Consider the following 57671-nt stretch of genomic DNA (forward strand, 5'->3'; position numbering starts at 1 on the left):
AAGCGGTCGATGTAATGGCGCGCGATCTGCAGCACTGCATCAAGACCTACGTCGGCGTGACCACGCGCGTGAACCTGATGCCGCCGCAAGGCATCGAGCGCACGCTGACCGGCAAGGCCCGGCGTGTGGTCGACCGCCGTCCGAAACCATGAACAAGGAAACGAGCATGCCTGACGCCTTTATCTGCGACGCGATCCGTACGCCCTTCGGGCGCTACGGCGGCGCGTTGTCCAGCATCCGCGCCGACGACCTGGCTGCGCTGCCCATCGCCGCGCTGATGGCCCGCAATCCGGGCGTGGACTGGGCCCAGGTCGACGACCTGTTCTACGGCTGCGCGAACCAGGCCGGCGAAGATAACCGCAATGTCGGCCGCATGGCTGCGCTGCTGGCCGGCCTGCCGCAGGGCGTGGCGGCCAACACGATCAACCGCCTGTGCGGCTCCGGCATGGACGCCGTCGGCACGGCCGCGCGCGCGATCAAGGCCGGCGAAGCGCAGCTGGTGATTGCCGGCGGCGTCGAGAGCATGACGCGCGCCCCGTTCGTGATGGGCAAGGCCGACAGCGCGTTCGCGCGCGCGGCGAAGATCGAAGACACCACGCTCGGCTGGCGCTTCGTCAATCCTTTGCTCAAGGCACGCTACGGGATCGACTCGATGCCCGAGACGGCGGAGAACGTGGCGCGCGAATTCAACATCAGCCGCGCCGACCAGGACGCGTTCGCGCTGCGCAGCCAGCAGCGCTGGGCGCGCGCGCATGCCGCCGGCGTGTTCGGGGACGAGATCGTGCCGGTGACGGTGCAAGGCAAGAAAGAAGCGCGCATGGTCGACACCGACGAACAGCCGCGCATCGATTCGTCCATCGATGCGCTGGCCAGGCTGAAAGGCGTGGTGAGTCCGGACGGCTCGGTCACCGCCGGCAATGCATCGAGCCTGAACGACGGCGCCTGCGCGCTGCTGCTGGCGTCGAGCGACGCTGCCGCCCGCCACGGCTTGACGCCGCGCGCGCGCGTCATCGGCATGGCGACGATTGGCCTGGCCCCGCGCATCATGGGCTTCGGCCCGGCGCCGGCCGTGAAAAAACTGCTGGCGCAAACGGGCCTCACGCTCGCGCAGATGGATGTGATCGAACTGAACGAAGCGTTTGCCGCGCAGGGCCTGGCCGTGCTGCGCGACCTTGGCGTGCCGGACGACGCCGCGCACGTGAACCCGAACGGCGGCGCGATCGCGCTGGGCCACCCACTGGGCGCATCCGGCGCGCGCCTGGTGCTGACTGCCGTGAACCAGCTGCACCGCACTGGCGGGCGCTACGCGCTGTGCACGATGTGCATCGGCGTGGGCCAGGGCATCGCCCTGATCGTCGAGCGGGTATAAACATATGGTCAAAGTCTACGAAATCGACGGCGTGCGGCCCGTGGTACATCCGAGCGCCTACGTGCATCCGTCGGCCGTGCTGATCGGCGACGTGATTGTCGGCCCGCGCTGCTATATCGGCCCGTGCGCGAGCCTGCGCGGCGACTTCGGGCGCCTGATCCTCGAAGAGGGCGCCAACCTGCAGGATTCGTGCGTGATGCACGGCTTTCCGCTGGAAGACACGGTGGTCGAAATCGATGGCCATATCGGCCATGGCGCCGTGCTGCACGGCTGCCGCGTCGAACGCAATGCGATGGTGGGCATGAACGCGGTGGTGATGGACAAGGCTGTCGTCGGCGCTGAATCCATTGTGGCGGCGATGAGTTTCGTCAAGGCCGGGATGATCATCCCGCCACGCTCGATGGTGATGGGTGCGCCGGCCAAGGTGGTGCGCGCCTTGAGCGATGACGACATCGCGTGGAAGAGTTTCGGCACGCGCCAGTACCACGAACTGGCCGTGCGTTCGCTGCAGACGATGCGCGAAGTCGATGCCGACACCGCCGTCGCGCCCGATCGCGCGCGCATCGCATTCGACCTGGGCGAGCTGCATACGCCGAAGTCCTGAATCTACCGGAGACAAACGATGGGCCACATCCCCACATTACAAAGCCTGATCGCCGGCCGCTGGCATGGCGAAGAATCGCATGCGCCGCTGCATGGCGCCCTTGATGGCGCCCTGATCTATCACACGCACGCCGAAAAGATCGACTTCGACGAAGCGCTCACCTTTGCACGCAAGACGGGCGTGAAGGCGCTGATGCGCCAGACGTTCCAGCAGCGCGCAGCGACGCTCAGGGCGCTTGCGCTGTACCTGATGGAGCGCAAGGAAGAACTGTACGACATCTCGCACCTGACCGGCGCCACGCGCAAGGACAGCTGGGTCGACGTCGAAGGTGGCATCGGCACGCTGTTCGCTTATGCCAGCATGGGGTCGCGTGAGCTGCCGTCCTCGAACGTGCTGCACGAAGGCCCGGCCATCGCACTGGGCAAGCGGGGCGGCTTCGCCGGCACCCACATCCTGGTGCCGCGTGGCGGTGTGGCGGTGCACATCAACGCGTTCAACTTCCCGATCTGGGGCTTGCTCGAAAAATTTGCGCCGACGTTCCTGGCCGCGATGCCCTGCATCGCCAAGCCGGCCACCGCCACCAGCTACCTGACCCACGCGGTGGTGAAGATGATGGTGGAGTCGAACCTGCTGCCGGCTGGCGCGCTGCAGCTCGTCATCGGCGGCACGGGCGATCTGCTCGACCGCCTCGGTGGGTTTGACGCCGTCACATTCACCGGGTCGGCCGACACGGCCGCGATGCTGCGCGCGAACCAGAACCTGATCCGCTCGTCAGTGCCGTTCACCGCCGAAGCCGACTCGCTCAACTGCGCGGTGCTGGCGCCCGACGTCACGGTGGACGATCCCGAATTCGACCTGTTCATCAAGGAAGTCGCGCGCGAGATGACAGGCAAGGCGGGCCAGAAGTGCACGGCGATCCGGCGCGTGATCGTGCCCGAAGCGTTGGTCGATGCGGTCGGCGAGCGGCTGCGCGAGCGGCTGGCCAAGGTCACGGTGGGCGACCCGAAGGTGGAGGGCGTGCGCATGGGCGCGCTGGCGTCGATGGACCAGCACCGCGACGTGAGTGCGCGGGTCGAGCTGCTCGCGCGCGGCAATGAGGTCTTGTTCAGCGCGCGGGACGGGTTCGCGCCCGTGGGCGAGAACGTCGTGGGCGGCGCCTACTTTGCGCCCACGCTGCTGTTATGCCGCAACGCGATGGTCAACGACGCCGTGCACGACGTGGAAGCCTTCGGCCCGGTCAGCACCCTGATGACTTACCGCGACATCGACGAAGCGTTAGAACTGGCCGCGCGCGGCAAGGGCAGCCTGGTGACCACGTTTGCCACGAAGGACCCGGCGCTGGCCGCGTATGCGGTGCCGATCGTGGCGGCGTCGCACGGCCGCGTGCTGATCCTCGACCGCGAGGCGGCCGTGGACAGCACCGGTCACGGGTCGCCGCTGCCGCAGCTCAAGCACGGCGGCCCGGGACGCGCCGGTGGCGGCGAAGAGCTGGGCGGCATCCGCGCCGTGAAGCATTTTCTGCAGCGCGCGGCGGTGCAAGGCTCGCCCACGATGCTTGGCGCCGTGACGGGCGAATACGTGCGCGGCGGCGCGGTGACAGACAGCGAGCTGCATCCGTTCCGCCGGCACTTCGAGGACCTCGAGATCGGTCATTCCCTCTTGACGCACCGGCGCACGGTGAGCGAGGCCGACATCGTCAACTTCGGCGGCGTCTCGGGCGACTACTTCTACATGCACTTCGACGCCATCGCGGCCAAGGAGACGCAGTTCGGGCAGCGCATCGCGCACGGCTACTTCGTGCTGTCGGCGGCGGCCGGCCTGTTTGTCTCACCGGCGCCCGGACCGGTGCTGGCCAACTATGGCCTGGACAATCTGCGCTTCGTGGCGCCGGTGGCGATCGGCGACACGATCCGCGCGCGCCTGACCTGCAAGCGCAAGGTCGACCGCAACCGCACGGACGAGCAGGGGCGGGGACAGGGCGTGGTGGCGTGGGACGTGCAGGTAACCAACCAGCGCGACGAGCTGGTGGCCAGCTATGACATCCTGACGCTGGTGCAGAAGCGCGCTTAGGACCTGATGCAGCTCACTTGCGTTAGCTGCAAAACCGTCGTACCCGCCACTGGCGGCTACGACTCCCCGCGCAGGCGGGGACCCAAGTTCAGCATCCTTGCCGCAAAATTAATGTCGACTCGCTATGGACTTGGGTTCCCGCCTTCGCGGGAACGACATTCCTTGGCGAACGAATAGCTGAAGTCTATGCGGCGTTACGAGCGCGTGCGCTGCAGGCGCAGGAACCCTTCCGGCGTGCGGATCGCGCGCAAATCGTCATAATCCGCCACGCCCGCCACGTCGGTTTCCACCGGATGCTTGTGGGTGGCGGTGACGATCACGCTGTCCATGCCGGCGGCGGCCGCCGATTGCAGGCCGGCCAGCGTGTCTTCGAACACCAGGCATTCTTCCGGGCGCATGCCCAGCTTTTCGGCGCCGAGCAGGAACGGATCGGGCGCCGGCTTGCCGTTCTGGACGTCTTCGGCGGCGACCAGCACCGGCGGCAACGGCAGGCCGGCTGCGGCGATGCGCGCCTGGGCCAGTGCGCGCGGGGCCGACGTCACGATCGCCCAACGCTCCGGCGGCAGCGTGGCCAAAAACGCGGCCACGCCGGCGATTGCCTCGATGCCGTCGACGTCATCGATTTCGGCCAGCGTGATGCGGCGCGATTCCTCGATCGGATCGATGTCGGGCAGGCCCAGGCCGCGCACCGTGTCGACGCTGCGTTTGCCGTGGATGGTTGGCAGGAACACGTCAACGTCGAGCCCGTGGCTGCGCGCCCAGGCGGCCCAGACCCGCTCGGCGGCGATGATCGAGGTCAGGATGGTGCCGTCCATGTCGAACAGGAAGGCGGCGTAGTCGCGGGCGGGGAGGGTGGTTGGCGTCATTGGATATTCTTTAATGGGTTGGTGCAGGCGACGTGGCAGGGTTGGCGGCCTAGCCGCCTCGCCGGCCGCGCCAACCCTACGCTTAACTAAGCTGCTTGCGTACGCGCTCGATGGCGATGCGCACCTGGTTCGGCGCGGTGCCGCCCACGTGGTCGCGCGCGGCCACCGAACCTTCGAGCGTGAGCACCGCGAACACGTCCTGCTCGATCAGCGGCGAGAACGTCTGCAGCGTCTCGAGCGACATCTCGGACAGGTCGCAGCCGGCCACGTCGCAGGCGCGCACCGCATGCGCCACTGCTTCGTGCGCGTCGCGGAACGGCAGGCCGCGCTTGACGAGATAATCGGCCAGGTCGGTCGCGGTGGCATAGCCCTGCAGCGCCGCCGAGCGCATGTTCTGGGCCTTGACCGTGATGCCCGAGGCCATGTCGGTGAAGATGCGCAGCGTGTCCATCACGGTGTCGATCGTGTCGAACAGCGGTTCCTTGTCTTCCTGGTTGTCCTTGTTGTAGGCCAGCGGCTGGCCCTTCATCAGGGTCAAGAGACCAATCAGGTGACCGTAGACGCGGCCGGTCTTGCCGCGCGCGAGTTCCGGCACGTCCGGGTTTTTCTTTTGCGGCATGATCGACGAGCCGGTGCAGAAGCGGTCGGCGATGTCGATGAAGCCAATGCGCGGGCTGATCCACATGACCAGTTCTTCCGACATGCGCGAGATGTGCATCATCAAGATCGATGCGGCGGCCGTGAACTCGATGGCGAAGTCGCGGTCAGACACTGCATCGAGGGAGTTGTGGCACACATCGTCGAAGCCGAGCGTTTTTGCCACGCGCAGGCGGTCGATCGCGAAGGTGGTGCCGGCCAGTGCGGCGGCGCCCAGCGGCAGGCGGTTCACGCGGCGGCGTGCGTCGAGCATGCGCTCGGCATCGCGGCCGAACATTTCGACGTAGGCCAGCATGTGGTGGCCAAAGGTGATGGGCTGGGCCACTTGCAGGTGCGTAAAGCCTGGCATGATCGTGTCGGCATGGCGCTCGGCGAGGTCCGTCAGGGCGCCGCGCAGGGCCGTCAGCAGCGCAACGATATCGTCGATGGCGGCGCGCACGTACAGGCGAATATCGGTCGCCACCTGGTCGTTGCGCGAGCGGCCCGTGTGCAGGCGCTTGCCGGCATCGCCCACCAGTTCGGTCAGGCGTTTTTCGATGTTCAGGTGCACGTCTTCGAGGTCGAGCAGCCACTCGAAGGTGCCGGCATCGATCTCGGCCCGGATCTGCGTCATGCCACGTTCGATTTCAGCGCGGTCGTGCTCGCTGATAATGCCTTGCGCGGCCAGCATCTCGGCGTGCGCGAGCGAGCCTTCGATGTCGTGCGGGGCCAGGCGTTTGTCGAAGAAGACCGACGCGGTGTAGCGCTTGACTAGATCCGACACAGGTTCTGAGAAACGGGCAGACCAGGCTTCGGCTTTTTTGGAGAATTGTTCGGTCATGATGGAATTCCGGTTGGGGATTCATTGATTATAAACTGCGCTGCCGGTGCGCCATGCGGCGTGGCTGATCGGGTTCGCCTGCGCCAGGCGCGCGAAATCCGGCGCTGCACGCCAAATCGCCGTTTGCGTCGCTGCCGATCGGCGCTAGAATAAATTTTTTGTCAATCTTTCCAGGCCATGATTACGAACGATTCCAGCTTTCAGGTCAGCACCGACCAGACCCTGCTCGACATCCCGATGATCTATCGCTTCCTGAGCGAGCAGTCCACCTGGGCCGTGGGCATAGCGCGACCCGTTGTCGAGCGCGCCATCGAAAACTCGCTGTGCTTCGGCGGCTACCTCGACGGTCGCCAGATCGCGTTTGCGCGCGTGATCACCGATTTCGCCACCTTTGCCAATCTGGTGGACGTGTTCGTCGTCCCTGAGCACCGTGGTCGCGGTTACGGCAAGCAAATGATCGGCGTCGTCATGCGGCATCCCAGCCTGCAAAAACTGCGCCGCTTCACGCTGGCCACGTCGGACTGCCACAGCTTGTACGAACGCTTTGGCTTCACGCCACCGTTGCGTCCAGAGACATTGATGGAGAGGTACTTTCCCAACATCTATTTATCCTGAGCGCACGCAACATGGCGACGTGAAACAGGAATCAGGCTTACGCTGATGACTCATCAGGGGAAGCCACATGTTCCAATCTGTCGTCCGTGTTGTTCTCCATACCATTGTCCATGCCACGCTGGCGCTGGCCGCCGTTATCGGCTGTGCCAGTCACGCTGCCGAGATTTCGCTACCGCAGCCGAAGGGCTCGCTTGTGATCATCGGCGGCGCCTTGCGTGACGATAACGACGCCGTCTGGGCGCGCATCGTGCAGCTTGCCGGTGGCAAGAATGCCCGCATCGCCGTCTTCGCGTCCGCCTCGGCCAGCCCTGAACGCGCCGGCAACTACCTTATCGAACGGCTGAACCGGCATGGCGCCGACGCCTTCTTCGTCCCGGTGGCCGAACACCTCGATGGCGCCGACGTGCGCGCCGCTGCCGAAGACCCTGCGCTGGCGCAGGCGGTGCGCACGGCCGGCGGCGCCTATTTTTCGGGTGGCGACCAGGCGCGCATCACGGGCGCCTTGCGCCGGCCCGATGGCAGCAACACGCAGATGCTCGACGCATTGTGGGATATGTACCGGCGCGGCGGCGTCATCGCCGGCTCGAGCGCCGGCGCCGCCATCATGAGTGCCACGATGTTCGGCCACCCGCGTTCGGTGCTGGGCACGCTGCAGCATGGCGTGGCCGACGGGCGCCAGATCACGCGCGGCCTGGGCTTCATCGGCGACGACGTTTTCATCGACCAGCACCTGCTGGTACGCGGGCGCTTCGCGCGCATGCTGCCGGCCATGCTCGCCAAGGGCTACAAGATTGGCCTGGGCATCGACGAGAACACGGCGATGGTCGTGGGCCCCAAGCGCGACGTCGAGGTGCTCGGCTACCGCGGCGCGCTGCTGGTCGACCTGAGCAACGCCGCTACGCGTGACGGCACCTTCAATCTCAGTAATGGCCGGCTGAGCTATCTCGACAACGGCGACCGCTTCAACCTGGACAGCAAGGCATTCACGCCGGCGCCCGAGAAAGTGCACGGCAAGCTCGATGCCAACAAGCCGTACTGGCGCGGGCCGCTATTCTCGGCTGATATCCTCGGCAATGGCACGGTGGTCGACCTGATGTCCAAGCTGATCGACAGCGACCAGCTCGACGCGATCGGCCTGTCGCTCGACAGCCCGAATGCCGACCGGCCCGACCTTGGCTTCGAGTTCAAGCTAGGGCGCGTGGGTGAAACGGTCGGCTACCAGTCGGCGTTCAGCGAAGCCTATTCGGTCTATAACGTGCGGCTCGATATCCGGCCGATCGTGGTGCAGAAACCGTTGTATCAGTATCGCTGACCTGCCTGTCTGTCTGCCTGCCGCCGCTCAGTTGCAGCGCCAGTGCAGCCGCTCGGCCAGCACCTGGCGCTGCGCGTCGATCAGCGGCCCGTTCGGATCGTGGCCGGCGCGCGGCACCTCGACCAGCGCCTTGTCCGGCGCTTGAATCGCCTCGAAGAAGCGGCGCGTGACCTTCGGCTCGGTCAGCAGGTCTTCCTTGCCCTGCACCAGATAAACCGGCAGCGCGAAGCGCGTGCCCAGGCGGTACAAGTCCATCGTGGACGCCATGCCGTCGCCTTTCCAGCCGACGAACTTCAGGAACGAATAATCCTCGCCCTCGGTGTAGTCGGCCTTCGCCTGCGGCGTGGCGTACTGCGGCAGGACCTCGAACCAGGCTGCCGGGGTCGGGTCGATGTTCAAAGCCTCGTACTTGCGCACGGCGCGCCGCACGATGCCGAAGTTGCGCGGATTGGTCCAGGGCGGCGGGCCGAGCGCCTCCAGTTGCGTGACGGTGGCGCTGTCGCCCGCCGCCCGTGCGCGTGCAATGACAGTGCTCCATGACGTGGCATTGTCCCGGTAGCTCACCAGCTGGGCCACGCCGACATAGGCGCAGAACAGCTCCGGCTTTTCCTTGGCCATGTGGGCGCCGATCATCGAGCCCCACGAGCTGCCCAGCAGGATGACCTTGCGCTTGCCGAAGCGCTGCGTCAGGTGGCGCGCCACCTGACGCCATCGTCGCGCAGTTGCTCCACGCTCAGGGGCACGTCCTCAGGGGGACGGTGCCGGCCCCAGGTCATGCCGCTGCCGCGCTGGTCCCACTGCGCCAGCGTGATGTGCTTGCGCCACGCTGCATAGGGACCGGCGCCGAACACCGAGGTTGGGTTGCCCGGGCCGCCGTGCACGTACAGCAGCACCGGATTGGCGCAGTCGTCGCCGCTGACGGTGACCCACTGGGCAAGGCCGTTGATGTCGACGAAGCCGCTTTCAGCGACCGGCTGGCCCGGCGTACAGGCCGGGGCGGCGTGGGCGAAGCAGGCGCTCAACAGCGGAACAACAAGACAGGCGCGCAGGCGAAACATTGGAGCTCCAGATGGGCAAGGGTGACCCGCTCGATTCTGGCGTGGCGGCCGTGCGGCGTCAATCTGCCCGCCCTGGCAATTCTGACAGGCGGCGCCGTCGCCATGGGCCGCGGCGGGCTTAGAATAGCGCGATCTATTTGTTAAGGAATCGCGATGCGCCTGTTCCACTCCTTCGCTGCGCTGCTGCTTGGCGCGCTGGCCTCGTTTGCTTCACTTGCCCACGCCGCGCAGCCGGCCACGGTTCGCCTGGACTACACCCACAGCGGCAACGCCTTATCCGACAGCTACGCGATCGAACGCGTCGTCATCGAACCGTTGCCCTGGCCGGGCAGCGCCGCGCGCAACCTGGACGACACCAATCGCGGCCAGAACCGGGTCGAAGTGGTCGACGCCAAGACCGGCGACGTTCTGTACTCGCGCGGCTTCTCGACCGTGTTCGGCGAATGGCGCACCACCGAAGAGGCGGGGCGCATCAGCCGCAGCTTCAGTGAGTCGGTGCGCTTTCCCGACTTCTCGCAGCCGGTGCGCGTGCGCATCCTCAAGCGCGACGAACGCAACCAGTTCTCGGTCGCCTGGAGCATCGACGTCGATCCGAACGCGCCGGACGTGATCAAGCGTCAGCCGCCGCCGGCCGCCAAGCCGATCCCGATCCAGGTCAGCGGCCCGTCGCCCGACAAGGTCGACCTGCTGATCATGGGCGACGGCTACACGCAAAAAGAAATGAAAAAGTTCGAACAGGATGCGCGGCGCCTGTCTACACACCTGTTTTCGGTCTCGCCCTTCAAGGAGCGCGCGAAGGATTTCAACGTCTGGGCGCTGGCCGTGCCGACCGAGCAATCGGGCATCAGCCGGCCATCGACCGGCGTGCATCACGCATCGGCGCTGGGCACGCGCTACGATATCTTTGGCAGCGAGCGCTATGTGCTCACGCTGGACAACCGCGCGCTGCGCGACATCGCCCAGCACGCGCCGTATGAGTTCATCGAAATCCTGGTGAACAACGAAACCTACGGCGGCGGCGGCATCTTCGGCCAGTTCAGCACCGCAGCGGCGAGCAATGACTGGGCCGACTACCTGTTCGTGCACGAATTCGGCCACCACTTCGCGGGCCTGGCCGACGAGTACTACACGTCGCCGGTGGCCTACGCTGCAGCAAGCGGGCGCATCGAACCGTGGGAGCCGAATGTCACGGCGCTGCGCGACCCGGCCAATATCAAATGGAAGCGGCATGTGAAAGATGGCACGCCACTGCCGACGCCATGGCCGAAGGCCGAGTACGAAGAAGCATCGCGCGCCTACCAGAAGAAGCGCGCCGCGCTGCGCGAAGCGAACCGGCCCGAATCAGAGATGAGCGCCTTGTTCCATGAAGACCTCAAAGCGACCGATGCGCTGTTCGACCAGCAGCCGCACCGTCACGCAATCGGCGCGTTCGAGGGCGCCAACTATGAGGCCAGTGGTTACTACCGGCCGGCGATGCAGTGCCTGATGTTCGACCGCAGCGAAGCGTTCTGTCCGGTGTGCCAAGATGGCGTAACGGACATCATTGACCTGTATGCGGGGCCTGTTCGCCAGTAATCTTTGCTTACAACTCTGACAATTTCTGCGTGTGGTGGCTAACAGACGGGACCGACCCGGCGTCGTATTCTGAACTCACTGAAGAACGACATTGAATAACAACAACGACTGCACAGGCAACCCGCTCTGTACAGCGACCACCAAAAAGGAAACACATCATGAACAAACTGATCGCTACCCTCATCGCCGGCCTGATGGTTACCGCTGCCCACGCCCAGACCACCGCACCAACCACCACCGCTGCGGACAACCGCATCGTCAAGGCGGAAGCCAGCGCCGAAAAAGACGTCATCAAGGCTGAGCAAAAAGAAATCAAGACGGCTGTCAAAGCTGACCAGAAGCTGAACAAGACCGTCGCCAAGGCGTCGGAAGCCAAGGGCGATGCCCACGCCAAGCTGGTCAAGACCCACACCGACGCTGCCGCCAGCGTCGCCAAGGCCGATCCTGAAGACCGCGCCAAGGCACTGGCCAAGGCCGAAGGCAAGGTTGCCGACGCCAACCTGAAGGCCGAGAAGAAAATGATCAAAGCTGACGAAAAAGTGCTGAAAGCACAGGTAGACGCCGCTGCTGATAAAGCAACTGCTTCTGCCAAGACCGAACAGGTCCGCGCTGAAGCCCAGGCTGATGTGCACAAGGCTGCTGCAAAAAACTAAGCAAGTCGCTTGAATGAAAAATGCCGGCTCAGCCGGCATTTTTTTTGTTCGAATATCGAAGGCCAAAAAGCGAGGGTCAGGTCTGACATTCGGACACGATCTCGACAGTCGGGCAGCCCGAACTAGCTCGCGCCGCGCCATGCTGATTTCAGGCGAGACATCATTGGAAGAAGCTAAGGCTGAGGTCGTGTCTGAATGTCAGACCTGACACCGGCTGTGTGCCCCTTACGTTTTCACAGCATCTGCTTCGGATGCCCGCATCGCCAGATCATGCGCCTTCAGGCGTGCCGACAAGGCCTTGCCTTTGCGCGAGCGCTTGCCGAAGTGCGGCTCCAGCCCTGACGCAAACAACTCCACCGTGCGCGCCTTGTCGCCGGCCCACGTGCCCAGCACGTTCAACCCTTTCTGGTTGATCGGCTGCGCTGCCAGCATCGCTTCTTTCGGCTCGAGCTCCATCAGGATCACGCCCCGGCCGCCATTGGTCAGCACCTTCATCTCGTCGATGCCGAACACCAGCACGCGTCCCTTTTCGGACAGGCAGGCGATCGCGCCGCAGGTGTCGGTCACGATCCGTGGCGGCAGCGGCGTGGCGCCGTCGTTCAGGGTGATGAACGACTTGCCGCCCTTCAGACGGCTGACCATGTCGCCCGCCCTGGTGATGAAGCCGAAGGCGTCCGACGTCGACAGCAGCAGGCGCGTTTCCGGATTGCCCGCGAAGTAGTGCAAGATGCGGATGCCGCCCGACAGGTCGACCAGCGTGGTGATCGGCACGCCGTCGCCGCGCGAACCGGGCAGCGCGGCCACCGGCACCGAGTACACCTTGCCGTTGTCGCCAATGCCAAGCAGATGGTCGACCGTGCGGCACTCGAATGCCTTGTACAGCGAGTCGCCGGCCTTGAACGCGAACTGCGCCGGGTCGTGGCCGATGCCGGTGCGTGCGCGCACCCAGCCTTTTTCGGACACGATCACGGTGACCGGTTCGTCGATGACCTTCTGCTCGGCGACGGCGCGCTGGGCTTCTTCGATCACGGTGCGGCGCTCGTCCCCGAACTGCTTGGCGTCGGCTTCGATTTCGCGAATGATCAGGCGTTTCATCGACGTTGGGTTTTCGAGGATGTCCTGCAGCTTTTCCTTCTCGCCGCGCAGGTCAAGCAGCTCTTGCTGGATCTTGATCGCTTCCAGGCGCGCCAGCTGGCGCAGGCGGATCTCGAGGATGTCTTCGGCCTGGCGTTCGCTCAGGCGGAATTCCTCGATCAGCGCGGCCTTCGGTTCATCCGAGTTACGGATGATGGCGATGACCTTGTCGATGTTCAGCAGGACGGTCTCGCGGCCTTCAAGAATGTGGATGCGGTCATTGACCTTGGCCAGCTTGAAATCGGTGCGGCGGCGGATCGTGGTGAATCGGTAGTCGATCCACTCCTGGATGATCGTGCCCAGGCCCTTCTGACGCGGCCGGCCGTCGCCGCCGATCATCACCATATTGATCGGGCTGGACGACTCGAGCGACGTGTGCGCGAGCAGCATCAGCATGAATTCGTTCTGGTCCTGGTTCTTCGACTTCGGCTCGAACACCAGGCGCACCGCGGCTTCGCGGCCCGACTCGTCGCGCACCGTGTCGAGCGCGCCCAGCACGGTGTTCTTCAGCGCGAGCTGCTCGGGCAGCAGGGCCTTTTTGCCGGCCTTGACCTTCGGGTTGGTCAGCTCTTCGATTTCTTCCAGCACGCGCTGCGACGAGCAGCCCGGCGGCAGTTCGTACACCACCGCTTGCCACTGGCCGCGCGCTAGCTCTTCGATCTTCCAGCGCGCACGCACCTTCATCGAGCCGCGCCCGACCGCATACATGTCGGCGATGGTCGATGCCGGCGTGATGATCTGCCCGCCGCCCGGGAAATCCGGGCCGGGAACGATGGTCATCAGCTCGGCGTGCGTCATTTTCGGATTGCGGATCATGGTCACCGCAGCAGCGGCCACTTCGCGCAGATTGTGGGACGGGATCTCGGTGGCCAGGCCGACCGCGATGCCCGAGGCGCCGTTGAGCAGCACCATTGGCAGGCGCGCCGGCAGCGTGCGCGGCTCGGTGGTCGAGCCGTCGTAGTTCGGCTGCGAGTCGACCGTGCCCATGTCGATTTCATCCATCAGGATGCGGGCAATGGGCGTCAGGCGTGCTTCGGTGTAGCGCATCGCCGCCGCGCCGTCGCCGTCGCGCGAGCCGAAGTTGCCCTGGCCGTCGATCAGCGGGTAGCGCAGCGAAAAGTCTTGCGCCATGCGCACCAGCGCGTCGTACACCGACTGGTCGCCATGCGGGTGGAGCTTGCCGAGCACGTCGCCGACCACGGCGGCGGACTTGCGCGGCTTGGCGGTCGGGCCCAGGCCAAGTTCATTCATCGCGTACAGGATGCGGCGCTGGACCGGCTTCTGGCCGTCCGACACGTCCGGCAGCGCGCGGCCCTTGACCACCGAGACGGCGTAATCGAGGTAGGCGCGCTCGGCGAAGGTGGAGAGGGTGAGCGTCTCGACATCGGTCGGCTCGTGTTGCTGTTCAAAGAGACTTGGTTGGTTGGTCATGGTGTCTTGTTCGATTTTCTGCGGGCGTATGTGGGGGCGGTGCTGTCTTGGATTCCCGCGAAGGCGGGAATCCAAGTACAGCTAGCAAACCATCAACCTCATTAGATATCCGCCTCGGTCTCGTTCCCGTGTTCCTCGATCCACGCGCGGCGTGCGGCGGCCTCGCCTTTACCCATCAGCATATTGAAGCGCGCCGACGATTCGGTGTGGTCGTACTCGCCCAAAAAGACTGGCAGCAGGCGGCGCGTGTCCGGGTTCATGGTCGTTTCCCACAGCTGCTCGGCGTTCATCTCGCCGAGGCCCTTGAAGCGCGAAATGCTCCACACGCCTTCTTTCAGGCCTTCTTTTTTCAGCTTGTCCTCGATCGCCAGCAGCTCGCCCGAATCGAGCGCATACAGCTTCTGGATCGGCTTCTTGCCGCGCGCGGGCACGTCGACGCGGAACAGCGGCGGCCGCGCGATGCAGATGTTCCCGTTTGCGAACAGCGCCGGGAAGTGTTTGAAGAACAAAGTGAGCAGCAGCACCTGGATGTGCGAGCCGTCGACGTCCGCATCGGACAGGATGCAGATCTTGCCGTAGCGCAGACCGGAGAGGTCGGGCGAGTCGCCCGCGCTGTGTGGGTCGACGCCGATCGCCACCGAGATATCGTGGATTTCATTGTTGGCGAACAGGCGATCGCGGTCGGTTTCCCACGAGTTGAGCACCTTGCCGCGCAGCGGCAGGATGGCCTGGAACTCTTTGTCGCGGCCCATCTTGGCCGAGCCGCCTGCCGAGTCGCCCTCGACCAGGAACAGCTCATTGCGCGTGATGTCGTTCGATTCGCAATCGGTCAGCTTGCCCGGCAAGACAGCCACGCCGGACGATTTTTTCTTTTCGACTTTCTGCAGCGAGCGCAGACGCGACTGCGCCTGGCGGATCACGAGTTCGGCCAGCTTCTTGCCATATTCGACGTGCTGGTTCAGCCACAGTTCGAGCGGCGGCTTGGTGAACGTCGAGACCAGCTTGAGCGCGTCGCGCGAATTCAGGCGCTCTTTCGTCTGGCCCTGGAATTGCGGGTCGAGCACCTTGGCCGACAACACGAACGAGACGCGCGCGAACACGTCTTCGGGCAGCAGCTTGACGCCCTTTGGCAGCAAGCCATGCAGCTCGACGAAGTTTTTTACCGCGCCATACAGGCCGTCGCGCAGGCCCGCTTCGTGGGTGCCGCCGCTGACGGTGGGGATCAGGTTGACGTACGATTCGCGCACCACGCCGCCTTCTTCGGTCCAGGCCACGACCCAGGCCGCGCCTTCGCCCTCGGCGAAACTGTCATCGCCTGCAGGGGCGTACTGCGCGCCTTCGAACAGCGGGATCAGCGTTTCGCCGTTCGAGCTTTGCGCCAGCGCTTCGGTCAGGTAGCCGCGCAGGCCCTCGTCGTAGCGCCAGGTTTGTACTTCGCCCTTGGCATTGGTGAGCGTGACCGTCACGCCCGGCAGCAGCACGGCTTTCGAGCGCAGCAGGCGTTGCAGGTCGCCCATCGGGATGGTCGGCGAATCGAAGTATTTACCGTCCGGCCAGGCGGTGACGCGCGTGCCGTTCTTCTTGCCGCCGCGCTCGAACGGGGCCGACGTCAATGGTTCGATCACGTCGCCGGCGGCGAACACCAGCTTGTGCTGGCCGTTGCCCTGGTCATCGCGGCGCCAGACCTCGATCTCGAGGCGCTTGGACAGCGCATTGGTGACCGAGACGCCCACGCCGTGCAGGCCGCCCGAGAACGCATAGGCGCCGCCTGAGCCCTTGTCGAACTTGCCGCCGGCGTGCAGGCGCGTAAACACGATTTCGACCGTGGAAACGCCTTCTTCCGGGTGGATGCCGACCGGGATGCCGCGGCCATCGTCCTCGACCGTGATCGAGCCGTCCGGGTTCATCGTGACGCCAATGTTCTTGCAATAGCCACCCAGCGCCTCGTCGGAGGCGTTGTCGATCACTTCCTGGATGATGTGGAGCGGATTTTCCGTGCGGGTGTACATGCCCGGACGCTGTTTCACAGGTTCGAGTCCCTTGAGGACGCGGATGGATGATTCGCTGTAGTCTGGAGCGGGTTTCTTGGAGGCCATCTTGAAGAGTATTTGTAGAATGCGTTCGCATTCTATCTTGTCGAGCGGAAAAGGAAATGCTTTTTAACTGTATAAATATACAGTATTTTGCGCTTATGTCGTGCTTTTCGCTTCGCACCTTTGTGCTAGATTAAGCTGGAATACACATAATCGATGCCAGGAGGGTAGGTCCCGATGCAGCGAACCCATTGTCTGTTCACCGTGCGGCCGATCGGTTTCGATGTGCTCGAAACCGTGCGGCTGGCGGCGCTTCTGGACGGCGCGCCGGGCGCGGGGCCGTCGTATTCTTGCCTGCATGCCGATAGTTTGCAAGAGCCGGATCTGCTCATTGCCAACGGCGATAGCACTATTGCCCTCGCACAACTGGCGTGCCGGCCACCCGATGCGCTGCAGCCGGCGCTGGTCATCGGTGGCCGCGAGCCCAGCGCCTGGCCGACCCTGGCGCGCCCGCTCGACCACCTGGCGCTGCATCAGCGGCTGGCCGAACTGCTCGACACCCGGGTGCATGCGCTGGCCCAGCAGGGCGCCCGCGCTCGCCGCGTGCTGGCCGAACGGCGCCGCCGCCCGCGCCTGGCGCCGGACCGCGAAACGCCCGCATTCTACACGCGACTGCGCCGTGGCCCGGTCGATGGCGCCGTGTTGATCGTCGATCGGGAGTGCGGCCTGCGCAATCAGGTGGCGCGGGTGCTCGAGCCGCGCCGGATCGACGTCGAGTGGACCGACAGCTTGTCTGCCGCCGTGCGCCTGTGCGATGAGACGCCGATTGCGCTGGTGTTGATCAACACGGCGGCCGCCCGCATCGAACCATATGCGCTGTGCTCGTCGATCAAATCGCAGGAGGGGGCAGGGCGCACGCCCGTGGTGTTCCTGGTCGAGCCATCGTTTCACTACGACAGCGCCCGCGCCCGGCTGGCCGGTGCGCGCGGACTGCTCCAGACGCCCGTGGCCGGGCGCCACCTGATGCAAACCTTCCAGAAGCTGCTCGATGTCCCGGTGTGACCGTCTGAACGACGTTTTGTAACAACTTTGAATCGTGCGCGGCGTTGACGAAGTTATATTATTCACATGGCCGAAGACGAACCAATCAAGCGCAATCAAGACGACCCGCCGCCCGAGGCGGATATCGACGAACGTCGCGAATCGCGCGTGCGCGTGCCCGACCGGCGCGCCAGCGGCGGCCACACATCGCGTGGCCCGGCCCGCTACCTGCGCGATGGCGACAACCCGGTGGCCCTGGCGGGCCGGGTCATCACGTCGCGTTTTCGCTCGCTGCGCGAACGGTTCAATCGCGACTTCATGCAGCGCACGCTGCATATCGGCGTCTCGGCCCGCATCTTCCACCCAGAAGCCGGCGCCAAGGGCCTGCTCAGCAAGAATCTTCAGTATCTCGAGGAGTCCATTGCCCAGTGGGTGATGTCACGCGACGTGCTGGTGTTCATGATCCCGACGGTCAATACCAACGGCTTGCTCCACCCCAGCAATATCACGCTGCGCCACTACGCGCGTCACCTCGATGGCCTGGTGCTGCAGGGTGGGGCCGACGTCGCGCCGCAAACCTATTCCGAAACGCCGACGCGCCCCGAGTGGGGCGGCGACCGGGCGCGCGACGTGTACGAACTCGAACTGCTGCACGAATTCGTCGACGCCGGCAAGCCGGTGCTGGGCGTGTGCCGCGGCTGCCAGCTGATCAACGTCGCCTTCGGCGGCACGCTGCACCAGGACGTCGCCACCGACCGCCCCGACGCGCTGGCGCACGTGCACGATCTGTACGATGCCCATCGCCATGCGATCGTGTTCCCGAAGGGCTCGTCGCTGGGGCGCATGTTCCCCAACATCCAGCAGGCGATGGTCAACTCGATCCATCACCAGGCGGTCAAGGATCTGGGACGCGATATCCGCGTCGAGGCCATGTCCGAGCCGGACGGCATCGTCGAGGCGATCCGCTACCAGCGCGCCAACTTCGTGATGGGCCTGCAATGGCACCCCGAGTTCCACCGCGCGGGCGGCGTCGATCTGCTCGACTGTACGCCGGTGCTTGACGAATTCCTGCGTGCGGCGCGCGAAACGCGGCTCTGAAATTCTGGCCTGGGAGCAAGACTGAAGTGCGCCTGAAAAGCGTGCGAAATCGCTTGCTTTCGCCGCGCCACGCGTGAATAATGAAATGAGAATCATTCGCATCTCATCGCATTATTTCGCTCCATGGAGACTTCCACATGACGATTTCCCCCGCCCATACCGCGCCGTCCACACCCGCCGAACCGCGCAGCCAGGATGCGCTGCTGGTCGCCTCGCTCCTGCACCTGATGTCGCACTACAGCGCCAGGGGCGACGGCGAGCAGCCGTGCGTCAAGCTGGCCTCGGTGATCGAGCGTCATCTGTGCGCATTGGCGCGCCTGCCCACGATCGACCCGGTGCTGCGCGCCACCTGCGAGCAACTGGCCGATCAGTGGGCCAATGTGGTCGACGCCAAGCTGCCGCCGCCGGCGCCCGCCAGGCAGCCGCTGCTGGCACGCTTCATGAAAACGAGCTGGGTCGGCAAGGGCGTGCCGGTGGCCGGCTGATGCACGTGGGCTAGGCGGTGCGGGCGCCCCGGAAGTGCCCGATCGCCGCATTGACCATGCCTTCGACCGAGCCTTCGCGCTCGGCATGGCGGCGCAGGATCGCAGCGTCGCTGCCGCCATGCACGGCCGCCGCCAGATGCTGCAGGGCCTCCACGCTGCCCAGCGCTTCGGCGTGCGGCAGCATCAGTTCGAGCGTGGCCAGGATGTCGTCGCGAATCACGATGCTCTCGTAGGTTTTCGGATGCGTGATGCTGCCATCGAGGCCGAAACGACAGGCCTGGAAGCGGTTGTAGTTGTAGACGAGGTAATCATCCTCGACCGGTGCTTCGTCCTTTTTTTCCAGCAGATGCCGGCACAGCGCCTGCAGGTAGGCGGCCAGGCTTGCTGCCCGCTCCACCGTCAGCGGCGTGTCGCACACGCGCAGCTCGATCGTGCCGAATTCGGGCTTCGGCCGCAGGTCCCAGTAAAAATCCTTCATGCTCTTGATGATGTTCGTGCGCTCCATCTTGGCGAAGTACACATCGGTGAACTCTTGCCAGCTGAGCGTGAACGGCGCCCGCCCGCTCATCGGAAACGCGAACACTGAATTGAGGCGCGCCGATTCAAACAGGCTGTCGTGGCCCTGCACATACGGTGATGACGCCGACAGCGCGATGAAATGCGGCAGGTAGCGATTGAGCGCGTGCAGCAGGTACATCGCATCGTCGCCGTTGGCGCAGCCGATGTGCACGTGCTGGCCGAACACCGTGAACTGCTTGGCCAGGTAGCCGTATAGCTGCGACAGGTATTCGTAGCGCGGCTTGGCCGAGATCCGCTGGTCGGACCAGTGCTGGAACGGGTGCGTGCCGCCGCCGGCAATGCCGATATTGAGCGTGTCGCTCGCCGCGACGAGCGTGTCGCGGATCTCGGTCAGTTCGGCCAATAGCGGTGCATACGCCGTGTGCACACTCGAATTAATCTCGATCATGCTCTCGGTGATCTCGGGCGTGACGTTGCCGGGGAACGGCTTGCGCTTCAACAGGTGCATCAGGTCGGGACTGGCGGCGGTGAGATTGAAGTCCGACAGGTTGACCAGTTGCAGTTCGAGCTCGACCCCGAAGGTGAGCGGCGCGGAAGGGGTAAAAGCGTCAAGCGGCATGGTGCGACTCCGGTGCTTCGTGCGCCCAGATCAGGGCGCGTTGAATGATGATCGGGCCGAAGACTTCGAGCAGCATGGCCACCGCAGCCATCGCCTGCAAGTCGTCGACCACCTTCAGGCCCGCGTAGCGCGCATGTTCGAGCATCAGGATCACGAACACGGCCAGCGGCGCCAGGCCCAGGCCCGTGAGCGCGCCCTTGCGCCAGGTGACGCCCGACAGGTGCGCGAACGCGGTCACGCCGACCGTCTTGGCCAGCAGGCGCACCAGCACGACGACCACCGCCATCATGCCGCCGGCCGCCACCAGGCGCCAGTCGAGGGTCGAGGCGGCGTACACGAACAGCAGCACGGTCAGCACTTCGCCGAGCGCGCCGAAATTGCGCTGGGTCTGGGTAAAGGTCACGCGGCGATAGCGCACCGTCAGGCCGAAGGCCAGCGCCGCGACCACCGGCGACAGGCCGCCAACGTCGCACACCGACACCAGCAGGATCACGGCCAGCGCGAAAGCGACGGTGGTGTCCTGCTGCGCATTGCCGATCGCGCGCAGCAGCGCCGGCATCAGCACGCCGAACACGGCGCCGGCCAGGATCGAGGCGGCCAGCATCACCAGGCTTTGCCACAGCGCTTCGCCGATGGCGTCGTAGGTGCGAAACAGCCAGACGCCGATGATGGCGTTGAACGCGAACACGGCCAGCACGCAGTTCTGGGCCGACAGGTGCAGCACGCGCTCGGTCATCTGGCCCGAGCTTTTTTGTTCGTTGATGACCCGCACCACGGTGGCGGGCGAGGTGGCCATCGACAGCGCGGCCATCAACAGGGCCGTGAGTTGGGCGGCGCCGAAGGCAATGGCGACGAGGTATACGGCGAGAAAAGTAAGGCCGGATTCGACCAGGCCGGCCACGCCGATCCACGGATTGTTGACGAGCCAGCGCAGGTTGATGCGGTTGCCCAGCTCGAACAGGATCAGGCCGAAGGCGATGTTGGCCAGCAGCGCGACGGGGCCCAGGTCGGCGGCGGGCAGGGCGCCGATCTGCGTGCTGCCCAGCGCGAAGCCGACCAGGCCGTAGAAGCTGATGCGCGGCAGGCCGGTCCAGCGCTGGCCAAATTCACCGGCCAGCCACGCCAGCGCGATCGCCAGCGGCCAGGCAAGGTTCGTCAATACGGACAACAGGTCGGGCATGCGGTCTCCATCATGTTTTTATCGTTGCGCGATTGTAGGCGGAGCAGAGGGCAGCCGTCCGTGGGCGCGCTAACACATTGCGAAATGACGGCGTGGGCTCGTTAACAAATTGGTGACTGCGCCTGCTCTTATTTGCTCAACAACCGCATCGCCCTTTCGAGCCCTTCCAGCGTGATCGGAAACATCCGGTTGTTCACGATCTGGCGAATCAGCGCGATCGACTGCCGGTATTGCCACAGATGCTCGGGCTCAGGATTGAGCCAAGCGCACTTTGGAAACGCCGTCATGAAGCGCGCCAGCCACACCGCGCCGGCTTCTTCGTTGTTGTACTCGACCGAACCGCCAGGCGCCACCACCTCGTACGGGCTCATGGTCGCGTCGCCGACGAACAGCACGCGCGTGTCGGGGGCATACTTGCGCAGTACGTCCCAGGTGGCGAAGCGTTCGCTGTGGCGGCGTGCGTTGTTCTTCCAGAGGTAGTCGTAGACGCAGTTGTGAAAGTAGTAGAACTCCATGTTCTTGAATTCGCTGCTGGCGGCCGAGAACAGTTCTTCGGTGCGCTCGATATGGTCGTCCATCGAGCCGCCGACGTCGAACAGCATCACGACCTTGATCCGGTTCTTGCGCTCGGGGCGCATGCGGATGTCGAGCCAGCCGGCGTTGCTCGCGGTGGCGCGGATCGTGTCGTCCAGTGCCAGTTCATCCGCCGCGCCCTGCCGCGCGAAGCGGCGCAGGCGGCGCAGCGCCACCTTCAGGTTGCGCGTGCCCAGTTCGCGCTCGCCGTCGTAGTCGCGGTAGGTGCGCTGGTCCCACACTTTCACTGCGCTGCGATTCCGGCTTTCTCCGCCGATGCGGATGCCCTCCGGATTGGTGCCGCCATGCCCGAACGGTGACGTGCCGCCGGTGCCGATCCACTTGCTGCCGCCGGCGTGGCGTTCCTTCTGCTCTTTCAGCAGCTCTTGCAAACGCTGTTGCAGTTTGTCGTAGCCGAATTTTTCCAGCTGCGCTTTCTGCTCCGGCGTCAGTTCGCGCTCGAAGCGCTTGATCAGCCAGTCCAGCGGTATCTCGGACTTTTCGTCGAACACTGCATCGACACCGCGAAACCAGGCGCCAAAGACCCGATCGAACTTGTCGAAGTTGGCTTCGTCCTTCACCAGCGTCAGGCGCGCGAGGTAGTAAAAATCGTCGAGCGAGGGCGCGATCACGCCTTTCTGCAAAGCGTCGAGCAGCGTCAAAAATTCGCGGATCGAGACCGGGACGCGGGCCTCGCGCAGGGCGCGGAAAAAATCGATCAGCATGAGGTTCTCAAGGCTGTCGCCGCGATCACCGGTTGTTCCGCGCCATGAACATCAGGCGCTCGAACAGGCCGACATCCTGCTCGTTCTTGAGCAGGGCGCCGTGCAGCGGCGGGATGCCAACCTTGCCGTCACCGCTCGCGCGCAGGGCCTCGGCCGGCACGTCTTCGGCCAGCAGCAGCTTGAGCCAGTCGAGAAACTCGGACGTCGAAGGCTTCTTCTTGATGCCGGGGACGTCGCGCAGCGCATAGAAGCTTTGCAGCGCCGCAGCCAGCAAGTCCTGGCGCAGGTTCGGGAAGTGCACGCCGACGATGTCGGCCATCGTCTCGCGGTCGGGAAACTGGATGTAGTGGAAGAAGCAGCGGCGCAGGAACGCGTCCGGGAGTTCCTTCTCGTTGTTCGACGTGATGATCACGAGCGGGCGGTGGGTGGCCACGACCATTTCGCGCGTCTCGTACACATAGAACTCCATGCGATCGAGTTCGCGCAACAGGTCGTTCGGGAACTCGATGTCGGCCTTGTCGACTTCGTCGATCAGCAGCACCACCGGCTCGGGCGCCGTGAAGGCTTGCCACAGCACGCCCTTGACGATGTAGTTCTGGATGTCGCGCACGCGCTCGTCGCCCAGCTGCGAGTCGCGCAGGCGCGAAACGGCGTCATATTCGTACAGGCCCTGCTGGGCCTTGGTGGTCGATTTGACGTGCCACTGCAGCAGCGGCATGTCCAGTGCGGCGGCGACTTCTTCGGCCAGCATGGTTTTGCCGGTGCCCGGCTCGCCCTTGATCAGGAGCGGGCGGCCCAGTGTGAGGGCCGCGTTGACGGCCAGTTTCAGGTCGGCGGTGGCGACGTACTTGTCGCTGCCTTCGAAGCGGGGAGCAGCTTGCATGGCGGGTGCTTTGTCGAGTCGGTCGGTGGCTGGAAGTATATGCCATAACCTCCAGCGCGCCGCCGCCGCCCGGTTTATAGACTGGTGTCAAGTCTTCAGATAGAATCGGCCCGTTGGTAGAGCTTTGCTAACTTTTTATGCGGTTGCGGTTTTCGAATTACAACTAACGAGACGCCCATGAAAACAAGTTCAGCACCACTGGTACTGGTACGAATACTGGCCGCTGTCGCCTGCGCCGCCGGCAGCGCCGTCAGCACGGCCGCCGAAGTTGTCGGCAATCCCAGGGCGGCCGTCGCCAAGGTCGAGATGTGCATCGGCTGCCACGGCATCGCCGGTGGCTACAAGACCGCCTTCCCCGAAGTCTACCGGGTGCCGATGATCGGTGGCCAGTCGGCCAAATACCTCGAAGCGGCCCTCAAGTCATACCGCAAGGGCGACCGCAAGCACCCTTCCATGGTCAATATTGCCAAATCGCTGAGCGACCAGGACATCGCCGACGTGGCGGCTTATTATTCCCAACAGACGGTGGCCAAGCGATGACCCCCTCGATGATGCGTATCGCTTTTTCCCTGGCCTTGTGCGCGCTGGCCGCAAGCGCCAGCGCCGCCGACATCGCGCGCGGCGCGGCGTTGGCCAAGACGCACAACTGCGCCTCGTGCCACGGCGCCGACTTCAACAAGCCGATCGACCCGAGCTACCCCAAGCTGGCCGGGCAGCACGCCGACTACCTGACGACCGCGCTGCGCGCCTACAAGCGCGGCGCCGGTCCGAACGGGCGCGTGAACCCGATCATGTCGGCGCTGGTGCAGCCATTGTCGAACCAGGACATGGTCGATCTCGGCGCCTATCTGGGCAGTTTGCCGAGCCAGCTGGTGATCAAGAAATAAGCCCGGCCGGAGACGCGACGAGGCGCTTGCTGGTAACATGCGAGCCCTTTGCCGCGTCACCCGCCGGAGCATTCTGTGTCATCTCTTTCCCCTGCCTACCTCAAGACCAACCTCCTCAGCGGCCTGACCGTCGCCCTGGCGCTGGTGCCCGAGGCGATCGCTTTCGCACTTGTCGCCCACCTGTCGCCGCTCACCGGCCTGTACGCGGCCGTGCTGGTCGCCTTTATCACGTCCGCGTTCGGCGGACGGCCAGGGATGATCTCGGCCGCCGCCGGTTCGCTGGCCGTGGTGATGGTGGCGCTCGTGGTGCAGCATGGCGCGCAATACCTGCTGGCGGCGGTAGTGCTCATGGGCGTGCTGCAGCTGCTGTTTGCTGCCGCCCGGCTGGGCAAATTCATCCGCATGGTGCCGCATCCGGTGATGCTCGGTTTCGTGAACGGACTGGCGCTGGTGATTTTTCTGGCCCAGTTCGGGCACTTCAAGGTGGCCGGACCCGATGGCACGCCGCAGTGGATGCCGGCCGCGCAGCTGATCACGATGGGCGTCATCGTCGTCGTCACGATGGCAGTGATCTACCTGACCCCGCGCCTGACGAAAGCGGTGCCGTCCACGCTGGTGGGCATCCTGGTGGCCAGCGTCGGCTGCGCGCTGCTGGGCGTCGAGACCCGCACCGTGGGCGACCTCGGCTCGATCGCCGGCGGCTTGCCGGGCTTCGCGCTGCCCGACGTGCCGATGACGTGGGACACGCTGCGCATCGTGTTCCCGTACGCGCTGGTGATGGCGGGCGTGGGCCTGATCGAGTCGCTGCTCACGCTCACGCTGATCGACGAGATCACCGACACGCGCGGCCAGCCGAACCGCGAAGCGCTGGCGCTGGGCGCGGCCAATGTGGTCAGTGGCGTGTTCGGCGGCATGGGCGGCTGCGCGCTGATCGGCCAGAGCATGATCAATGTGAACAGTGGCGCGACCGGGCGCCTGTCGGGCATCGCGGCGGCCGCGATCCTGCTGTGCTTTATTTTGTTCGGCTCGAGCTGGATCGAGGCGATTCCACTGGCGGCACTGATCGGCGTGATGTTCGTCGTCTGCGAAAAGACCTTCGAGTGGGGCACGTTCCGCCTGGCCGGCCGCGTGCCGCGCGCGGACCTGTTCGTGGTGGTGCTGGTGGCGGGGATCACGCTGCTGGTCGACCTGGCGGTGGCCGTGCTGACCGGCGTGATCGTCTCGGCGCTGGTGTTCGCGTGGCAGCATGCGCGCCAGGTAAAGGCCGCCGTCTCGGTCGATGCGCAAGGCTGGAAGGTGTATGCGCTTGACGGCACGCTGTTCTTCGCATCGGTCAGCGCCTTCCAGGGCGTGTTCACGCCAAAGGACGATCCGCAGGACGTGGTGATCGATTTCGCGCAGGCGCGGGTGGTAGACCATTCGGCGATCCAGGCGATCGACGCGCTGGCCGAGCGTTACCGCCTGCTGGGCAAGCGCCTGCACCTGCGCCACCTGAGCCCCGACTGCCGCGAGCTGCTGGAAAAGGCGCAGGACATGATCGAGGTGAATGTCATCGAAGACCCGCGTTACCGGGTCGCGGACGACAAGCTGGCGTAGGGTTGGCGACGAAGCCGCCAACCCTACGATTCACGCGAACGCGCGGCGCCGCACGCATTCGATGTACGCCTCGGTATCCGGCGGCACGCCATTACGCTGCGACGCCCAGATCATCTCGCCCAGGCATTCCATGATGTCGTGGTGAGCGTCGTGCTCGCCCCGTTTGGCCACCAGCATGTCGTGGGCGGCGCGGATGCCGCGCGGCTGGTCGATCGAGATCTGCTCGGTAATCGACAGGTGCATCGACAGGTGCAGGAACGGATTGGGCTTGCCGCCTTCGACCGAATAGTCGCGCGCGATCGCCGCCTCGATGTCCTCGAACTGGTCGTGGTACTCGGGATGCTGCACGATCCAGTCGGCCGCGATGGCGTCCATCGGGGTCAGGATCTCGCCATTGCGTTGCTTGCGATAAGCTTCGCAGAAAAAGCGGCGCACGTCGTGCGAAGACGGAGTGAACATGGCAGGAACGGGCTAAAAAGGGGGGAGCCGGCATTGTAACGCGATGCCGGCCCGGGCGTCACAGGGCCATGTCCGCGCCCGAGCCCAAGGCCGGGCCCACCCCAGCGTACTGTTCGCGCAACGACGCACAATCCTTCGGCAGGATGGTGCCCGCCGGCTTGCCCAGCGTTTCCTCATGCAGCCCGATCAGGTTCGCGGCAAAGCAGGCACGCCCCGGCGTGTCGGCCGCGGCCAGCGCCCTGGCGGCGTCGCTCTTGCCAAGAAAATAATCGACCACGGGCCGCGGCCACGCTTCGTGCCCCTCGAAGCGCGTTGCCAGCTCGGCGCCGGCCTGCGGTTCGCCCGCGCGCAACTGGGCCAGATACAGCCACAGGGCGCCATTGCGGCCGGTGTGACCCTGGCCGAGAGTGGCGCGCAGGTGCGTCAGCGCCTGCGCCGGGTTGCCCTGCACCAGCGAGCGCGCGCCCAGCGTCAGACTCGCCTCGCGCTTGCCCAGCGCCGCTGCCCGCTCCAGGTAGCCGATCGCGGCGGCCGGATCGCGGCGCGTGCTGCGATCGGAATCCGCGATGCGCGCCATCGCGAGCCAGGCGTCGGCATTGCCGGCGTCTGCCTCCTGGCGCATCCACGGCCTGACCTCGCGCCGCGAGTCGAACGGTGCGCCGCCAAGGTAGGACACGTACAGCTTGCCCTGGCTCATGGCGAACAGCACGCGGTGCGCGCGCAGGAAGTCGGCGCCGAGCAGCACGTCGACGCTCAACTGGGCGTCGAGCACATCGAATTCGGGATGGTGGACGGTGGCGTCGCCCACCTTGAAGGTGTCGGCGGTGACGATCCAGCTGGCCACCGACTGGCGCCCGACGCCGTGCGCATTGGCCACGCGCGTTGCGCGCGGGCCATCCAGATCGATGCCGGCGCGCCGCGCCGCATGGCGGGTGATGGTGGTGACCGAGGCGCCGCTGTCGATCATGGCGCTCAAGCGCTGGCCGTTGACATGCACGAAAAAGTGCGGGTTGGGCGTCAGTTCGTCGTGGCCCCGAAACGGGATCACGCTCGCGTTCCGGTCCCAGTAGGCCAGCCAGGTGCTGCCACAGCCCTCGGGGCGGAAGAAGCGCAGCTCTTTGGTGGCGAGCGAGAATTCGAGGTCGGTTTGCAGCAGGAAGGCGGCGCCGGCGATGGCGTCGAAGGCCGGCGTGAACGTGGTTTCGCCCACCACGCCCAGGTACACGTCCCGCGCGCGCACCGGCCCGACGGCAAATTCAGCGACTTTCGCATCGTACAGCCGCGACTTGCCCGCGACACCCTGTACGTACCCGCCCGTGGCGCGCATGGCCAGGCCGTGGCGCTCGATGCCGGTGCGGGTCAGGTAGGTCACGCCGGCGCCGGTATCGGGCAGCATGGTGGCGGGCTTGCCGTTGATCTCGCCAGTCATCGTCAAACCCAGGCCGGCGCCGGCAAACTGCAGCGGCACCTGGGCCACTTGCATGAACTGACACGAAGACGCCTGGGCGGCGGCTGGCGCCGGCAGCAGGCAGGTCGCCGCGGCCAGCAGGGGCAGGGCGGTGCGAAGAAGGAAAGAAGGCATGCGGGGATTGTAGCGGATCACCGCTCGGGGGACGGCCTTGATGGCCGGCCCCCGAGGGCTGCGGGTTGGCTGCGGGTTGGCTGCAGTATGGCGACAGTATGGCTACTTGTTCGGCGCCAGCACGAGCGGCTCCGGGCCGGCCGGATTGGCCGGTCCGAGCAGCTCTTGCCCCGCCTTGGCGCCAGGCTGCGACCGGCCATGCGGCTGGCGCAGGTAGCGCGCGCTGTGACGCCGCTCGCCGTGCTGGCCCTTGGCCGGCCAGCTCAGAAAGCGCGACAGCTCTTGCAGGGCGCGCTGGTAGACGTCGCGCTTGAACTCGATGACCACGTCGAGCGGCACCCAGTAGTCGTGCCAGCGCCAGGCGTCGAACTCGGGGTGGTCGGTCAGGCGCAGATTGACTTCGTTGTCGCGCGCGACCATCCGCAGCAGGAACCAGATCTGCTTCTGGCCACGGTAATGCCCGCGAATTTCACGCTTGATGAAATGGTCGGGCACTTCATAGCGCAGCCAGTCGCGGGTGCGCCCCACGATCTTGACATGCTCCTGACGCAAACCGATTTCTTCCTCGAGCTCGCGGTACATCGCCTGCTCGGGTGTTTCGCCGTACTTGATTCCCCCTTGCGGAAATTGCCATGAGTGCTCTCGCACCCGCTTGCCCCACCAGACCTCGTTGTTAGCGTTCAGCAGGATGATGCCGACGTTGGGCCGAAACCCTTCACGGTCGAGCATAAGTGCACCTCATACTTTCTGCCGGCGGACGTTCCCTCTTGTAGACAACTCGGTTCGCTTATGTTTTTACTTACGTATTTTTCACGCCCGTGGGGTTTCCGCACCGCTTGCGCGGTCGATGATGCTGGTTCCGGACCCTGTTTGTAGAAAGATTGGACGCATCAGCCGGCTAATCCTTTAAAATTAGGTCGATTATAACCCTCTCTTTTTAAAAAGAATTCACAGATATGCGCGCCTCACGATTTTTTATTTCAACTCTTAAAGAAGCGCCGTCCGATGCCGAGATCGTCAGCCACAAGCTGATGATGCGCGCCGGGATGATCAAGCGCCTGGGTTCCGGCATCTATACGTATATGCCGGTCGGGCTGCGCGTCATCCGCAAGGTCGAAGCGATCGTCCGTGAAGAAATGAATCGCGCCGGCGCCATCGAACTCTTGATGCCGCTCGTGCAGCCGGCCGAACTGTGGCAGGAAACCGGCCGCTGGGACAAGATGGGCGATGAACTCATGCGCGTGAAAGACCGCCATGGCCGCGATTTCGCGATCCAGCCGACGTCCGAAGAAGTCATCACCGACGTCGTGCGCAGCGAGATCAAGTCGTACCGCCAGCTGCCGGTGAACTTCTATCACATCCAGACCAAGTTCCGCGACGAGCGCCGTCCGCGCTTCGGCCTGATGCGCGGCCGCGAATTCACGATGAAGGATGCGTATTCGTTCGACCGCGACGTGGCTGGCATGCAAACGTCCTACCAGACCATGTTCGACGCCTACACCCGCATTTTCACGCGCTTCGGCCTGAAGTTCCGCGCGGTGGCGGCCGACAACGGCGCCATCGGCGGCACCGGCTCGCATGAATTCCACGTCATCGCCAGCACCGGCGAAGATGCGCTGGTCTACTGCCCGACGTCCGATTTTGCGGCCAATATGGAAGCGGCCGAAGCGGTGGCCAGCGGCGAGCGCGCGCCTGCTGCGCAAGCGCTGACCAAGACCCCGACACCTGGCACGACCAAGTGCGAAACCGTGGCCGCGCTGCTGGGCGTGAATTTGGCGCAGACCGTCAAGACCATCGCCCTCACCACCGAAGCCGAAGGCAAGAAGCACTACTGGGTGCTGCTGCTGCGCGGCGACCATGAACTCAACGAGATCAAGGTCGGCAAGGTCGATGGCCTGGCCGGCTACCGCTTCTCGAGCGAAGCCGAGATCCTCGAGGTCTTCGGCACCGTGCCGGGCTACCTCGGTCCGGTCGCGACCAAGCTGCCAGTGACTGTCGTGGCCGACCGCACGGTCGCCAACATGGCCGACTTCGTGTGCGGCGCGAATGAAGAAAACTTTCACCACATCGGCGTGAACTGGGGCCGCGACCTGCCAGAACCGGTCGTGGCCGACCTGCGCAATGTGGTCGAGGGCGACCCGTCGCCGGATGGCAAGGGCGTGCTGGCGATCGAGCGCGGCATCGAAGTGGGCCACGTGTTCCAGCTCGGCACCGCCTACTCGCAAGCGATGGGCGCGACGTTCCTGGACGACGGCGGCCGCCCTGCGCCGCTGCAGATGGGCTGCTACGGCATCGGCGTGACCCGCATCCTGGGCGCGGCGATCGAGCAGAACTTCGACGACAAGGGCATCGTCTGGCCGGCGTCGCTGGCGCCGTTCGAAGTGGTGCTGTGCCCGATGGGCATGGACCGCAGCGAGATGGTCAAGGACACGACCGAGGCGCTGTATGCCGAACTGGCGGCGGCCGGCGTCGACGTCATCGTCGACGACCGCGGCCTGCGTCCGGGCGCGATGTTCGCCGACTGGGAACTGATCGGCGTGCCGCACCGCGTCGTGATCGGCGAGCGTGGCCTGAAAGAAGGCAACCTGGAATACCAGGGCCGCCGCGATGCCGAAGCGAGCGCCGTCGCGGTAGCCGAGATGGTCGGCTTCATCAAGGCCAAGCTGGGCAAGTGATGGCGGTGCGCCTGGCCTCCTGGTTCGGAGGTGCAATGTTGCTGCTGGCGCTGGCCTTCGGTCTTGGCGGGCCGGCGCATGCCGGCAACCAGAAAGAAGAAGCGCTGTCGGATTCGGTGCGCCTGGCGCTGGCCAATGCCATCGCCGACGCGCGTCCGCCGCGTCCGACTTTCCGTACCGAGGCGGCGCGGGCGCGCTACCAGGCCTGGTTCGACCAGATGTCGCCGCGCCTGGCCAGGCGCCTGCCCGACATCCAGACCCGCACCGAGTTTCTCGAAACCGCGTGGTACGAATCGACCCGCGCGGGGCTCGACCCAGGTCTCGTGCTGGGCCTGATCCAGGTGGAATCGGCGTACCGCAAGTACGCGATCTCGGTCGCCGGCGCGCGCGGCTACATGCAGGTGATGCCGTTCTGGACCAAGGCGATCGGCGACGGCGACCGCCGCCGCCTTTTCCACATGCAGACCAACCTGCGCTACGGCTGCGCGATCCTGCGCTTGTACATCGATATGGAAAAGGGCGACCTGTACCTGGCGCTGGGGCGCTACAACGGCAGCCGGGGCAAGCCAAAGTACCCGAACGCGGTGCTGGCGGCGTGGAAGAACTGGGAGTTCAAGCCGGGGGCGTAACGGTGGAGTCCATGCGGTATCGCCATCGGCCACGTACGCCAGCCCGTCGTTCCCGCCTCCGCGGGAACGACGTGCGATGGTACGTGGTCGTGGTCGATTGGCGCCGTACAAAATCCCCACATACCAATTCACCACACCGTCATCGACGCAGTGTAGACTCCCCGCTTTCCCCAGTGAGGACTGCATGCGACCAACCCTTCTCACCGCTGGCGCGCTGCTGGCGGCGCTCACCGGCTGCGCGGCCACGCCGCCTGTATCGGCCCCTGTCTCGGCCAACCCCGTCGACCACCGCGCGAAGAACGTCATCTTCTTCCTTGGCGACGGCATGGGCGTCAATACCCTGACCGCGGCGCGCATCTTTGCCGCCGGCGAAGACGGCGAACTGGCGATTGACCGCCTGCCCGAATCCGCCTTTGTAAAAACCTTCTCCAACAACGCCCAGGTCACCGACAGCGCCGCTTCGATGGCGGCCTACATGACCGGCGTGAAGCAGAATAACGGCGTGATCTCGATGTCGTTCGGCACCCGCTCGATCGCCCCCGGCAAGGACGCCAACGGCAACAGCCTGGTGAGCCGCTGCGAGAACGGCGAAGCGGCCGTCACGCTGCTGGAACTGGCCCGGCGGCGCGGCATGGCCGTCGGCGTGGTCACCAACACCAGCGTCACCGACGCCACCCCGGCCTCCACCTATGCGCACGCCTGCCACCGCAAGCTCGAAACCGACATCGCCGCCAGCTTGGTGCCCGGCGGCGCCGGCTACAACGCGGCGCTGGGCGCCAATGGCCTCGATGTCCTGTTCGGCGGCGGCGCGCAGCAATTCACGCCGTTCGCGCGCGGCGGCAAGCGCGCCGACAACCGCGACCTGCAGGCCGAATTCAGGGCCAGGGGTTTCCGGGTCGTCAACGACACCGCGGGCTTCGACGCCCTGGCGCCGGGCGTACCGGCCGTCGGCCTGTTCGCCGCCAACCACATGGACTTCGACGCGATCCGCGACGCCGCCCGCCAGCCGGCGCTGCCGGCCATGACGGCCAAGGCAATCGACCTGCTGGCGCCGAACCGCAATGGTTTCTTCCTGATGGTGGAGGGCGGCCTGATCGACCACGCGCTGCACGCCACGCTGGGCAAGCGCGCGCTGCAAGAGACGGTGGCGTACAACGCCGCGCTGCAGGCCGCGCTCGAACGGATGGAAGCGCTCGACCCGGGCCTGAAGAACACCCTGATCGTCGCCACCGCCGACCATGACCACACGCTGCTCCTGAACGGCTACGCGGCGCGCACCGGCAAGACCACGCCCACCCATCCCGGCGTGCTGGGACTGGTGCGCACGGCCGATGGCAAGCCCACGCTCGACAGCCAGGGCATGCCGTACACCGTGATTGGCTTCGGCACCGGGGAGCAGCGCCACAAGGGCGACCGCTCCACGCCGCTGACCGACGCCATCGTGACGGCCGACGACTATCACCAGCAAGCCGTCGTGCGCACGCGCACCGGCGCCGAAACCCATGGCGGCAGCGACGTCTACCTAGGCGCGGCGGGCGCGAACGCGGAGCTGTTCCGCGGGACCATCGACAACACGCGCGTCTTCAATCTGATCAAGACCGCAGCCGGTCTGTAAGCACGAGGGATTCACCATGACTGCACGACGCATTACCCCACTGCTGCTGGCTGCTGCCGCTGTCACTGCTTTTTTTGCAACGCTGCCGGCGACCGCGCTGGCCCAGCAAAAAGCGAAGAACATCATCTTCTTCCTGGGCGACGGCATGGGGCCGACGACCATTACCGCCGCCCGCATCTACCGCGGCGGCGAAGACAGCCTGCTGCACTTCGAGCGCCTGATGGAGCGCACCGCGCGCATCAAGACCTATTCGCTCGACTACCAGACCACCGACAGCGCGCCGTCGATGGGCGCCTACATGACCGGCGTGAAGATGAACAACGACGTCATCTCGCAAGCCGGCGCGCGCCCGATCGACCCGACGAAAGAAGGCGTCGACCAGTGCGGCAACGGCAACGGCACGCCGGCCGTGACGATCCTGGAACTGGCCAAGGCGCAGGGCCGGGCCACCGGCGCCGTCACCACCACCGAACTGACGCACGCCACGCCGGCATCGACCTTCGCGCATACCTGCAGCCGCGACGCGGCCTACACCATCGCGCAGCAGCTCGTGCCGGGCGGCGCCGGCTACAACGCGGCGCTGGGCGATGGCGTCGATGTGTTGATGGGCGGCGGACGCAATCACTTCACGCCGCGCGACGCGTCGCTCAATCCGAAAGGCCGCCCGGACGGGCGCGACCTGATGGCCGAATTTGCCGGCGCGGGCTACTACGTGGCCGGCACGCGCGCCGGCATGATGTCGGCCAGGGCGGGGCGCAAGTTCGTCGGCATCTACAGCGCGACGAGCCACCTCGATTATGCATACCAGCGCCGCCCCGAGCAGCCGACGCTGGCCGAGATGACGGGCAAGGCGATCGACCTCTTGTCGACCAACCCGAACGGTTTCTTCCTGATGGTCGAAGGCGGCAAGATCGATCATGCGCTGCACGATACCCGCGCCAAGCACGCGCTGGAAGAGACGGTGGCGTTCGACGACGCATTGCAGCTGGCGGTGGAGCGCATGCGCGCCATCGATCCGGGCCTGCAGAACACGCTGATCGTGCTCACCGCCGACCATGACCACACCATGCAGATCAACGGCTACCCCAAGCGCGGCAACCCGATCACGGACATCGTGCGCGACTTCGCCACGGGCGAGCCGAAGAAGGATGCGGACGGCAAGACGTTCACCACGCTGGTGTTCGGCAATGGTCCGAACCGGCCGGATGCGCGCGCGGATGTGGATGGCATGGTCGCGCAGAGCGACGATTATCACCAGGAAACCGGCGTGCACAAATCGTCCGAAACCCATGGCGGCGGCGACGTGAAACTGTATGCCACTGGCGCCGGTTCGGCGCCATTCAAAGGCACGATGGAGAATACCCGCGTGTTCGAACTGATGAAGGCTGCTGGCGGTTTGTAAGCCGAATCAGGTTATTTACACCTGAATAACAAAAAGCCCCGGGTTTGAATCCGGGGCTTTTTTAATCAGCGCGACGCCGATTGAATATAACCAGAACTTATTTCAGATGATCCGAAATCAGTTTGGTCATTTCAAACATCGAGACTTGCTCTTTGCCGCCGAAGACTGCTTTGAGTTTGTCGTCGGCATTGATCATGCGACGGTTTGCCGGATCTTGCAGGTCTTTCGACTTGATGTAATCCCAGACCTTTTTGGTCACTTCGGTGCGCGGCAGTGGCTTGTCGCCAACGACGGCAGCCAGCGTGGCCGACGGGGTCATGGCTTTCATGAACGCGGCGTTTGGCTTGCGTGCAACGGCTGGTTTATCAGCCGATTTAGCGGCTGCTTTGGCTGGTGCTGCTGCCTTTTTTGCTGCGGGCTTGGCCGCTGCAGCAGGCTTGGCAGCTGCTTTTTTTGCTGGCGCTGCAGTGGTTTTTTTGGCTGTTGCCATCTTCGAGCCTCCTAAAACGAACACATGGAAAAATGCGTAATTTATCGCACGCCTATATTGGTAGCGTTTTACTGTTCGTGCAAGTCTTTTTCCAAACTTTTTCACTCTGATAAGCGGCTAAATGGGCGCTATCGCACACAACAACGTACGAGAACGATAAAACGCCGACAAGCGGCGAAAAAAAACCGCGCAAAGCGATACGTTGCGCGGTTCTTCGGTACCGGAAAGACTGGTTAGCGCATGCCGGGCATCATGCCCTTCATCCCGCGCATCATCTTCATCAAGCCGCCGCCTTTGAGCTTTTTCATCATCGTCTGCATCTGATCGTACTGATTGAGCATGCGATTGACTTCCTGTACCTGCACGCCCGCGCCGGCCGCGATGCGGCGCTTGCGGTTGGCCTTGATCAGTTCGGGCTTTGCACGCTCGAGCGGCGTCATCGAGTCGATGATGCCGACCATGCGCTGCACCGATTTCTCGGCCTGGCCCATGTTCGCGCCGGCCGCAGCTTGCTGGAACTGGGCCGGCAGCTTGTCCATCAGGCCAGCCATGCCGCCCATTTTTTTCATTTGCGTCAGTTGCGACTTGAAGTCGTTCATGTCGAACCGGCCGCCCACCTTGATCTTGTTGGCCAGTTCGGCCGCCGCTTCGGCGTCGACGCCCTTGCGCGCTTCTTCGACCAGCGCCAGGATGTCGCCCATGCCCAGCACGCGGTTGGCCATGCGGGCCGGATCGAAGGCTTCCAGGCCGTCGAGTTTTTCGGACACGCCGGCAAACTTGATCGGTTTTCCCGTCACGTGACGCACCGACAGCGCGGCGCCGCCGCGCGAGTCGCCATCGAGCTTGGTCAGCACGATGCCGGTCAGGGGCAGGGCGTCGTTGAAGGCCTTGGCGGTATTGATCGCATCCTGGCCCAGCATGGCGTCGACGACGAACAGCGTCTCGATCGGGTTGACGGCGGCGTGCACCGCCGCGATCTCTTGCATCATCGCTTCGTCGATACCGAGGCGACCGGCGGTATCGATGATCAGCACGTCGTGGTAATGCTTCTTCGCCCAGTCGAGCGCGGCCAGGGCGATGTCGACCGGCTTGTCGCTGGCGGTGGACGGGAAGAAGTCGGCGCCGACCTGTTTGGTCACCGATTCGAGCTGCGCGATCGCGGCCGGGCGGTACACGTCGGCCGAGACGGTCAAGACCTTTTTCTTCTTCTGTTCCTTGAGGTACTTGGCCAGTTTGCCGGTGGTGGTGGTCTTGCCGACACCCTGCAGACCGGCCATCAGGATGATCGCCGGCGGTTGCTGGGCGAACGACAACTGGCTGGCTTCGGGACCGAGGTCGGCGCCCATCAGGGCCGCCAGTTCCTTCTGCACCACGCCAACCAGTGCCTGGCCCGGGCTCAGCGAGCCGACGACTTCTTCGCCGAGGGCTTTCTCCTTGACCTTGGCGATGAATTCACGCACCGCCGGCAGCGCCACGTCGGCCTCGAGCAGGGCCATGCGCACTTCGCGCAGCATTTCCGCAGTGTTCGCCTCGGTCAGGCGAGCCTCGCCGCGCATGGTCTTGACGACCTTGGCAAGGCGTTGGGTGAGGTTATCTAGCATGTTCAACCTAATTAGTAAGGGCACATCGGACGCGCAGTCCCGAGCGTGATGCAGGTGGGCGAGCGTCGCCAAAGCGGCATTTTACCTTGTGCACGTGCCCGTTGTTCCCCCCGCGAGCGGCAAGCGCACATTTTTTCAGCAAACCTGGGCGTTTTGCGGTGGCGCAAAGAAACAGCACGCCCGGACTTGTCCGATTCCCGGTTGGTCTTTCCGGAAGGCATTTATCTTGGGAGGTGGTTCCACACGCCTGCGGCCCATTGCGCCGCGTACCCAGGGGAGATCGGATGATCACGCACATCAAGGCATGCACTGCACTCACGCTGCTGGCCGTTGGCATTGGCGCCAGCACCGGCGCCGCCGCGCAGGACGTCGTGCGGCTCGGTAATCTCAAGCTGGCCCACTTCGGCGCCGTGTCGTACATCAAGGAAATCGCGCCGAGCTGTGGCATCCGGGTCGAAGAGAAAATGTTCGCCAAGGGGCTCGACGTGATGCAGGCCATCATCGCCGGGGAGCTGGACGTGGGCGCCACCGCTTCCGAGGCGGCGATCCAGGGCCGCGCCGGTGGCGCGCCGATCGTGGTGGTGGCTGGCTTTGCGCGCGGCGGGGCGCGGCTGGTGGCGCGGCCGGGCCTGAACATCACCGGCGTGGCGCAGCTCAAAGGCAGAAAAGTCGGCGTCACGCGCGGCGGCATCCAGGAAGTGCTGCTCATGGCCGAACTGGCGCGCCACGGTTTGAGCTCGAGCGCCACCGGCCGCAAGGACGTGCATCTGGTGTATCTGGCGTATCCGGACCTGAACGGCGCGCTGCTGGGCAAGCAGATCGACGCCATGATGCAATCCGAGCCCCAGTCGTCACAGGCGATCAACCGGGGGTTCGGCGTCGAGGTGCTGAAACCCTATGGCACGCCGATCGGCGAGCCGGTACGCACGATGGTCATGACCGAGAAATTCTACCGCGAGCGGCGCCCGGTGGCCGAGAAATTCATGCGCTGCTTCGTGCAGGCCACCAGCGCCTTCATCGGGCAGCCGGCGCTGGCCGAAACGTATGTGCGCGGCACGATGTTCAAGGGGCAGATTTCGAGCGCCGATTTCCGCGCCGCCATCGGCAATTCGCCGTACTCGTACGACATCACGCCCGGCCACATCCAGGTCACGACCGACGTCATGGTCAGCACCGGCGTGGGCCGCATGGGCCGCCCGCCGCTGGCGCAGGACTGGGTGCGCACCGATCTGCTGGTCGCGGCCAAGCGCAGCCTGAACATTCAATAGGAGGACATCGACATGAAACGCATCGAACGACGCGCCAACCGCCGGCTGCGACCGCGCCTGAATGGCAGGCGCTGGACCGACACCGTGGCCGGGCTGGTGGTGCCGCTGGTGGCGCTGGCCATATGGCAGTGGGTGGCGATCAATGGCTGGGTCAATCCGCAGGTGCTGCCGGCGCCGCTGGCGGTGTGGCACAAGTGGGTCGACTACCTGCTGCCGCTGGCGCCGTACGCGCAATTCGGCGATGGCGGCTGGTTGACATGGGCGGTGTCGGGCGAGCTGCCGCTCGACGTCGTGGCCAGCCTGTACCGGGTGGTGGTGGGCTTCGTCATCGGCGCCGGCCTGGCGCTGCCCCTTGGCCTGGCGATGGGCGCAAGCCCCGTCGTATATGCGTGGATGAATCCCCTGGTGCAGGTGCTGCGCCCGATTCCGCCGATCGCCTACATTCCGCTGGCGATCCTCTGGTTCGGGCTGGGCGACCCGCCGGCCGTGTTCCTGATCGCGCTCGGCGCCTTTTTTCCGGTCTTGATGAACACCGTGGCCGGCGTGCGCCAGGTCGATGGCATCTATCTGCGCGCGGCGCGCAACCTGGGAGCTGGGCGCATCACATTGTTCGTGCGCGTGATCCTGCCGGCCGCCGTGCCGTACATCCTGTCGGGCGTGCGCATCGGGATCGGCACTGCCTTCATCGTGGTGATCGTCTCGGAGATGATCGCCGTGAACGACGGCCTGGGTTACCGCATCCTGGAAGCGCGCGAGTATTTTTGGTCGGACAAGATCATCGCCGGCATGATCAGCATTGGCCTTCTCGGCCTGGCGATCGACATCGGAATGAACCGGTTGAACAACCATTTGCTGCGCTGGCACCGCGGCCTGGAGCATTGACATGAACGACGTGCATATCCGGATCGAAGGCGTGAACAAACTATTCGGCGCCAATGCGCGCGGCGTGGTGGCGCTCAAGGACATCCACCTCGCCATCCCGCGCGGGCAGTTCACGTGCCTGCTCGGGCCTTCCGGTTGCGGCAAGTCGACCTTGCTCAATGCCGTGGCAGGCTTCGCGCCGCCGTCGTCGGGCACCATCGCGGTCGATGGCCGGCGCGTGACGGGGCCCGGGCCGGAGCGCGGCATGGTGTTCCAGGAGTACGCGCTGTTCCCCTGGATGACGGTGGAGCAGAACATCCGCTTCGGCCTCGAGATCAAGCGCATGCCGGGCGCCGAGATCGCGCGCCGGGTCGACGATCTGCTGCACTTGCTGTCGCTGGCGGATTTTCGGCAGCGCTATCCGAAAGACCTGTCCGGCGGCATGCGCCAGCGCGTGGCGATCGCGCGCGTGCTGGCGCTCGATTCGCCGATCCTGTTGATGGACGAGCCGTTCGGCGCGCTCGATGCGCTCACGCGGCGCAATCTGCAAGATGAGTTGCTGCGCCTGTGGGCTGCGCTGAAGAAAACCATCCTGTTCGTCACGCACAGCATCGAAGAGGCGATCTATCTGGCCGATCGCATCGTCGTGATGACGTACCGGCCCGGCATGGTCAAGCGCGATGTGACCGTGGAGCTCCCGCGGCCGCGCGACCCGTCCACGCCCGAGTTCAATGCGCTCAAGCGCGAGCTGGGGCTGATGGTGATGGAAGAGCAGCAGCGGCATCAGAACGATGAGCTGCGCATGGCGGCGATCGATTGACACGGGGGGCGTTGTTTTGGTGCCGGATGATCTGACTGTTATCCGGGGCGTCGTTTTCTTGCCGGATGATCTGGCTGTTCACCATCACCGCGTCGGCGGGGGGCCGCGGGGCCGCCGAGGCCAACCCTACGCTGACCAATGGTGTAGACTGCTGGGATGCAGAATTCCCTCTTCCTTGCCGCGGCTTTCCTGTACGCGGTATGCGCCCTGCTGCCATCGCGGCTCGCGCCGGCCATCTCGGCCGTGACCGCCGGCGCGTGGGCGCTGCATGGCGTCGCGCTTGGCATGGACGTGATGGTGCCGGGCCGGCTGCGCGTCGGTTTCGCCATCATGCTATCGAGCGCGCTGTGGGTGTCCGTGGCCGCCTACTGGTTCGAGAATCGTAATTTCGCCCTCGACGGCATGCGCCGCCTGGTGATGCCGTTCGCGGCGGTGGCCGCACTGCTGCCGCTGCTGTTCCCCGGTACCCTGACGCCGCTGGCCGGCAAGTCGCCGGCCTTTGGCTGGCATATCGCGGTCGCGGTGCTGGCCTACAGCACCCTGACCATCGCCGCCTTCCACGCCGTGCTCATGGCACTGCAAGAAGCGCGGCTGCACACCCGCACCGCCGGCGGCGGTCGGTTTGGCGCAGCGCTCGACCAGCTGCCGGCGCTGCTCACCATGGAAAAACTACTGTTCCGCGTGATCTGGATTGGCTTCGTGCTGCTCAGTCTAACGGTGCTGTCGGGCTTCGTGTTCTCCGAACAGGTGTTCGGCAGGCCGCTGCGGCTCGATCACAAGAGCGTGTTCGCGCTGCTCTCGTGGGCGCTGTTCGCCGCACTGCTGGCCGGCCGGCGCTGGCAAGGCTGGCGCGGCAAGACCGCGCTGCGCTTCACGCTGGCGGGCTTCGCCACGCTGGCGCTGGCCTATGTCGGCAGCCGCTTCGTGCTCGAAGTCGTCCTGCACCGGGGAGTCATCTGATGCGACTATTATTCTGGATTGCCCTCATCGCCCTCATCGTCTTTGCCGTGCGCAGCAAGTTCCGTGCGATGGCCAGGCGCGCCGCCGTGCTGCCAAAGGCCCAGCGCGGCCCGGCCGCGCCCCCCGGCCAGATCGAAGCGATGTCCCAATGTGCCCACTGCGGCATGTACTTCCCGTCGTCCGAATCGGTGCGCGCCGACGGCCACGACTACTGCTCGCCAGGCCACGTGCGCCTGCCGCCGCCGTAGGCGCTGCCCGGCCTTGACGCCACGCCGCATCCTGTCGCCCGAAGCACGCGTTGCGCTATGGCGCTCGCTGCAGACGTTCACGCTCACGCGCATCGTCATCGCGCTGGTGCTGCTGCTGTATTTCGGCTTCGACTTCGACAACGGCACGCTGCGCGTCACGCAGCATGTCGCCCGTATTTGCCTGGGCTATGCGATCGCCGCGCTGGTGTTCTCGTTCGCCGCGCGCAGGCAGCGCCGCTTCCTGGTCCAGCTCGGAGTGCAAGTGGCGCTCGACCTCGTGGTCATCTCGCTGCTGTTCCTGGCCGCCGGCGGCATGCGCAGCGGTCTTGGCATCCTGTATCTGTTTCCGCTGGCCGGCGCCGCGATCCTCGCGCCCTTGCTGCTGGCGCTGTTCGCGGCCTCGGTGGCCACGCTGTTCCTGCTCGGTCTGAGCGTGTGGCAGCTGGTCGAAGGGTTCGACCCGCCGCTGATGCAGGCGGGCCTGTTCGGCGCGGCGTTTTTTGCTGCAGTGCTGGTGGCCAACCGCATGGCCGCGCGCTTGCTTGGCCAGGAAGAACTGGCGGCCCAGCGCGGCGCTGACCTGCGCATCCAGCAGGCGATCAATGAAATCGTGATTGCCGACGTGGGCGACGGCATCCTGGTGGTGGGCGCCGACGGCGCCGTCTTCACGGGCAATCCGGCCGCGCGCCGCATGCTCGGGCTGCAGGCCGACACGTCGGGCTTCCTGCTGCACGCCGCGCCGGCGTTCGAGCCGGTGGCCGGCGCTTTCAATGCCTGGCTGGCCGCGCCCGAGAACGACAAGGCGTTCGTCACCGTCAAGCCGTACCGCGAAGGCGATGGCGCGGGTGACGTGCGTGGGCGGCGCGATCAGCCGGTGCATGTGAAGCTGCGCTTTGCCCATGTCGATGCTGGCGGCGATGCGGGCAGCCGCAGCGTGATCTTCATGCAGGACGTGAGCGCCATCGAAAACCAGGCGCAGCAACTGAAACTGGCGTCGATGGGGCGCCTGACCGCCAGCATCGCGCACGAGGTACGCAACCCATTGTCGGCCATCGGCCACGCGACGGCGCTGCTGGCCGAAGACCTGCACGGCCCGGCCGAAGTACGGTTGCTGAAAATTGTCAGCGACAACGTGGCGCGCGTGAACCGCATGGTCGAAGACATCCTGCAACTGTCGCGCAAGGCCCAGCCCAATGGCGAGCCGGTGCCCCTGGGCGCGTTTCTCGAACAGCTGAAGGCCGAGTTTTGCGAACTCCACGGCCTGGCCGATGATATAGTCTATATCGGCGACCCGGGCGGCAGCGCGGTGCGCTTCGACCCGCTGCACCTGCACGAGGTGTTACTGAACCTGCTCAACAACGCGGTGCGTTACGCCAGCCGCCAGCCGGCCAGCATCCGCATCTTCCCGGCGCGCGACGCGGCCGGGCGACGCGAGCTGCACGTGCAGGACGACGGCCCCGGCATCACCCCCGAAGTGCGCGACCACCTGTTCGAGCCGTTCTACACCACCTCGAGCAAGGGCACCGGTCTGGGACTCTACCTGGCGCGCGAACTGTGCCTCAACAACGATGCGAAACTCGACTATGAATACCGGTTCGACCCGTCCGCGCTGGGCCCGCGCAAGGCCAGCGGCCGCTTTGTCATCACCTTCGCCCTTGCCTGACGTGGCCAGGGAACCGTCATGAGCGCGCCACGTGTGCTGGTGCTTGACGACGAGGCCGACCTGCGCGAGCTGCTCGAGATCACGCTGCTCAAGATGGGGCTCGATGTCGACAGCGCCGCCACGCTGCGCCAGGCGCGCGCGCTGTTCGACGAGCGCGATTACGCGCTGGTGCTGACCGATATGCGCCTGCCCGACGGCCTGGGCCTCGAACTGGTGCGCGAGATCGGCGCTTCCGGCAAGGGCACGCCGGTGGCCGTGATCACCGCCTACGGCAGCGCCGAGAACGCGGTGGTGGCGCTCAAGGCCGGCGCGTTCGACTACATCGCCAAGCCGGTGGCGCTGGACGCGCTGCGCGTGATGGTGCGCGCGGCGCTCAAGCAATCCGAAAGCGCCGCGGCCGACGATGGCGCAGCGCCGGACTCGCGCATGATCGGCAGTTCGTCCGCGATGGCGGCGCTGCGCGCCCAGATCGCACGGCTGGCGCGCTCGATGGCGCCGATCTCGATCACGGGCGAATCGGGCAGCGGCAAGGAGCTGGCCGCGCGCGAAATCCACGCCCAGAGCTCGCGCGCCAGCAAACCGTTCATCGCCGTGAATTGCGGCGCGATTCCCGAAACGCTGATGGAGGCCGAATTCTTCGGCTACCGCAAGGGCGCCTTCACGGGCGCTGCCGAAGAACGGGACGGCTTCTTCCAGGCCGCCAATGGCGGCACGCTGATGCTCGACGAGGTGGCCGACCTGCCGCTGGCGATGCAGGTGAAACTGCTGCGCGCGATCCAGGAGCGGCGCGTGCGCAAGATCGGCGCGACGAACGAGGAACCGGTCGACGTGCGCATCATCAGCGCCACCCACCAGGACCTGGCGCGCTGCGTTGAAACCGGCAAGTTCAGGCAAGACTTGTTCTATCGCCTGAACGTGATCGAGCTGGCGCTGCCGCCGCTGCGCGAGCGGCTGGACGACCTGGCGCCGCTGGCCAACGGCATCCTCGGGCGGCTGGCTGGGGCAGGGCAAGCCGCGCTCGGGCCCGGGGTGCTCGACGCGCTGCGCGCCTACTCTTTCCCCGGCAATGTGCGCGAACTGGAAAACGTGCTGGAACGGGCACTGGCGTTTGCCAACGATGGGGTCATCGAAGTGGGCGACCTGTCGCTCAAGGCGGCGCGGCCGACGGAGCCCGCGCGGGCGGAACTGGCGCCGCCGGCGGTCGCGCCGTCCGTGCCTGTTTCTGTTGCACCCGTTGCACCCATTTCGCCGGTCGCGCCAACGGTAGCGGCCCCACTGGGTGTCGGCCCGGCCGAACTGCCCGGCAACCTGCCCGAATACCTGGAGCAGGTCGAACGCGACATCATCGGCCGCGCCCTGCAGCAGACCCAGTTCAACCGCACCCAGGCCGCCAGCCTGCTCGGTATCAGCGTCCGGCAACTGCGCTACCAGATGCAGAAACTGGACATCAGCGCGCCCGAGGATTGAGCCTATCCACAGTGCATTGGCAGTCACGTCATTTTGTTACTTTTCGGTAATTATTTTGGTGCACAATGCACAGCGATTGGGCAGCGGCGCACCGCGCTGATTACGCCGTAAGCAGCTCATCTACCGCACTTTCTGGCGATGTTAGCACTCGCTAACCGCGCGCCGCCCGTCGTTTGGGGGACCCTTGAAAGTCAAGAGTTCACACGGTTAAAAACGCCAAAAATTGAGCATTTATTCACTTGCCGCTCAAGGTTTGAGGTACTACAATTAGTCTCATATCAAGGTTGGGCACTAGATGTAGTGGTAGTCATCGAAAAGTTATCCAGATAGTTATCCAGAGACTTATCCAGATGCTTATGCAGATAATTTCCAGATAATTCTCCAGATAAGCATCCCAAGATGGCGCCAGGATCTCTCCGGTGTTCCCTTGTCAGCAAGCTGTTTTCGAACACGCCACACTGCACTTGTATTGACTATTCTCGCCCTGCTTTTCTGGTTTGCCCATGTTGGCCACCGGCTGGCAGGGATTCGTTTTGCTAATTTTTTTGCGACATATTTGCTAGTTGTTTGTTCGGGGACCGGGGGCGTGCACAGCGTCAGGCGGTTTTCATGACGACAAACGGCGGCCCGTCCGCTCTCCTGGAGGCTCAATGCACCAAGCACAGAACATCTCGATCAACCCGCACACCACCCCAGGTTCGACGCCCGCCGGCGCCACCCCGGCCGATATCGTCGCCCGTGGCGACTACCGCGTCATCCGTCGCAACGGCTCGGTGGTGGCGTTCGAGCCGCACAAGATCTCGGTCGCGATGACCAAGGCCTTCCTGGCGATCGCCGGTGGCCAGGGCGCCGGCTCGGCCCGCATCCGCGAGCTGGTCGAGCAGATGACGAGCAACGTCGTCGCCGCGCTGGTGCGTCGCCAGCCAAACGGCGGCACGTTCCACATCGAGGACGTGCAAGACCAGGTCGAGCTGTCGCTGATGCGTTCGGGCGAACACGATGTCGCCCGTGAATACGTGCTGTACCGCGCCAAGCGCATGGAAGAGCGCCGCGCCGCGAAAGAAGCCGCCGGCGGCACCGCCGTCGTCGCGCCGCAGATCCACGTCGTCGATGGCGGCCAGCGCTACCCCCTGGACATCAACACCGTGATCAACCTGATCGGCGCCGCCTGCGCCGGCCTGGAAAAACACGTCGACGCCGACGCGATCCTGGCCGAGACCATGAAGAACCTGTACGACGGCGTGCCGGTCGAAGAGCTGCACAAGTCGGCCATCCTGGCTGCGCGCGCGCTGATGGAAAAAGACCCGGCCTACAGCCAGGTCACGGCCCGCATCCTGCTGCACACGATCCGCAAGGAAGTCTTCGGCCGCGAAGTGGCGCAAGCCGGCGCTGCTGCCGAATACCTGACCTACTTCCCGCAATACATCGCCAAGGGCATCGCCAACGAGCTGCTCGACGAAGAACTGGGCAAGTACGACCTCGAGCGCCTGGCCAAGGCCATCGTGTCCGACCGCGACCTGCAGTTCGGCTACATCGGCCTGCAAACCCTGTACGACCGCTACTTCCTGCACGTGCGCGACGTGCGCATCGAAATGCCGCAGGCGTTCTACATGCGCGTGGCGATGGGCCTCGCCCTGCGCGAAGATGACCGCGAAGCGCGCGCCATCGAGTTCTACAGCCTGCTGTCGTCGTTCGATTTCATGAGCTCGACCCCGACCCTGTTCAACTCGGGCACCCGCCGCTCGCAACTGTCGTCGTGCTACCTGACCACCGTCGGCGACGATCTGGAAGACATCTACGACGCCATCAAGGAGAACGCGCTGCTGTCGAAGTTCGCCGGTGGCCTGGGCAATGACTGGACGCCAGTGCGCGCCCTCGGTTCGCGCATCAAGGGCACCAACGGCCGCTCGCAAGGCGTGGTCCCGTTCCTGAAAGTGGTCAATGACACTGCGGTGGCAGTCAACCAGGGCGGCAAGCGCAAGGGCGCGGTGTGCGCCTACCTGGAAACCTGGCACCTCGATATCGAAGAATTCCTCGACCTGCGCAAGAACACGGGCGACGATCGCCGCCGCACCCACGACATGAACACGGCGAACTGGATTCCCGACCTGTTCATGAAGCGCGTGATGGAAAAGTCGCACTGGACGCTGTTCTCGCCATCCGAGACGCCCGACCTGCACGACCTGACCGGCAAGGCCTTCGAGCAAGCCTACCTGGCCTATGAAGCCAAGGCCGAACGCGGCGAGATGGCCGTCTTCAAGAAGATCGAATCGCTCGACCTGTGGCGCAAGATGCTGTCGATGCTGTTCGAAACCGGTCACCCATGGATCACGTTCAAGGACCCATGCAACATCCGCTCGCCACAGCAGCACGTGGGCGTGGTGCACTCGTCGAACCTGTGCACCGAGATCACGCTGAATACCAGCGCCGACGAAATCGCCGTCTGCAACCTGGGCTCGGTCAATCTGCCGCAGCACATGAAGGGCGATGGCCTAGATCACGTCAAGCTGCAAAAGACGGTCCGCACCGCAATGCGCATGCTCGATAACGTCATCGACATCAATTACTACGCCGTCGAAAAAGCGCGCAACTCGAACCTGCGTCACCGTCCGGTCGGCATGGGCGTGATGGGCCACCAGGATTGCCTGCACATGATGCGCATCCCGTTTGCGTCCGACAAGGCCGTGCAGTTCTCGGACACGTCGATGGAAGCGGTCTGCTACTACGCCTACCTGGCCTCGACCGAACTGGCCGAAGAGCGCGGCCGCTACGAGACCTACACCGGTTCGCTGTGGGACCGCGGCATCCTGCCGCAAGACTCGATCAAGCTGCTGGCCGAAGAACGCGGCAGCCAGTATCTGGAACAAGACACGTCGTCGACGATGGACTGGACCCCGGTGCGCGAGCGTATCAAGCAGTTCGGCATGCGTAACTCGAACTGCGTGGCGATTGCCCCGACCGCGACGATCTCGAACATCATCGGCGTCTCGGCCTGTATCGAGCCGACGTTCCAGAACCTGTACGTGAAATCGAACCTGTCGGGCGAATTCACCGAGATCAACGCGTACCTGGTGCGCGACCTGAAGGCACGCGACCTGTGGGACGAAGTCATGATCGCCGACCTGAAGTACTTCGACGGCTCGCTGTCGAAAATCGACCGCGTCCCGCAAGACCTGCGCGACCTGTATGCGACGGCGTTCGAGGTCGAACCAAAATGGCTGGTGGACGCCGCGTCGCGCCGCCAGAAGTGGATCGACCAGGCCCAGTCGCTGAACATCTACATGGCTGGCGCTTCGGGCAAGAAGCTGGACGAGACCTATAAACTGGCGTGGCTGCGTGGCTTGAAAACCACCTACTATCTCCGCACGATCGCCGCAACGCACCTGGAAAAGTCGACCACCCGCACCGGCGCGCTGAACGCCGTGTCGGTCTCGGGCGGCTTGTCGGGTGGCCTGTCGGCTGGCGAGAAAGCGCCAGTGGCGGCAGCACCGGCGGCCAATTCGGCGACGGCGACGGCAGCGGCAGAAGAAGACGGCGCCGCGTGCTACCTGCGTCCGGGCGACGACGGTTTCGAGGAATGCGAAGCCTGCCAGTAATCGGGTAAGGACAAGAGAGCCGACTAAAAAGCCGGCTCTCCCCAGTACCCTCAAAACCGTCGGTTCTGCCACTGGCAGAACCGACTTCCCGCGAAGGCGGGAGCAATGCCGCTGGCATTGCTCCCCCCAAGTGTGCCTGCAAATGGCAACGCGAGAAGGGCCCGAGCGGCCGACAACACGAACAACCACCGCATCAACGTGTCCTGCCGCAGTCCCCGCGCCAGTGCACCATAGAAGGAACCACCATGCTTAATTGGGACGACGAACCAACCAGCGCCCCGCGCGCTCCGCAAGCCGACGTCAACCTCGACGCCGCTCCTGCCGCCGAAGTGGCAAAACGCGTCAACGCCGACGACAAGCGCATCATCAACGGCCAGACCGACGTGAACCAGCTCGTGCCATTCAAGTACAAATGGGCATGGGACAAATACCTGGCCGGTTGCGCCAACCACTGGATGCCGCAAGAAGTGAACATGCAGCGCGATATCGAGCTGTGGAAAAACCCGAACGGCCTGTCGGAAGACGAGCGCCGCCTGGTCAAGCGCAACCTGGGCTTTTTCGTCACGGCCGACTCGCTCGCCGCGAACAATATCGTGCTGGGCACCTACCGCCACATCACGGCCCCCGAGTGCCGCCAGTACCTGCTGCGCCAGGCCTTCGAAGAAGCGATCCACACCCACGCGTACCAGTACATCGTCGAGTCGCTGGGCCTGGACGAAGCCGAGATCTTCAACGCCTACAACGAGATCGAGTCGATCCACGACAAGGACCAGTTCCTGATCCCGTTCATCGACACGCTGACCGACCCTGAATTCAAGACCGGCACGACCGAAGCGGACCAGAAGCTGCTCAAGTCGATCATCGTCTTCGCCTGCCTGATGGAAGGCCTGTTCTTCTACGTCGGCTTCACGCAGATCCTGGCGCTGGGCCGCCAGAACAAGATGACCGGCGCCGCCGAGCAGTACCAGTACATCCTGCGCGACGAGTCGATGCACGTGAACTTCGGCATCGATCTGATCAACACGATCAAGATGGAAAACCCGCAGCTGTGGACCCCGGCATTCCGCGAAGAGATCAAGGCCCTGTTCCTGGAAGCGGTCGACCTGGAATACCGCTACGCCGAAGACACGATGCCACGCGGCGTGCTGGGACTGAACGCCCCGATGTTCAAGGGTTACCTGCGCTTCATCGCCAACCGCCGCGCGGTGCAGATTGGCCTGGAGCCGCTGTTCCCGAACGAAGAAAATCCATTCCCGTGGATGAGCGAGATGATCGACTTGAAGAAAGAGCGTAACTTCTTCGAGACGCGCGTGACCGAGTATCAGACTGGCGGTACGCTGAGCTGGGATTGATGCGGTGGCGTACGCGCTTGCCATCAGATAGAACATAGATAGCCCGGCGTCGGTTCAGCCGGGCTTTCTTTTTGTCCGCGCTGTTTGCAGTCGCATGTCATTCTGACGAGAGATCGCATATGGACAGTCATGAGAGCCGCGGAAGCGCGCAGCTGATCGACGAGCTCGGGACGGCGCTCGCGTGGATGCAATCGCTCGGCGTCGAGGTCGAAGCGGGGCGACTGGCGGCCTATCGCAAGATGGCCGAAAAATGGGACGCCGCCGTTGGCGGGCGCGGAAAGCTCGGCGTGCGCGAACTGGCGCCGATGATCGCCACGTTTGCCTACGACGTCATGGCGTTCATCGAGATCCACCGTGCGTTCAGGGCCGTCGCACAAAACGCGCTTGGTGGCCTGATCGCCCAGCTCAGCCTGGCCGCAGGCGGGCCGGTGCGGATCGACGACGCGCGCTGCACCGGCCCGCGTCCGGCGCGCGACGCGCTGTTCAGGGCGCGGACAGCCGCCTATCTTCAGCAAGCCACTGGCGCGGCCTCGTTTGGCAGCGCCGGCAATACCGGCTTTGCCATGGGGCGCCATTATCTTCACGTCGTTCCCCATCGGCTGCAGCCAAGTAATGACATTGCAACCGGCGTGACGGCGACGTGCGTGCGCCTGTTGTCCGCCCTCGATGGCCGGCCAGGTCCAAGAAGCCGGGGCCTGGTGGCGCTCGATGCGTCAGCGCTGATCACGCCGGCCGGGCAGGCGCCGCCAACGCTGGCGCGCTCTGCGATGGTCGGCGCGGCAGATCATCGCCTGGCGCGGTTTATCGACGAGCAGATGGATGTGGTGCAGAACAGCCTGCGTGGACTGGATCGACGAATCATCGGTTTGATGCTGATGTCGTCGAGCGTCGCGGTGGCCGATGACGACAGCGCGTTCGTCCCGGTCGATAGATGGGTGCTGGTCTGGCGCGAGAATATCAATATCACTGATTTCGACTTGCTTGATCGGCTGCGGGGTTTGTTGCGCGGGGAGAGGTAGATCGACAGGGACCCACTGCCTCACTACCCGTCGTTCCCGCGGAGGCGGGAACCCCAGTCCTCAACGTGGCCACTACGATTGATATAAGTGGTAACGCATAAACCTTGGGTTCCCGCCTCCGCGGGAACGACGAGCCGAAGGTGCCAAGGCTGTCCGTGAATTACGCCGCCTGCGGCCCCTGCGGCACCACGCCCCAGCGCTTCTCTGCTGACCACATGGCAAAGCCCATGAACGCAGCCTGCTGCGTCCGATGCGCACCGGCCCCCGGATCACCGCCATGCCCCGCATGCAGCAGGGTACGCGACAGGATCGGGTTGCCCGCCGTGGTGAGACCACGCGCCTTGACCGCAAACTTGAGCGGCTCCCAGAACGCGACGCGGTCGTCGGCCACGCTGCCCACCGCCAGCAAGGCGGGATACGCGGCCTGTTGCAGATGGTCGTACGGCGAATAGGTCGCCATGTACGCGTGGTCTTCCGGCACGCGCGGATCGCCCCAGATCGGGAACGGCGTCATGCCCAGCGGGTGGATGTCGAAGTGTTCGATGGTCGTGAGCACGTCCAGGAACGGCATCTGCGCGATCACGCCGGCCCACAGGTCGGGGCGCATCGTGTAGATCGCGCCCATCAACAGGCCCCCGGCCGAGTAGCCGTGCGCGACGATGCGGCCTTTACTCGTGTAGCCGCCGGCGATGAGTCCCTCAGCACTGGCAATGAAGTCGGTGAAGGTTTTCTTCTTGCCGTGCTTGAGCACCGAGCGCCACCAGTCGGTGCCGCGTTCGGCGCCGCCGCGCACGTGGGCGGTGGCGTAGATCCAGCCCTGGTCCACCAGCGCCACGGCGCTCGATGAGAACTCGGCATCGATCGTCACGCCGTACGAGCCGTACCCGTACAGGAACAGCGGGGCGCTGCCGTCGAGCTTCTGGCCCTTGCGCATCAACACCGTCACTGGCACCATCGCGCCGTCGTCGGCCTTGGCCGAGAAGCGCCGCACGTCGTAGCGTTCGCGGTCGAACGTGGTCGAAATGAGCTTGGCGGCGTTTGGCGTTGACTTGGCGCTGGCCAGGTCCAGCATGAACGCGGCGCGCGGTGTGCGCGGCGACTGATACCCGAACGTCATGGTCGGCGAGGTCCAGCCCTGGCCGGGCGGCACGCTCACGGCGTACGCCGCCTCATCGAACGCGATCTCGCGCTCCTTGCCGTCCGGCGTCATGACCACGAGGCGTGGCAGCGCGTCGCGCCATTCTTCGCGCACGAGATGGTCCTTGAACGGGTGCACGGCGGCGATGAAGCGGCCCGCCTGGTGCGCGACGAATGACTGCCAGCTGGCGCGGCCAGGCTGGCCGGCGCCCGCCGTCATCAGCTTGAAGTCGATCGCGTCGTCGGCGTCGGTCAGGATCAACAGCTTGCCGTTCCATTCGTCGACGTCGTAGCGCAGGCCCTGCGTGCGCGGCTGCACGACGAACGGCTCGGCGGTCGGGCGGTCCATCGGCACCAGGCGCACCTCGGTCAGGTCGCCATTGAACATCTTGATGGCGACGTAGCCGCCGGCGGCCGTGGTACGCATGCTGATGAAGAAGGCCGGGTCTTTTTCTTCGTAGATCAGCGTGTCGCCAGGCTTGCCGATTTCGCGGCGGAAGATCGTCGATGGACGGCCCTTGTCGCTGCGGCCCAGCCAGTACAGGTAGGTGCCATCAGGGGAGAACGCGAAGCCGCTGTGGCCATTGGTGATGTCCGACACCAGCAGCTTGCCGCTGGCGATGTCGCGCACAAAAATGGCGAAGATGCCCGAGCCGGTCTGGTCGACCGACCAGCCGAACAGGCGCCCGTCCTGGCTGTGTTGCGGCGCGATCCAGCCGATCTTGTAGTGCTTCTTGCCCTTGGCTTCCAGCTCGACGTCGAGCAGCACCTGCTCGGCGCCACCCTTGACGGGCCGGCGCAGGTACACCGGATAGTCGCTGCCGCTGCGGGTGCGCTCGAAGTAGAGGTAGTCGCCGCTACGGATCTCCACCGGTGCACCGCCGATCGCGTCGAGCGCTTCCATGCGCGCGATCAGCGTTTTTTGCAGCGGCACCGACGGCGCGAGCATCGCGTCGGTGTAGTCGTTTTCGAGCTTGACGGCGGCCTTGATCGGCGCGTCCAGCGCATCGGGCGCGCGCAGCACTGCGTGCCAGTCCTTTGGCTGGAACCAGCCGTAATCGTCCATGCGTGAGTAACCGAGGCCGGCGACATCCGTCGGCACGCGGCGGTGCTGCGGCGGCAGCGGCCATGGGCGCGCGGCCTTGTTGGCGGCGGCGCTCAGCGCCAGCGCCGGGCTCAAGGCGCCAGCGGCGAGCAACCCGGTGCGGAAAATGAATTGGCGGCGGTCGGTCATGCGGCGTCCCTGGCGGTTGCGGTTGAAGAAAAGTGCAGCGTCTCGCGCAGCCAATTGGCGCCGTCGAGAATGGCGCCGGCAGCGACCGTGGACACTTCCATGGCTTCGATGAAGCTGTGCGGGGCGCCAGGATATACCTTGACCTTGACGGGAACGTTCGCTTCCAGGAAGCGCCCGGCCATCAACAGGTTCTGCTCGGCCAGCACGTCGCATTCGGCGATCACGAGGAACACCGGCGGCAGGCCGCGCAGGTCGGCCAGCACGGCCACGGCGTACGGGTCGCGCCGATCCGCGACCGAGCCGATGTAGTTGGCCCAGAATTCGTCGACTTCGTCGGACGTGAGCATGTCGTCCGGCGTGCCGTAACGCTGGCGCGCGCTTGGGGACGGGTCGGGCGAGAAGCCGCCGTAGATGCTCAGCACCGCCTTGATGGCGTCCGGCTCACCGGCGTCGCGCAGCTTGAGCACCGCGCCCATCGACAGGCTGCCGCCGGCCGAGTCGCCGCCCAGTGCCAGGCGTTCGGTATCGATATTCAATCCGGCGCCGTGCTGGCGCAGCCAGCGCACCGTGCCGACCACCTGGTTCAGCGCGACCGGATAGCGCGCCTCCGGCGCCAGCGCGTAATCGACGCCGATGACCGTCATGCCGCTTTTTTCGGCGTACTCGCGCATCAGGCGGTCGTGCGTGTCGATGCTGAACAGCGCCCAGCCGCCGCCGTGCATATAGACCAGCGCCGGCTTGACGGTGCCCGGGGCCGGATCGTAGAAGCGCAGGCGCACCGGGCCGGCTTCGGTGTCGGCCATGCGTTCGGTGACGCTGGCGATGACCGGGCCGCCGGCCTGCCATGGCAGGCGCGATTGCTCGGCCACGATGCGTTTGCCCGGCCAGTCGAGCGTGCGGCCGGCGGTCAGCGCGCGGCCGGCATCGCGCACATTGTCGATGAAGCGCATGATGTCCGGATCGAGGGTCGATGGCGGCGGCACCGTTGCCACGTTGGTGACGGCGGCGTCGCGCGTCGAGAAGCGGCGCATCCAGTCGGCCAGTTCCTGGCCATTCGTCAGATCCAGGCCGCGCACGATGTCGGCGAACACGTCGTCCCGCTCGTCCTGGCCCAGTTTGAAGCGGCTGGCCACGCCCAGGATGCGGGCGCGAAAGCCGACGATGCCGCCGGCCAGCTTGTGATAGCGCGCGCCCATGTCTTCCAGGTGCCAGGCGCCCGGGCGCCCGTCTTCCATGTCGTCGACCAGGCCGCGTAAAAGGGCTTCAGCGTCGTCGGGTGTGTCGCAGATCTCGACCTCGATGTCGAAGGCGGCGCTGGCGTGGTTCCAGGTCGGCGCCTGGGTGCGGTCGTCAAACCACGACGGCGAAATATACCCTTGTGGGCCGATCAGCAGCACGGTCGCGCGCGGCGCCGCCTGCAGCTGGCGCCACTGGTCGTTATTGCGGCTGAAGTGGCCGAGCAGGCGCACCGGCTGGCCGGCGTCGTCGCATTCGAGCTGCAAAGGCAGCACGGTCGCTGTCAGGCTGCCTGCGAGGTTGCCGGCAGCACCGGAGACGATCCAGGCCAGCGGCTGGCTGCGCACCAGGTCGGCCAGGTCGCGGGGACTACGGGAAGAAAACTTGTCGCTCATTGCATGTACTCTTCATCAGGTTGGTCAGCGGGCGACCGACAGGGCCGGCCAGCGCGCATGCCATGGCAGCGCCGCTTCGAGTTCGTAGGCCAGCGCCAGCAGCATGTCTTCCTGGCCGCGATCGGCGGCGAACATGCTGCCGATCGGCAGCCCGGCGCTGTTGGTGAACAGCGGCAGCGAGATGGCGGGCGTGCCGGCCATGTTCTGTAGCGGCGTGTAGGCGATCCATTCGAACATCGTCTCCATCAGGGTATCGACGGGCACTGACGGGCCATACGTGCCGAGGACCGGCGCCGGCGTGGACGCCACCGGCGACAGGATCACGTCGTACTGTTGGTGGAACGCTGAAAATTGCGCCGGCAGGTTGGCCAGCTGGCGGTAGGCCGCTTCCAGCGCCGTGGTCGGCAGCGTTTCGGCGCGCCGGCCCAGGCCCAGCGTCCAAGGTTCGATCAGGTCTTCGAGGCGGCGCCCGCCGCTGACGGCGCGCACGGCATCGACGCAATCGGCGCCAAGGTGCGTCCACAGGTCTTCGAACGCGCGCAAAAAGGCGGCGCCGTCGATCGGCCAGCCGACTTTTTCAACATGGTGGCCGAGCGAGGCGCACAGGTCGGCGCTCGCGCGGATTGCCTGCGCGACGTCGGCATCCGGCGCAGCGCCGTTCAAGCCATGTTCGATGACGGCGATGCGCAGGCGCCGCGTGGCCGCGCCTTGCACCATCGGGCGATTTGCTTGCAGGTGGGTGGCGGCGAAGGCCCAGGCGGTGTCGCGCACGCTGCGCGACATCAGGCTGTCGCCCACCAGCAGGTCTTCGACGTTGTGGCGCGAGCGCACGCGCACGGTGCTGTCGCGGCCTGGTTTCAGGCCGACCACGCCGCAGCATGACGCCGGCAGGCGAATCGAGCCGCCGCCGTCGCTGCCTTGCGCCAGCGGCACCAGGCCGGCGGCGATCGCAGCGCCGGCACCGCCGCTCGAGCCGCCCGGCGAGTGCGTCGGCAGCCACGGATTGACGGTGATCGGCCCGGCCAGCGGCTCGGTCGAACCGAGCAGGCCGAATTCGGGCATGGACGACTTGGCCACCGCCACCAGGCCGGCCGCGTCCAGGCGCTGCGTGAACGGGTAGCCGCTGGCGGCCAGCGCGCCACTGCGGCTGCGCGAGCACGAACGGGTGGGCATGCCGGGATAGTCGAGCGAATCCTTCGGCATCCACGGGACGCCGAACATCGCACCGCCGCCCGTGAGACTGGCCGCCAGGGCGCGTGCATTGTCCGCCGCAATATGGCTGGTGGCGCGCAGTTGCGGGTCGAGCGCTTCGATGCGCATCAGCGCCGCTTCGGTCAGTGCGGCGGCATCGAGTTCGCCTTTGCTTACCAGGTTCGCCTGGTCATGGGCGTCCAGGCGCCCCAACGCGAAGGCGTCAGTGAGAGTCAGCATACGAGGACGTTCCTTAAGTTGAGAAATCAGGTGTGTGAAGGCGTCGCGAAACGGCGCGCGCGCGGGCGGCCATAAAACAGATAGAGCGAGATACCGATGGCGGCATACACGCCGAGCAGGATGCTCGAGAGCCAGTCGCCGCGCCTGGCCTGGCCGATGATGTCGAGCGCCACCGGCATCGTCATGACGAAGCTGGTGACGATTGCCAGCACTGGCACCACGCCGAACCAGATGCCGCCAATGCGCACGCCGCCGAACGGCACGCGGAAGCGCCGCTCCAGATGCGGCTGGGTATTGCGCATGTGGATCAGGCTGACGGCGACCATGGCGAACATGAAGGCCACGCCGAACGAGATCAGGTCGGCCATGACCGAGATCGGCAGCAGCGCCGCGCTGACGGCTGCAATTGCGGCCAGCACCAGGTTGCCCTTGGCCAGGCTATGGCGCGATGGGTGGACCCATGAGAACAGCTTGGGCAGGTAGCCGTCGCGCGACATCGCGTAGCACACCCGCGAGTGGCCGAAGGCATTGGCCAGCAAGACCGAAGCCAGGCCGGCCAGGGCGCCGACCTTGATCAGGATGGCAAACGCCGGCATGCCGATGCGGTCGACCGCCAGGGCGATCGGGTCGGGCACGCCCAGTTCGCGGAACGGCACCAGGCCCGTGAGCACGAAAGCGCTGAGCACATACAAGAGCGTGCAGACGGCGAGCGAGCCGAGGATGCCGATCGGGACGTCGCGCTGCGGCGTGCGCGTTTCGGCGGCGGCGGTGGAGACGGTCTCGAAGCCGAGGAAGGCGAAGAACAGCAGCGACGCGCCGCGTGCGACGCCTTCCCAGCCGTAGGTGAAGCCGCCTTCGTTGGGCGGCACGAATGGGGCCCAGTTGGATGGATCGACGGCGACGGCGCCGACCAGGATGAAGCTCACCAGCACGGCGACCTTCAGCACCACCAGCAGGGTGCTGACGATCGAGTAGCGCGACATGCCCAGCGCCGCGATGCCGCCGGCGCACAGCACGGCCAGCGCCGCGATCAGGTTGAAGCCACTGCCGAGCGACAGCACATGCTTGCCGCTCTCGAGGCTGGAGACGACCAGGGGCGTCGATAGCGCCGCCGGTAGCTGGACGCCGAAGTCGCCCAGCAGGCTGCCCAGGTAGCCGGCAAAGCCGACCGCCAGCAGCGAGGCGGCCACGCTGTATTCGAGGAACAGCAGCCAGCCCAGCGACCAGGCCGGCCCGCCGCCGAGCGTGCGGCGGCAGTAGGTGTAGGCCGAGCCGGATTCGGGCATGCTCGATGCCAGTTCGGCGTAGCACAGGGCCACGAGAAGGCAGGCGAAGCCGGCGATCGCGAACGAGATCGTCACCGCCGGACCGGCATACCGGGCCGCGGCGGTGCCGGTCATGACGTACACGCCGGCGCCCAGGATATTGGCAATGCCGAGGACCAGGAGCCCTCCCCAGCCAAGGCTGGGACGCAGGCCGGATGCGCCCGATGCGCCGGATGTCGTCATGACGGAACTCACAGGCGCCAGTGCAGGCGCACGCCCGCGGTACGTGGACGGATCACGAATTCCTGTTGACCGAACAGGTCTTCGTTCCCATAGCTCATGGTGACGCCGCGTTTATCGGCGATGTTATTGACGAACAAGCTGACCTCCAGATTATCGAACCACATGGCATAGCGCGCGTCGAAGCTGGAAAAGCCATTGATGCGTTGATCTGGCTGCTGCAGGTTCGCCGGCGCGTCGGACAGGTACCGGCCGCTGAGGGTGAGACTTGGCGTGTACGCGTTGTTCCAGCGATAGCTCACCGAGCTCGATACCTGATGTTTCGATGCGCCCGGCAGTTGCTGGCCGCTGCGCAGCGGTACCGATGCTTCAAGCAAGTCCTGCGCCAGCTTGGCATCGAGGAACGTGTAGTTCAGGCTCAGGTCAAGGTTGTCGGTGGCGCGGTAGCTGCCCGAGAATTCGGCGCCGCGGATGCGCGCCTTGCCGGCGTTGGTGCCGTAGGTGAAACCGTCGGGCCGGAACAGGCGCACCTGCAGGTCGTCCCAGTCGATGTAGAACACCGAGGCGTCGAGCTTCAGGCGGCGGCCCAGCAGGGCGGTCTTGACGCCCGCTTCGTAGTTGCGCAGCGAGTCGCTGTTCCAGCCGGCTGGCGTGTCGAAACCGGCCAGCGGGAAGATGCTGTTCGGATTACCAAAGCGGTAGCCTTCCGAGATCACCGAATACAGCAGCAGGTCCGGATTGGCCTTGTAGCTCAGCGAGACCTTCGGCGAGAAGCCGTCTTCGGCCTGGCGGCCCATCGGCGTGATTTGCGGTGTGCCGAACAGCGCGCCGTAGCGATAGTCGTCGTTCGTCACTTCGGTGTCGAACCAGCGCCCGCCCAGGGTCAGCTTCCAGGCGCCCAGATTGGCCGAGGCTTCGCCGAACACAGCTTTCTCGTTGCCCCAGATATTCCCGTAACCCCAGTAATAGTAGTCGCCGCGTACCAGGTCGGCGCCCACTTGCGGCACCAATACCGCGTTCGCGCCCGGCGCCGACAGGTCTTCGTCGAAGCGCTTGCTGGTCTTCTGGTACGACGCGCCGATCAGCCATTCGAACATGCCGCCGGTGGGCGATGCCATGCGTAGCTCGTAGTTGCGGGTGTCGCTCTCGCCCAGCTGGCGGAACAGCTGCGGGTCGCTGGTGCCCAGGTAACCGCCGTAGTACGGCGTGTAGTCGAAGTGCAG

The 57671-nt window shown here is 65.2% G+C and carries 48 protein-coding genes (2 of these 48 cut by a window edge); 28 read left to right on the forward strand and 20 right to left on the reverse strand.

Going from position 1 to position 57671, the window contains the following annotated elements:
* The 4 genes in view from paaK to paaZ are tightly spaced (at most 18 nt apart) and all read left to right on the forward strand, a layout consistent with a single transcriptional unit that may run on beyond the window.
* A protein-coding gene (paaK, locus tag AB2N08_RS06095; protein ID WP_367609736.1) for a phenylacetate--CoA ligase PaaK crosses the window boundary here: on the forward strand, positions 1 to 152 show its 3' end. 1162 nt of this gene lie to the left of the window's left edge; only the last 152 of its 1314 coding nucleotides appear in the window; its start codon lies beyond the left edge, outside the window; it ends in the stop codon at positions 150 to 152.
* A gap of 14 nt (positions 153 to 166) precedes the next feature.
* Positions 167 to 1369: a 3-oxoadipyl-CoA thiolase gene (gene pcaF, locus AB2N08_RS06100; protein ID WP_367609737.1), complete on the forward strand. Its 1203-nt coding sequence runs from the start codon at positions 167 to 169 to the stop codon at positions 1367 to 1369.
* Between the two features lie 4 nt (positions 1370 to 1373).
* On the forward strand, positions 1374 to 1973 hold the full coding sequence (locus AB2N08_RS06105) for a phenylacetic acid degradation protein PaaY (RefSeq protein ID WP_367609738.1): 600 nt from the start codon (positions 1374 to 1376) through the stop codon (positions 1971 to 1973).
* 18 nt (positions 1974 to 1991) lie between these two features.
* A complete protein-coding gene (paaZ, locus tag AB2N08_RS06110) occupies positions 1992 to 4043 on the forward strand; it encodes a phenylacetic acid degradation bifunctional protein PaaZ (protein WP_367609739.1) in 2052 nt (683 codons plus the stop codon).
* 194 nt (positions 4044 to 4237) lie between these two features.
* Here the strand turns inward: paaZ and AB2N08_RS06115 are convergent, their stop codons facing one another.
* Together AB2N08_RS06115 and argH are read right to left on the reverse strand one after the other, a co-directional pair.
* Positions 4238 to 4909, reverse strand: a complete 672-nt coding sequence (locus tag AB2N08_RS06115) for an HAD-IA family hydrolase (protein ID WP_367609740.1) — start codon at positions 4907 to 4909, stop codon at positions 4238 to 4240.
* Positions 4910 to 4991: 82 nt separating this feature from the next.
* Entirely contained in the window at positions 4992 to 6386 is a 1395-nt protein-coding gene (gene argH / locus AB2N08_RS06120; protein ID WP_367609741.1) for an argininosuccinate lyase, read from the reverse strand.
* Between the two features lie 177 nt (positions 6387 to 6563).
* Here argH and AB2N08_RS06125 point away from each other — a divergent pair, with 177 nt between their 5' ends.
* On the forward strand, positions 6564 to 7001 hold the full coding sequence (locus AB2N08_RS06125; protein ID WP_367609742.1) for a GNAT family N-acetyltransferase: 438 nt from the start codon (positions 6564 to 6566) through the stop codon (positions 6999 to 7001).
* A gap of 67 nt (positions 7002 to 7068) precedes the next feature.
* Positions 7069 to 8313, forward strand: a complete 1245-nt coding sequence (locus AB2N08_RS06130; protein ID WP_367609743.1) for a cyanophycinase — start codon at positions 7069 to 7071, stop codon at positions 8311 to 8313.
* A 27-nt stretch (positions 8314 to 8340) separates the two neighbouring features.
* Here AB2N08_RS06130 and AB2N08_RS06135 read toward each other — a convergent pair whose 3' ends face one another.
* Positions 8341 to 9015, reverse strand: a complete 675-nt coding sequence (locus AB2N08_RS06135; protein WP_367609744.1) for an alpha/beta fold hydrolase — start codon at positions 9013 to 9015, stop codon at positions 8341 to 8343.
* Positions 9000 to 9371: a hypothetical protein gene (locus AB2N08_RS06140; protein WP_367609745.1), complete on the reverse strand. Its 372-nt coding sequence runs from the start codon at positions 9369 to 9371 to the stop codon at positions 9000 to 9002. Before AB2N08_RS06140 ends, AB2N08_RS06135 begins: the two co-directional genes overlap by 16 nt.
* Positions 9372 to 9524: 153 nt before the next feature.
* Here AB2N08_RS06140 and AB2N08_RS06145 point away from each other — a divergent pair, with 153 nt between their 5' ends.
* Both AB2N08_RS06145 and AB2N08_RS06150 read left to right on the forward strand, forming a co-directional pair.
* On the forward strand, positions 9525 to 10946 hold the full coding sequence (locus AB2N08_RS06145) for an IgA Peptidase M64 (RefSeq protein ID WP_367609746.1): 1422 nt from the start codon (positions 9525 to 9527) through the stop codon (positions 10944 to 10946).
* 158 nt (positions 10947 to 11104) lie between these two features.
* Positions 11105 to 11599, forward strand: a complete 495-nt coding sequence (locus AB2N08_RS06150; RefSeq protein ID WP_367609747.1) for a hypothetical protein — start codon at positions 11105 to 11107, stop codon at positions 11597 to 11599.
* A gap of 225 nt (positions 11600 to 11824) precedes the next feature.
* On the opposite strand, the gene parC is transcribed toward AB2N08_RS06150, so the two are convergent.
* Both parC and AB2N08_RS06160 read right to left on the reverse strand, forming a co-directional pair.
* Entirely contained in the window at positions 11825 to 14164 is a 2340-nt protein-coding gene (gene parC / locus AB2N08_RS06155) for a DNA topoisomerase IV subunit A (RefSeq protein WP_367609748.1), read from the reverse strand.
* A gap of 101 nt (positions 14165 to 14265) precedes the next feature.
* Positions 14266 to 16260, reverse strand: coding sequence for a DNA topoisomerase IV subunit B (locus AB2N08_RS06160; protein ID WP_367609749.1), 1995 nt, complete (start codon positions 16258 to 16260; stop codon positions 14266 to 14268).
* 174 nt (positions 16261 to 16434) lie between these two features.
* Here AB2N08_RS06160 and AB2N08_RS06165 point away from each other — a divergent pair, with 174 nt between their 5' ends.
* The 3 genes from AB2N08_RS06165 (at position 16435) to AB2N08_RS06175 (ending at position 18821) form a co-directional block, all read left to right on the forward strand.
* A complete protein-coding gene (locus AB2N08_RS06165; RefSeq protein ID WP_367609750.1) occupies positions 16435 to 17259 on the forward strand; it encodes a response regulator in 825 nt (274 codons plus the stop codon).
* Between the two features lie 66 nt (positions 17260 to 17325).
* Entirely contained in the window at positions 17326 to 18336 is a 1011-nt protein-coding gene (locus AB2N08_RS06170) for a gamma-glutamyl-gamma-aminobutyrate hydrolase family protein (protein ID WP_367609751.1), read from the forward strand.
* A gap of 137 nt (positions 18337 to 18473) precedes the next feature.
* Positions 18474 to 18821, forward strand: coding sequence for a hypothetical protein (locus AB2N08_RS06175; protein WP_367609752.1), 348 nt, complete (start codon positions 18474 to 18476; stop codon positions 18819 to 18821).
* Between the two features lie 10 nt (positions 18822 to 18831).
* On the opposite strand, the gene AB2N08_RS06180 is transcribed toward AB2N08_RS06175, so the two are convergent.
* From AB2N08_RS06180 to AB2N08_RS06195, 4 genes are all read right to left on the reverse strand, one after another.
* Positions 18832 to 19959, reverse strand: coding sequence for a YbdK family carboxylate-amine ligase (locus tag AB2N08_RS06180; protein WP_367609753.1), 1128 nt, complete (start codon positions 19957 to 19959; stop codon positions 18832 to 18834).
* Positions 19949 to 21139, reverse strand: a complete 1191-nt coding sequence (locus AB2N08_RS06185) for a cation:proton antiporter (RefSeq protein WP_367609754.1) — start codon at positions 21137 to 21139, stop codon at positions 19949 to 19951. The genes AB2N08_RS06180 and AB2N08_RS06185 overlap by 11 nt, the downstream gene beginning before the upstream one ends.
* A gap of 128 nt (positions 21140 to 21267) precedes the next feature.
* Entirely contained in the window at positions 21268 to 22437 is a 1170-nt protein-coding gene (locus AB2N08_RS06190) for a vWA domain-containing protein (protein ID WP_367609755.1), read from the reverse strand.
* 25 nt (positions 22438 to 22462) lie between these two features.
* Positions 22463 to 23320 carry an AAA family ATPase gene (locus AB2N08_RS06195; RefSeq protein ID WP_367609756.1) on the reverse strand — a complete coding sequence of 286 codons (858 nt, stop codon included), beginning with the start codon at positions 23318 to 23320 and terminating at the stop codon, positions 22463 to 22465.
* A gap of 177 nt (positions 23321 to 23497) precedes the next feature.
* Here AB2N08_RS06195 and AB2N08_RS06200 point away from each other — a divergent pair, with 177 nt between their 5' ends.
* From AB2N08_RS06200 to AB2N08_RS06210, 3 genes are all read left to right on the forward strand, one after another.
* Positions 23498 to 23860: a c-type cytochrome gene (locus tag AB2N08_RS06200; protein ID WP_367609757.1), complete on the forward strand. Its 363-nt coding sequence runs from the start codon at positions 23498 to 23500 to the stop codon at positions 23858 to 23860.
* Positions 23857 to 24207 (forward strand): c-type cytochrome, encoded by a 351-nt coding sequence (locus AB2N08_RS06205; RefSeq protein ID WP_367609758.1) that lies wholly within the window; start codon positions 23857 to 23859, stop codon positions 24205 to 24207. The genes AB2N08_RS06200 and AB2N08_RS06205 overlap by 4 nt, the downstream gene beginning before the upstream one ends.
* Positions 24208 to 24282: 75 nt before the next feature.
* A complete protein-coding gene (locus AB2N08_RS06210; protein ID WP_367609759.1) occupies positions 24283 to 25803 on the forward strand; it encodes a SulP family inorganic anion transporter in 1521 nt (506 codons plus the stop codon).
* Positions 25804 to 25833: 30 nt separating this feature from the next.
* Here the strand turns inward: AB2N08_RS06210 and AB2N08_RS06215 are convergent, their stop codons facing one another.
* From AB2N08_RS06215 to AB2N08_RS06225, 3 genes are all read right to left on the reverse strand, one after another.
* Entirely contained in the window at positions 25834 to 26262 is a 429-nt protein-coding gene (locus tag AB2N08_RS06215) for a DUF1841 family protein (RefSeq protein WP_367609760.1), read from the reverse strand.
* A gap of 58 nt (positions 26263 to 26320) precedes the next feature.
* Positions 26321 to 27844: an aspartyl protease family protein gene (locus tag AB2N08_RS06220; protein ID WP_367609761.1), complete on the reverse strand. Its 1524-nt coding sequence runs from the start codon at positions 27842 to 27844 to the stop codon at positions 26321 to 26323.
* Positions 27845 to 27946: 102 nt separating this feature from the next.
* Positions 27947 to 28573 (reverse strand): RNA pyrophosphohydrolase, encoded by a 627-nt coding sequence (locus AB2N08_RS06225; RefSeq protein WP_367609762.1) that lies wholly within the window; start codon positions 28571 to 28573, stop codon positions 27947 to 27949.
* 227 nt (positions 28574 to 28800) lie between these two features.
* Between AB2N08_RS06225 and AB2N08_RS06230 the strand changes: the two genes are divergently transcribed.
* The 4 genes from AB2N08_RS06230 (at position 28801) to AB2N08_RS06245 (ending at position 34165) form a co-directional block, all read left to right on the forward strand.
* Positions 28801 to 30519, forward strand: a complete 1719-nt coding sequence (locus AB2N08_RS06230; protein WP_367609763.1) for a proline--tRNA ligase — start codon at positions 28801 to 28803, stop codon at positions 30517 to 30519.
* A gap of 35 nt (positions 30520 to 30554) precedes the next feature.
* A complete protein-coding gene (locus tag AB2N08_RS06235; protein WP_367609764.1) occupies positions 30555 to 31148 on the forward strand; it encodes a lytic transglycosylase domain-containing protein in 594 nt (197 codons plus the stop codon).
* Positions 31149 to 31332: 184 nt separating this feature from the next.
* A complete protein-coding gene (locus AB2N08_RS06240) occupies positions 31333 to 32763 on the forward strand; it encodes an alkaline phosphatase (protein WP_367609765.1) in 1431 nt (476 codons plus the stop codon).
* A 16-nt stretch (positions 32764 to 32779) separates the two neighbouring features.
* The gene (locus AB2N08_RS06245; protein ID WP_367609766.1) at positions 32780 to 34165 is read left to right on the forward strand and encodes an alkaline phosphatase; all 1386 of its coding nucleotides are present in this window, start codon (positions 32780 to 32782) and stop codon (positions 34163 to 34165) included.
* A 97-nt stretch (positions 34166 to 34262) separates the two neighbouring features.
* On the opposite strand, the gene AB2N08_RS06250 is transcribed toward AB2N08_RS06245, so the two are convergent.
* Complete coding sequence (locus AB2N08_RS06250) at positions 34263 to 34655, reverse strand: SWIB/MDM2 domain-containing protein (protein WP_367609767.1); 393 nt, start codon at positions 34653 to 34655, stop codon at positions 34263 to 34265.
* A gap of 233 nt (positions 34656 to 34888) precedes the next feature.
* On the reverse strand, positions 34889 to 36256 hold the full coding sequence (gene ffh / locus AB2N08_RS06255) for a signal recognition particle protein (protein ID WP_258835674.1): 1368 nt from the start codon (positions 36254 to 36256) through the stop codon (positions 34889 to 34891).
* 284 nt (positions 36257 to 36540) lie between these two features.
* Between ffh and AB2N08_RS06260 the strand changes: the two genes are divergently transcribed.
* The 10 genes from AB2N08_RS06260 (at position 36541) to AB2N08_RS06305 (ending at position 49510) form a co-directional block, all read left to right on the forward strand.
* The gene (locus AB2N08_RS06260; protein WP_367609768.1) at positions 36541 to 37524 is read left to right on the forward strand and encodes an ABC transporter substrate-binding protein; all 984 of its coding nucleotides are present in this window, start codon (positions 36541 to 36543) and stop codon (positions 37522 to 37524) included.
* A gap of 12 nt (positions 37525 to 37536) precedes the next feature.
* Complete coding sequence (locus AB2N08_RS06265) at positions 37537 to 38406, forward strand: ABC transporter permease (protein WP_367609769.1); 870 nt, start codon at positions 37537 to 37539, stop codon at positions 38404 to 38406.
* A 1-nt stretch (position 38407) separates the two neighbouring features.
* Positions 38408 to 39205: an ABC transporter ATP-binding protein gene (locus tag AB2N08_RS06270; RefSeq protein ID WP_367609770.1), complete on the forward strand. Its 798-nt coding sequence runs from the start codon at positions 38408 to 38410 to the stop codon at positions 39203 to 39205.
* A 156-nt stretch (positions 39206 to 39361) separates the two neighbouring features.
* On the forward strand, positions 39362 to 40165 hold the full coding sequence (locus AB2N08_RS06275) for a cytochrome C assembly family protein (protein ID WP_367609771.1): 804 nt from the start codon (positions 39362 to 39364) through the stop codon (positions 40163 to 40165).
* Positions 40165 to 40413, forward strand: a complete 249-nt coding sequence (locus AB2N08_RS06280; RefSeq protein WP_367609772.1) for a PP0621 family protein — start codon at positions 40165 to 40167, stop codon at positions 40411 to 40413. Before AB2N08_RS06275 ends, AB2N08_RS06280 begins: the two co-directional genes overlap by 1 nt.
* A 13-nt stretch (positions 40414 to 40426) precedes the next feature.
* On the forward strand, positions 40427 to 42076 hold the full coding sequence (locus AB2N08_RS06285) for a sensor histidine kinase (RefSeq protein ID WP_367609773.1): 1650 nt from the start codon (positions 40427 to 40429) through the stop codon (positions 42074 to 42076).
* Between the two features lie 18 nt (positions 42077 to 42094).
* Complete coding sequence (locus AB2N08_RS06290) at positions 42095 to 43543, forward strand: sigma-54-dependent transcriptional regulator (RefSeq protein ID WP_367609774.1); 1449 nt, start codon at positions 42095 to 42097, stop codon at positions 43541 to 43543.
* A 650-nt stretch (positions 43544 to 44193) separates the two neighbouring features.
* Positions 44194 to 47139: a ribonucleoside-diphosphate reductase subunit alpha gene (locus tag AB2N08_RS06295; protein ID WP_367609775.1), complete on the forward strand. Its 2946-nt coding sequence runs from the start codon at positions 44194 to 44196 to the stop codon at positions 47137 to 47139.
* A 245-nt stretch (positions 47140 to 47384) separates the two neighbouring features.
* Positions 47385 to 48491: a ribonucleotide-diphosphate reductase subunit beta gene (locus AB2N08_RS06300; protein ID WP_367609776.1), complete on the forward strand. Its 1107-nt coding sequence runs from the start codon at positions 47385 to 47387 to the stop codon at positions 48489 to 48491.
* A 119-nt stretch (positions 48492 to 48610) separates the two neighbouring features.
* Positions 48611 to 49510, forward strand: a complete 900-nt coding sequence (locus tag AB2N08_RS06305) for a hypothetical protein (RefSeq protein WP_367609777.1) — start codon at positions 48611 to 48613, stop codon at positions 49508 to 49510.
* 160 nt (positions 49511 to 49670) lie between these two features.
* Here AB2N08_RS06305 and AB2N08_RS06310 read toward each other — a convergent pair whose 3' ends face one another.
* The 5 genes in view from AB2N08_RS06310 to AB2N08_RS06330 are tightly spaced (at most 26 nt apart) and all read right to left on the reverse strand, a layout consistent with a single transcriptional unit that may run on beyond the window.
* Positions 49671 to 51881 (reverse strand): prolyl oligopeptidase family serine peptidase, encoded by a 2211-nt coding sequence (locus tag AB2N08_RS06310; RefSeq protein WP_367609778.1) that lies wholly within the window; start codon positions 51879 to 51881, stop codon positions 49671 to 49673.
* Complete coding sequence (locus tag AB2N08_RS06315; protein WP_367609779.1) at positions 51878 to 53512, reverse strand: alpha/beta hydrolase fold domain-containing protein; 1635 nt, start codon at positions 53510 to 53512, stop codon at positions 51878 to 51880. The genes AB2N08_RS06310 and AB2N08_RS06315 overlap by 4 nt, the downstream gene beginning before the upstream one ends.
* Before the next feature lie 24 nt (positions 53513 to 53536).
* On the reverse strand, positions 53537 to 54943 hold the full coding sequence (locus tag AB2N08_RS06320) for an amidase family protein (protein ID WP_367609780.1): 1407 nt from the start codon (positions 54941 to 54943) through the stop codon (positions 53537 to 53539).
* 26 nt (positions 54944 to 54969) lie between these two features.
* Positions 54970 to 56451: an amino acid permease gene (locus AB2N08_RS06325; protein ID WP_367609781.1), complete on the reverse strand. Its 1482-nt coding sequence runs from the start codon at positions 56449 to 56451 to the stop codon at positions 54970 to 54972.
* 8 nt (positions 56452 to 56459) lie between these two features.
* Positions 56460 to 57671: the 3' portion of a TonB-dependent receptor gene (locus AB2N08_RS06330; RefSeq protein WP_367609782.1), read on the reverse strand. 1002 nt of this gene lie beyond the right edge of the window; 1212 of the gene's 2214 nt are visible here — the last part of the coding sequence; its start codon lies off the right edge, out of view — the gene reads right to left on this strand; the stop codon is at positions 56460 to 56462.

The sequence above is a fragment of the Massilia aurea genome, assembly GCF_040790145.1.
Lineage (GTDB): Bacteria > Pseudomonadota > Gammaproteobacteria > Burkholderiales > Burkholderiaceae_D > Telluria > Telluria aurea_C.

What these genes read in the sequence shown, in the direction of transcription:
- AB2N08_RS06280 (WP_367609772.1), top strand. Translation starts at nt 40,165, where the DNA reads ATGCGACTATTATTCTGGATTGCCCTCATCGCCCTCATCGTCTTTGCC.
- AB2N08_RS06295 (WP_367609775.1), top strand. Translation starts at nt 44,194, where the DNA reads ATGCACCAAGCACAGAACATCTCGATCAACCCGCACACCACCCCAGGT.
- AB2N08_RS06160 (WP_367609749.1), bottom strand. Translation starts at nt 16,260, where the DNA reads ATGGCCTCCAAGAAACCCGCTCCAGACTACAGCGAATCATCCATCCGC.
- AB2N08_RS06130 (WP_367609743.1), top strand. Translation starts at nt 7,069, where the DNA reads ATGTTCCAATCTGTCGTCCGTGTTGTTCTCCATACCATTGTCCATGCC.
- AB2N08_RS06105 (WP_367609738.1), top strand. Translation starts at nt 1,374, where the DNA reads ATGGTCAAAGTCTACGAAATCGACGGCGTGCGGCCCGTGGTACATCCG.
- ffh (WP_258835674.1), bottom strand. Translation starts at nt 36,256, where the DNA reads ATGCTAGATAACCTCACCCAACGCCTTGCCAAGGTCGTCAAGACCATG.
- paaZ (WP_367609739.1), top strand. Translation starts at nt 1,992, where the DNA reads ATGGGCCACATCCCCACATTACAAAGCCTGATCGCCGGCCGCTGGCAT.
- AB2N08_RS06245 (WP_367609766.1), top strand. Translation starts at nt 32,780, where the DNA reads ATGACTGCACGACGCATTACCCCACTGCTGCTGGCTGCTGCCGCTGTC.
- AB2N08_RS06265 (WP_367609769.1), top strand. Translation starts at nt 37,537, where the DNA reads ATGAAACGCATCGAACGACGCGCCAACCGCCGGCTGCGACCGCGCCTG.
- AB2N08_RS06230 (WP_367609763.1), top strand. Translation starts at nt 28,801, where the DNA reads ATGCGCGCCTCACGATTTTTTATTTCAACTCTTAAAGAAGCGCCGTCC.
- AB2N08_RS06235 (WP_367609764.1), top strand. Translation starts at nt 30,555, where the DNA reads ATGTTGCTGCTGGCGCTGGCCTTCGGTCTTGGCGGGCCGGCGCATGCC.
- AB2N08_RS06325 (WP_367609781.1), bottom strand. Translation starts at nt 56,451, where the DNA reads ATGACGACATCCGGCGCATCGGGCGCATCCGGCCTGCGTCCCAGCCTT.
- AB2N08_RS06205 (WP_367609758.1), top strand. Translation starts at nt 23,857, where the DNA reads ATGACCCCCTCGATGATGCGTATCGCTTTTTCCCTGGCCTTGTGCGCG.
- AB2N08_RS06150 (WP_367609747.1), top strand. Translation starts at nt 11,105, where the DNA reads ATGAACAAACTGATCGCTACCCTCATCGCCGGCCTGATGGTTACCGCT.
- AB2N08_RS06320 (WP_367609780.1), bottom strand. Translation starts at nt 54,943, where the DNA reads ATGCTGACTCTCACTGACGCCTTCGCGTTGGGGCGCCTGGACGCCCAT.
- AB2N08_RS06215 (WP_367609760.1), bottom strand. Translation starts at nt 26,262, where the DNA reads ATGTTCACTCCGTCTTCGCACGACGTGCGCCGCTTTTTCTGCGAAGCT.
- AB2N08_RS06140 (WP_367609745.1), bottom strand. Translation starts at nt 9,371, where the DNA reads ATGTTTCGCCTGCGCGCCTGTCTTGTTGTTCCGCTGTTGAGCGCCTGC.
- AB2N08_RS06195 (WP_367609756.1), bottom strand. Translation starts at nt 23,320, where the DNA reads ATGCAAGCTGCTCCCCGCTTCGAAGGCAGCGACAAGTACGTCGCCACC.
- AB2N08_RS06190 (WP_367609755.1), bottom strand. Translation starts at nt 22,437, where the DNA reads ATGCTGATCGATTTTTTCCGCGCCCTGCGCGAGGCCCGCGTCCCGGTC.
- AB2N08_RS06250 (WP_367609767.1), bottom strand. Translation starts at nt 34,655, where the DNA reads ATGGCAACAGCCAAAAAAACCACTGCAGCGCCAGCAAAAAAAGCAGCT.
- parC (WP_367609748.1), bottom strand. Translation starts at nt 14,164, where the DNA reads ATGACCAACCAACCAAGTCTCTTTGAACAGCAACACGAGCCGACCGAT.
- AB2N08_RS06165 (WP_367609750.1), top strand. Translation starts at nt 16,435, where the DNA reads ATGCAGCGAACCCATTGTCTGTTCACCGTGCGGCCGATCGGTTTCGAT.
- AB2N08_RS06290 (WP_367609774.1), top strand. Translation starts at nt 42,095, where the DNA reads ATGAGCGCGCCACGTGTGCTGGTGCTTGACGACGAGGCCGACCTGCGC.
- AB2N08_RS06180 (WP_367609753.1), bottom strand. Translation starts at nt 19,959, where the DNA reads ATGCCGCTTGACGCTTTTACCCCTTCCGCGCCGCTCACCTTCGGGGTC.
- AB2N08_RS06175 (WP_367609752.1), top strand. Translation starts at nt 18,474, where the DNA reads ATGACGATTTCCCCCGCCCATACCGCGCCGTCCACACCCGCCGAACCG.
- AB2N08_RS06260 (WP_367609768.1), top strand. Translation starts at nt 36,541, where the DNA reads ATGATCACGCACATCAAGGCATGCACTGCACTCACGCTGCTGGCCGTT.
- AB2N08_RS06315 (WP_367609779.1), bottom strand. Translation starts at nt 53,512, where the DNA reads ATGAGCGACAAGTTTTCTTCCCGTAGTCCCCGCGACCTGGCCGACCTG.
- AB2N08_RS06240 (WP_367609765.1), top strand. Translation starts at nt 31,333, where the DNA reads ATGCGACCAACCCTTCTCACCGCTGGCGCGCTGCTGGCGGCGCTCACC.
- AB2N08_RS06145 (WP_367609746.1), top strand. Translation starts at nt 9,525, where the DNA reads ATGCGCCTGTTCCACTCCTTCGCTGCGCTGCTGCTTGGCGCGCTGGCC.
- AB2N08_RS06305 (WP_367609777.1), top strand. Translation starts at nt 48,611, where the DNA reads ATGGACAGTCATGAGAGCCGCGGAAGCGCGCAGCTGATCGACGAGCTC.
- AB2N08_RS06225 (WP_367609762.1), bottom strand. Translation starts at nt 28,573, where the DNA reads ATGCTCGACCGTGAAGGGTTTCGGCCCAACGTCGGCATCATCCTGCTG.
- AB2N08_RS06170 (WP_367609751.1), top strand. Translation starts at nt 17,326, where the DNA reads ATGGCCGAAGACGAACCAATCAAGCGCAATCAAGACGACCCGCCGCCC.
- AB2N08_RS06185 (WP_367609754.1), bottom strand. Translation starts at nt 21,139, where the DNA reads ATGCCCGACCTGTTGTCCGTATTGACGAACCTTGCCTGGCCGCTGGCG.
- AB2N08_RS06200 (WP_367609757.1), top strand. Translation starts at nt 23,498, where the DNA reads ATGAAAACAAGTTCAGCACCACTGGTACTGGTACGAATACTGGCCGCT.
- AB2N08_RS06115 (WP_367609740.1), bottom strand. Translation starts at nt 4,909, where the DNA reads ATGACGCCAACCACCCTCCCCGCCCGCGACTACGCCGCCTTCCTGTTC.
- AB2N08_RS06310 (WP_367609778.1), bottom strand. Translation starts at nt 51,881, where the DNA reads ATGACCGACCGCCGCCAATTCATTTTCCGCACCGGGTTGCTCGCCGCT.
- argH (WP_367609741.1), bottom strand. Translation starts at nt 6,386, where the DNA reads ATGACCGAACAATTCTCCAAAAAAGCCGAAGCCTGGTCTGCCCGTTTC.
- AB2N08_RS06270 (WP_367609770.1), top strand. Translation starts at nt 38,408, where the DNA reads ATGAACGACGTGCATATCCGGATCGAAGGCGTGAACAAACTATTCGGC.
- AB2N08_RS06125 (WP_367609742.1), top strand. Translation starts at nt 6,564, where the DNA reads ATGATTACGAACGATTCCAGCTTTCAGGTCAGCACCGACCAGACCCTG.
- AB2N08_RS06220 (WP_367609761.1), bottom strand. Translation starts at nt 27,844, where the DNA reads ATGCCTTCTTTCCTTCTTCGCACCGCCCTGCCCCTGCTGGCCGCGGCG.
- AB2N08_RS06275 (WP_367609771.1), top strand. Translation starts at nt 39,362, where the DNA reads ATGCAGAATTCCCTCTTCCTTGCCGCGGCTTTCCTGTACGCGGTATGC.
- AB2N08_RS06300 (WP_367609776.1), top strand. Translation starts at nt 47,385, where the DNA reads ATGCTTAATTGGGACGACGAACCAACCAGCGCCCCGCGCGCTCCGCAA.
- pcaF (WP_367609737.1), top strand. Translation starts at nt 167, where the DNA reads ATGCCTGACGCCTTTATCTGCGACGCGATCCGTACGCCCTTCGGGCGC.